At 67.0% G+C, this 54533-nt stretch carries 58 protein-coding genes (1 of these 58 running past the window's edge); 38 read left to right on the plus strand and 20 right to left on the minus strand.

The annotated features are described in order from the left end of the window. Window positions 1-346: 346 nt before the first annotated feature. Window positions 347-706 carry a flagellar biosynthesis regulator FlaF gene (gene flaF, locus ACMGDH_RS15665; protein ID WP_436828909.1) on the minus strand — a complete coding sequence of 120 codons (360 nt, stop codon included), beginning with the start codon at window positions 704-706 and terminating at the stop codon, window positions 347-349. Between the two features lie 114 nt (window positions 707-820). On the opposite strand from flaF, the gene ACMGDH_RS15670 reads away from it, so the two are divergent. From ACMGDH_RS15670 to ACMGDH_RS15735, 14 genes are all read left to right on the plus strand, one after another. Further along, window positions 821-3229 (plus strand): HAD family hydrolase, encoded by a 2409-nt coding sequence (locus tag ACMGDH_RS15670; protein ID WP_436828910.1) that lies wholly within the window; start codon window positions 821-823, stop codon window positions 3227-3229. Window positions 3230-3333: 104 nt separating this feature from the next. Continuing rightward, the gene (gene motA, locus ACMGDH_RS15675; RefSeq protein WP_436828911.1) at window positions 3334-4218 is read left to right on the plus strand and encodes a flagellar motor stator protein MotA; all 885 of its coding nucleotides are present in this window, start codon (window positions 3334-3336) and stop codon (window positions 4216-4218) included. After that, window positions 4193-4516 (plus strand): STAS domain-containing protein, encoded by a 324-nt coding sequence (locus ACMGDH_RS15680; protein WP_436828912.1) that lies wholly within the window; start codon window positions 4193-4195, stop codon window positions 4514-4516. Before motA ends, ACMGDH_RS15680 begins: the two co-directional genes overlap by 26 nt. Continuing rightward, on the plus strand, window positions 4513-4878 hold the full coding sequence (locus ACMGDH_RS15685) for a response regulator (protein WP_436828913.1): 366 nt from the start codon (window positions 4513-4515) through the stop codon (window positions 4876-4878). Before ACMGDH_RS15680 ends, ACMGDH_RS15685 begins: the two co-directional genes overlap by 4 nt. Further along, complete coding sequence (locus tag ACMGDH_RS15690; RefSeq protein ID WP_436828914.1) at window positions 4875-7055, plus strand: chemotaxis protein CheA; 2181 nt, start codon at window positions 4875-4877, stop codon at window positions 7053-7055. Before ACMGDH_RS15685 ends, ACMGDH_RS15690 begins: the two co-directional genes overlap by 4 nt. After that, window positions 7052-7546 carry a chemotaxis protein CheW gene (locus ACMGDH_RS15695; RefSeq protein ID WP_436828915.1) on the plus strand — a complete coding sequence of 165 codons (495 nt, stop codon included), beginning with the start codon at window positions 7052-7054 and terminating at the stop codon, window positions 7544-7546. The genes ACMGDH_RS15690 and ACMGDH_RS15695 overlap by 4 nt, the downstream gene beginning before the upstream one ends. Then, window positions 7543-8445, plus strand: a complete 903-nt coding sequence (locus ACMGDH_RS15700; RefSeq protein WP_436828916.1) for a CheR family methyltransferase — start codon at window positions 7543-7545, stop codon at window positions 8443-8445. The genes ACMGDH_RS15695 and ACMGDH_RS15700 overlap by 4 nt, the downstream gene beginning before the upstream one ends. Next, the gene (locus ACMGDH_RS15705) at window positions 8442-9476 is read left to right on the plus strand and encodes a protein-glutamate methylesterase/protein-glutamine glutaminase (protein ID WP_436828917.1); all 1035 of its coding nucleotides are present in this window, start codon (window positions 8442-8444) and stop codon (window positions 9474-9476) included. Before ACMGDH_RS15700 ends, ACMGDH_RS15705 begins: the two co-directional genes overlap by 4 nt. Beyond that, complete coding sequence (locus ACMGDH_RS15710) at window positions 9476-9865, plus strand: response regulator (RefSeq protein ID WP_436828918.1); 390 nt, start codon at window positions 9476-9478, stop codon at window positions 9863-9865. Before ACMGDH_RS15705 ends, ACMGDH_RS15710 begins: the two co-directional genes overlap by 1 nt. Next, the gene (locus ACMGDH_RS15715; RefSeq protein ID WP_436828919.1) at window positions 9865-10389 is read left to right on the plus strand and encodes a chemotaxis protein CheD; all 525 of its coding nucleotides are present in this window, start codon (window positions 9865-9867) and stop codon (window positions 10387-10389) included. Before ACMGDH_RS15710 ends, ACMGDH_RS15715 begins: the two co-directional genes overlap by 1 nt. Beyond that, complete coding sequence (locus ACMGDH_RS15720) at window positions 10389-10724, plus strand: hypothetical protein (RefSeq protein WP_436828920.1); 336 nt, start codon at window positions 10389-10391, stop codon at window positions 10722-10724. Before ACMGDH_RS15715 ends, ACMGDH_RS15720 begins: the two co-directional genes overlap by 1 nt. 1 nt (window position 10725) lies before the next feature. Next, entirely contained in the window at window positions 10726-11580 is an 855-nt protein-coding gene (locus tag ACMGDH_RS15725; RefSeq protein WP_436828921.1) for a flagellar motor protein MotB, read from the plus strand. 11 nt (window positions 11581-11591) lie between these two features. Then, the gene (locus ACMGDH_RS15730) at window positions 11592-12026 is read left to right on the plus strand and encodes a hypothetical protein (protein ID WP_436828922.1); all 435 of its coding nucleotides are present in this window, start codon (window positions 11592-11594) and stop codon (window positions 12024-12026) included. A 126-nt stretch (window positions 12027-12152) separates the two neighbouring features. Continuing rightward, window positions 12153-12797 (plus strand): PilZ domain-containing protein, encoded by a 645-nt coding sequence (locus ACMGDH_RS15735; RefSeq protein WP_436828923.1) that lies wholly within the window; start codon window positions 12153-12155, stop codon window positions 12795-12797. A 252-nt stretch (window positions 12798-13049) separates the two neighbouring features. Here ACMGDH_RS15735 and ACMGDH_RS15740 read toward each other — a convergent pair whose 3' ends face one another. The 4 genes from ACMGDH_RS15740 to ACMGDH_RS15755 form a co-directional block, all read right to left on the minus strand. Further along, window positions 13050-13400, minus strand: a complete 351-nt coding sequence (locus tag ACMGDH_RS15740) for a hypothetical protein (protein WP_436828924.1) — start codon at window positions 13398-13400, stop codon at window positions 13050-13052. A gap of 593 nt (window positions 13401-13993) precedes the next feature. Continuing rightward, entirely contained in the window at window positions 13994-14743 is a 750-nt protein-coding gene (fliP, locus tag ACMGDH_RS15745) for a flagellar type III secretion system pore protein FliP (RefSeq protein ID WP_436828925.1), read from the minus strand. A gap of 154 nt (window positions 14744-14897) precedes the next feature. Next, the gene (locus ACMGDH_RS15750) at window positions 14898-15452 is read right to left on the minus strand and encodes a flagellar biosynthetic protein FliO (RefSeq protein ID WP_436828926.1); all 555 of its coding nucleotides are present in this window, start codon (window positions 15450-15452) and stop codon (window positions 14898-14900) included. Beyond that, window positions 15452-15688 (minus strand): FliM/FliN family flagellar motor switch protein, encoded by a 237-nt coding sequence (locus ACMGDH_RS15755; protein WP_436828927.1) that lies wholly within the window; start codon window positions 15686-15688, stop codon window positions 15452-15454. The genes ACMGDH_RS15750 and ACMGDH_RS15755 overlap by 1 nt, the downstream gene beginning before the upstream one ends. 114 nt (window positions 15689-15802) lie before the next feature. On the opposite strand from ACMGDH_RS15755, the gene flgC reads away from it, so the two are divergent. Genes flgC through flhB form a run of 5 tightly spaced genes read left to right on the plus strand, consistent with a single transcriptional unit; the run spans window position 15803 to window position 18634 of the window. Continuing rightward, window positions 15803-16210: a flagellar basal body rod protein FlgC gene (gene flgC, locus ACMGDH_RS15760; protein WP_436828928.1), complete on the plus strand. Its 408-nt coding sequence runs from the start codon at window positions 15803-15805 to the stop codon at window positions 16208-16210. Window positions 16211-16221: 11 nt separating this feature from the next. Beyond that, window positions 16222-16539 (plus strand): flagellar hook-basal body complex protein FliE, encoded by a 318-nt coding sequence (gene fliE / locus ACMGDH_RS15765; protein WP_436828929.1) that lies wholly within the window; start codon window positions 16222-16224, stop codon window positions 16537-16539. A 3-nt stretch (window positions 16540-16542) separates the two neighbouring features. Then, window positions 16543-16806 (plus strand): flagellar biosynthetic protein FliQ, encoded by a 264-nt coding sequence (locus tag ACMGDH_RS15770; protein ID WP_436828930.1) that lies wholly within the window; start codon window positions 16543-16545, stop codon window positions 16804-16806. After that, complete coding sequence (gene fliR, locus ACMGDH_RS15775; RefSeq protein ID WP_436828931.1) at window positions 16803-17561, plus strand: flagellar biosynthetic protein FliR; 759 nt, start codon at window positions 16803-16805, stop codon at window positions 17559-17561. Before ACMGDH_RS15770 ends, fliR begins: the two co-directional genes overlap by 4 nt. Continuing rightward, window positions 17561-18634, plus strand: a complete 1074-nt coding sequence (gene flhB, locus ACMGDH_RS15780; RefSeq protein ID WP_436828932.1) for a flagellar biosynthesis protein FlhB — start codon at window positions 17561-17563, stop codon at window positions 18632-18634. The genes fliR and flhB overlap by 1 nt, the downstream gene beginning before the upstream one ends. Here flhB and ACMGDH_RS15785 read toward each other — a convergent pair. Continuing rightward, window positions 18631-19839: a serine hydrolase domain-containing protein gene (locus tag ACMGDH_RS15785; protein WP_436828933.1), complete on the minus strand. Its 1209-nt coding sequence runs from the start codon at window positions 19837-19839 to the stop codon at window positions 18631-18633. The genes flhB and ACMGDH_RS15785 overlap by 4 nt on opposite strands. A 727-nt stretch (window positions 19840-20566) precedes the next feature. On the opposite strand from ACMGDH_RS15785, the gene ACMGDH_RS15790 reads away from it, so the two are divergent. Further along, window positions 20567-22531, plus strand: coding sequence for a TonB-dependent receptor plug domain-containing protein (locus tag ACMGDH_RS15790; RefSeq protein WP_436828934.1), 1965 nt, complete (start codon window positions 20567-20569; stop codon window positions 22529-22531). Window positions 22532-22538: 7 nt separating this feature from the next. Continuing rightward, window positions 22539-22931 (plus strand): MerR family transcriptional regulator, encoded by a 393-nt coding sequence (locus ACMGDH_RS15795; protein WP_436828935.1) that lies wholly within the window; start codon window positions 22539-22541, stop codon window positions 22929-22931. A gap of 82 nt (window positions 22932-23013) precedes the next feature. Here the strand turns inward: ACMGDH_RS15795 and ACMGDH_RS15800 are convergent, their stop codons facing one another. Further along, complete coding sequence (locus tag ACMGDH_RS15800; RefSeq protein ID WP_436828936.1) at window positions 23014-23433, minus strand: flagellar assembly protein FliX; 420 nt, start codon at window positions 23431-23433, stop codon at window positions 23014-23016. 83 nt (window positions 23434-23516) lie between these two features. On the opposite strand from ACMGDH_RS15800, the gene ACMGDH_RS15805 reads away from it, so the two are divergent. Genes ACMGDH_RS15805 through ACMGDH_RS15815 form a run of 3 tightly spaced genes read left to right on the plus strand, consistent with a single transcriptional unit; the run spans window position 23517 to window position 25329 of the window. Then, window positions 23517-24614, plus strand: coding sequence for a flagellar basal body P-ring protein FlgI (locus tag ACMGDH_RS15805; RefSeq protein WP_436828937.1), 1098 nt, complete (start codon window positions 23517-23519; stop codon window positions 24612-24614). A gap of 5 nt (window positions 24615-24619) precedes the next feature. Then, window positions 24620-24907 carry a rod-binding protein gene (locus tag ACMGDH_RS15810; protein WP_436829151.1) on the plus strand — a complete coding sequence of 96 codons (288 nt, stop codon included), beginning with the start codon at window positions 24620-24622 and terminating at the stop codon, window positions 24905-24907. Beyond that, on the plus strand, window positions 24907-25329 hold the full coding sequence (locus tag ACMGDH_RS15815) for a flagellar protein FlgN (protein WP_436828938.1): 423 nt from the start codon (window positions 24907-24909) through the stop codon (window positions 25327-25329). Before ACMGDH_RS15810 ends, ACMGDH_RS15815 begins: the two co-directional genes overlap by 1 nt. A 103-nt stretch (window positions 25330-25432) precedes the next feature. Here ACMGDH_RS15815 and ACMGDH_RS15820 read toward each other — a convergent pair whose 3' ends face one another. Beyond that, window positions 25433-25840 (minus strand): flagellar basal body protein, encoded by a 408-nt coding sequence (locus tag ACMGDH_RS15820; RefSeq protein ID WP_436828939.1) that lies wholly within the window; start codon window positions 25838-25840, stop codon window positions 25433-25435. Between the two features lie 3 nt (window positions 25841-25843). Then, a complete protein-coding gene (locus ACMGDH_RS15825) occupies window positions 25844-28636 on the minus strand; it encodes an NHL repeat-containing protein (protein WP_436828940.1) in 2793 nt (930 codons plus the stop codon). A 92-nt stretch (window positions 28637-28728) separates the two neighbouring features. On the opposite strand from ACMGDH_RS15825, the gene ACMGDH_RS15830 reads away from it, so the two are divergent. Continuing rightward, entirely contained in the window at window positions 28729-29763 is a 1035-nt protein-coding gene (locus tag ACMGDH_RS15830) for a flagellar motor switch protein FliG (RefSeq protein WP_436828941.1), read from the plus strand. 13 nt (window positions 29764-29776) lie between these two features. After that, on the plus strand, window positions 29777-30427 hold the full coding sequence (locus tag ACMGDH_RS15835) for a FliH/SctL family protein (RefSeq protein ID WP_436828942.1): 651 nt from the start codon (window positions 29777-29779) through the stop codon (window positions 30425-30427). A gap of 9 nt (window positions 30428-30436) precedes the next feature. Here the strand turns inward: ACMGDH_RS15835 and ACMGDH_RS15840 are convergent, their stop codons facing one another. After that, the gene (locus ACMGDH_RS15840) at window positions 30437-32365 is read right to left on the minus strand and encodes a TonB-dependent siderophore receptor (RefSeq protein ID WP_436828943.1); all 1929 of its coding nucleotides are present in this window, start codon (window positions 32363-32365) and stop codon (window positions 30437-30439) included. A 118-nt stretch (window positions 32366-32483) separates the two neighbouring features. On the opposite strand from ACMGDH_RS15840, the gene ACMGDH_RS15845 reads away from it, so the two are divergent. From ACMGDH_RS15845 to ACMGDH_RS15875, 7 genes are all read left to right on the plus strand, one after another. After that, window positions 32484-33344 (plus strand): LytTR family DNA-binding domain-containing protein, encoded by an 861-nt coding sequence (locus ACMGDH_RS15845; protein WP_436828944.1) that lies wholly within the window; start codon window positions 32484-32486, stop codon window positions 33342-33344. A gap of 134 nt (window positions 33345-33478) precedes the next feature. After that, complete coding sequence (gene fliF / locus ACMGDH_RS15850) at window positions 33479-35080, plus strand: flagellar basal-body MS-ring/collar protein FliF (protein ID WP_436828945.1); 1602 nt, start codon at window positions 33479-33481, stop codon at window positions 35078-35080. A gap of 10 nt (window positions 35081-35090) precedes the next feature. Further along, on the plus strand, window positions 35091-35441 hold the full coding sequence (gene fliN / locus ACMGDH_RS15855) for a flagellar motor switch protein FliN (RefSeq protein WP_436828946.1): 351 nt from the start codon (window positions 35091-35093) through the stop codon (window positions 35439-35441). After that, on the plus strand, window positions 35442-36779 hold the full coding sequence (locus ACMGDH_RS15860) for a sigma-54-dependent transcriptional regulator (protein WP_436828947.1): 1338 nt from the start codon (window positions 35442-35444) through the stop codon (window positions 36777-36779). Further along, window positions 36779-38860, plus strand: coding sequence for a flagellar biosynthesis protein FlhA (gene flhA / locus ACMGDH_RS15865; RefSeq protein WP_436828948.1), 2082 nt, complete (start codon window positions 36779-36781; stop codon window positions 38858-38860). Before ACMGDH_RS15860 ends, flhA begins: the two co-directional genes overlap by 1 nt. A 71-nt stretch (window positions 38861-38931) precedes the next feature. Then, window positions 38932-40335: a flagellar hook-length control protein FliK gene (locus ACMGDH_RS15870; RefSeq protein ID WP_436828949.1), complete on the plus strand. Its 1404-nt coding sequence runs from the start codon at window positions 38932-38934 to the stop codon at window positions 40333-40335. A 9-nt stretch (window positions 40336-40344) separates the two neighbouring features. Beyond that, complete coding sequence (locus ACMGDH_RS15875) at window positions 40345-41004, plus strand: flagellar hook assembly protein FlgD (protein WP_436828950.1); 660 nt, start codon at window positions 40345-40347, stop codon at window positions 41002-41004. 239 nt (window positions 41005-41243) lie between these two features. Here the strand turns inward: ACMGDH_RS15875 and ACMGDH_RS15880 are convergent, their stop codons facing one another. From ACMGDH_RS15880 to ACMGDH_RS15910, 7 genes are all read right to left on the minus strand, one after another. Then, complete coding sequence (locus ACMGDH_RS15880) at window positions 41244-41582, minus strand: hypothetical protein (protein ID WP_436828951.1); 339 nt, start codon at window positions 41580-41582, stop codon at window positions 41244-41246. A 102-nt stretch (window positions 41583-41684) separates the two neighbouring features. Further along, complete coding sequence (locus ACMGDH_RS15885; RefSeq protein ID WP_436828952.1) at window positions 41685-41999, minus strand: hypothetical protein; 315 nt, start codon at window positions 41997-41999, stop codon at window positions 41685-41687. Between the two features lie 219 nt (window positions 42000-42218). Then, window positions 42219-43094: a flagellin gene (locus ACMGDH_RS15890; protein WP_436828953.1), complete on the minus strand. Its 876-nt coding sequence runs from the start codon at window positions 43092-43094 to the stop codon at window positions 42219-42221. Window positions 43095-43337: 243 nt separating this feature from the next. Continuing rightward, a complete protein-coding gene (flgH, locus tag ACMGDH_RS15895) occupies window positions 43338-44087 on the minus strand; it encodes a flagellar basal body L-ring protein FlgH (protein ID WP_436828954.1) in 750 nt (249 codons plus the stop codon). 9 nt (window positions 44088-44096) lie between these two features. Further along, window positions 44097-44525 carry a flagellar basal body P-ring formation chaperone FlgA gene (gene flgA, locus ACMGDH_RS15900; RefSeq protein ID WP_436828955.1) on the minus strand — a complete coding sequence of 143 codons (429 nt, stop codon included), beginning with the start codon at window positions 44523-44525 and terminating at the stop codon, window positions 44097-44099. Further along, window positions 44525-45307 (minus strand): flagellar basal-body rod protein FlgG, encoded by a 783-nt coding sequence (gene flgG, locus ACMGDH_RS15905; RefSeq protein WP_436828956.1) that lies wholly within the window; start codon window positions 45305-45307, stop codon window positions 44525-44527. The genes flgA and flgG overlap by 1 nt, the downstream gene beginning before the upstream one ends. A 22-nt stretch (window positions 45308-45329) precedes the next feature. Next, window positions 45330-46067 carry a flagellar hook-basal body complex protein gene (locus tag ACMGDH_RS15910; RefSeq protein ID WP_436828957.1) on the minus strand — a complete coding sequence of 246 codons (738 nt, stop codon included), beginning with the start codon at window positions 46065-46067 and terminating at the stop codon, window positions 45330-45332. 117 nt (window positions 46068-46184) lie between these two features. On the opposite strand from ACMGDH_RS15910, the gene ACMGDH_RS15915 reads away from it, so the two are divergent. The 4 genes from ACMGDH_RS15915 to ACMGDH_RS15930 are packed head-to-tail and all read left to right on the plus strand — an operon-like array spanning window position 46185 to window position 48692. Beyond that, entirely contained in the window at window positions 46185-46697 is a 513-nt protein-coding gene (locus ACMGDH_RS15915) for a flagellar basal body-associated FliL family protein (protein WP_436828958.1), read from the plus strand. Further along, window positions 46694-47716, plus strand: a complete 1023-nt coding sequence (gene fliM, locus ACMGDH_RS15920) for a flagellar motor switch protein FliM (RefSeq protein WP_436828959.1) — start codon at window positions 46694-46696, stop codon at window positions 47714-47716. The genes ACMGDH_RS15915 and fliM overlap by 4 nt, the downstream gene beginning before the upstream one ends. Further along, on the plus strand, window positions 47713-48120 hold the full coding sequence (locus ACMGDH_RS15925; RefSeq protein ID WP_436828960.1) for a DUF6468 domain-containing protein: 408 nt from the start codon (window positions 47713-47715) through the stop codon (window positions 48118-48120). Before fliM ends, ACMGDH_RS15925 begins: the two co-directional genes overlap by 4 nt. Then, the gene (locus tag ACMGDH_RS15930; RefSeq protein WP_436828961.1) at window positions 48120-48692 is read left to right on the plus strand and encodes a MotE family protein; all 573 of its coding nucleotides are present in this window, start codon (window positions 48120-48122) and stop codon (window positions 48690-48692) included. The genes ACMGDH_RS15925 and ACMGDH_RS15930 overlap by 1 nt, the downstream gene beginning before the upstream one ends. 539 nt (window positions 48693-49231) lie before the next feature. Here ACMGDH_RS15930 and ACMGDH_RS15935 read toward each other — a convergent pair. The 3 genes from ACMGDH_RS15935 to ACMGDH_RS15945 all read right to left on the minus strand — a co-directional run bounded on the left by ACMGDH_RS15935 (window position 49232) and on the right by ACMGDH_RS15945 (window position 53771). Beyond that, window positions 49232-51007, minus strand: coding sequence for an IlvD/Edd family dehydratase (locus tag ACMGDH_RS15935; RefSeq protein ID WP_436828962.1), 1776 nt, complete (start codon window positions 51005-51007; stop codon window positions 49232-49234). A gap of 146 nt (window positions 51008-51153) precedes the next feature. Continuing rightward, the gene (locus ACMGDH_RS15940; RefSeq protein WP_436828963.1) at window positions 51154-52569 is read right to left on the minus strand and encodes a sugar porter family MFS transporter; all 1416 of its coding nucleotides are present in this window, start codon (window positions 52567-52569) and stop codon (window positions 51154-51156) included. A 95-nt stretch (window positions 52570-52664) separates the two neighbouring features. Continuing rightward, window positions 52665-53771, minus strand: a complete 1107-nt coding sequence (locus ACMGDH_RS15945; RefSeq protein WP_436828964.1) for a LacI family DNA-binding transcriptional regulator — start codon at window positions 53769-53771, stop codon at window positions 52665-52667. Between the two features lie 167 nt (window positions 53772-53938). Here ACMGDH_RS15945 and ACMGDH_RS15950 point away from each other — a divergent pair, with 167 nt between their 5' ends. Next, a protein-coding gene (locus tag ACMGDH_RS15950) for a glycoside hydrolase family 3 N-terminal domain-containing protein (RefSeq protein ID WP_436828965.1) crosses the window boundary here: on the plus strand, window positions 53939-54533 show its 5' end (the start). 1823 nt of this gene lie beyond the right edge of the window; only the first 595 of its 2418 coding nucleotides appear in the window; its start codon is at window positions 53939-53941; the stop codon falls past the right edge of the window.

Raw genomic sequence — 54533 nt, forward strand, 5'->3', positions numbered from 1 at the left:
GCACGATGCCCAACGGCAACGGCGCTGCGCACGACGACTGGGCTTCGTTCTGACCTGACCGGCCCAGCCACGAGCAAGGGGCGTCGCGGATACCCGCGGCGCCCTTTTGCTGTTCGGGCGCCCCAGACCCAACCGTCACCCCAGTCTTGTGCCGGGGCCCACCGGAAAGCAGGCGCTGGCGCAGGGGCCCCTTGGCAGCCGGCGAGGCGAAGTGGACCCCGGCACAAGGCCGGGGTGACGATGGATTGTTGCGAGCGCCGCTTTCTAGTGCGGCCCTCCCCAACGCGCACAAAAAAGGGCACCGCGGCATGGCCGGGCGCCCTTTGGGTTCGCGACAAGGAAAGTGTCAGGCGGCGAGCCGCTCGCCGCGCAGGCCTTCCATGATCGTCCGGTTGAGTGCGATCAGCTCGCCGATCGTCTCGCGCCCCGCGACCACGTCGCTGGTGAAGCGCTCGACCCACAGGCCCAGCGAGATGATCTGCGCGCGAAGCTCGTTGGGCAGGCCGTTGCCTGTCGCGCCGCAATCGGTCGCGAAGGCCGACCACATCTCGCGATTGCGGTGGAGCGAATGCATCAGCATCGCTCCTTTGAAGCCGTTGCGCTCGGCTTCCATCATTTCGCCGGTGATCTGGCTCATCAGCCGATATTCGGCTGCGCGGGGCGTTTCGGCCCGGCTGCGGGCCGCCTGATAGGCAGTAAGCGTCATGCTGGCTCCTTTGCTGACGCCTCTATTCTAGGACGAAATCGCCGGTTCGGTGCGAGCCCTTCCTATAAGATTCATGCGTCCACCCGATGCGGGCGCATTTCCAGGGAAACTGCATTGGCCGACTTCATCCTTCCGAACGCCCTGCCCCATGCGCTCGACGGGCGCGATGGGGTCAAGGCGCTCTCGCTCGATTGCTTCGACACGCTGCTGTGGCGCGACACGCACGCGCCCAAGGATCTGTTCGGCATGCTGCCGGATACGACGGTGTCCCAGCGCGCCTGGGCCGAAGAGCGGGCCCGCAATGCGGCGGCGCTGCGCCACCAGCGGCTGGAAGTCGGCATCGGCGACATCTACCGCGAGCTGCTCCCCAACGGCACCGCCGCCGAACGCGCCACCGCCGTGCAGGCCGAACTCGACGCCGAGGCGACGCATTGCTTCGCCTTCGCTCCCACCGTCGCACTGATGCGCGAGGCGAAGCGCCGCGGCCTCGAGATCTTCATCGTCAGCGATACCTATCTCGACGCCAGGCAGCTCTCCGGCCTGATCGCCGCCGCCGCGGGCGCCGATGTCGCCGCGCTGATCGACCGCGTCTTCTGCTCCTCGGCGTACGGCCTGTCCAAGAGCCAGGGCCTGTACGAACGCGTGCTCAAGGACGTGCGGCTCGCCCCGCATCAGATCCTCCACATCGGCGACAACAAGGGCGCCGACGTGGACGGCGTCGCCCGCTTCGGCGTCCCGGCGCTGCACCTGCGTCAGTTCGGGGAAGCGACCGAGCAGCGCCTGCGCCTCGAGGCGGCGGTGAGCGCGATGCTCCACCCGCACGCCCCCGGCCTCGCCGCCACGCACCAGCCGCACCGCGCTGCGCTGGCGGCCGCCGAACCCGGTATCACCGACGCAGCCGAGGCATTCGGCTTCGCGACGCTCGGCCCCGTCTTCCACGGCTTCGACCGCTGGCTTGCCGCGGAAGCGGAGGAATTGCGCGAGCGCAACGGCGGCAAGGTCCATTATCTGTTTCTGATGCGCGACGGCCATCTGCCGCGCCTCGTACACCAGGCTGCGGGCAACCCGGCGGCGGCGCACGCGATCGAGATCAGCCGCTTCACGGCGACCGCGGCCTCGTTCCGTGACGCGGAGACGATCGACCGCTACCTCGAACTCGAATTCGATACCGATCTGCGCGTGCTCGCCAAACAGCTGCTGCTGCCACCGTCCGAGATCATCGCGCTCATGAAGGATCTGCCGGAAACGGGCCGGCTCGCCGCCTTTGTCGCGGCGATCCGCAGCCCTGCGCGTTCTCGCTGGATCGTCAAGCAATCGCAGGCCTATGCCGAGCGGCTCGCCGCGCACGTCCGCAGCGCGGTGAACCCCGCCAAGGGCGACACGCTGATGCTGGTCGATCTCGGCTACAACGGCACCGTCCAGAACGAAGTCGAGCCGGCGCTGCGCCAGCTGCTCGGCGTCGAAGTGGCCGGCCGCTATCTGCTGCTGCGCGAGCAGTTCCGCACCGGATTCGACAAGCGCGGCTTCCTCGACGCGCGCCATTATGATGCGAGCACGCTGGAGGCGTTGTGCGCCAATGTCGCCGTGCTCGAGCAGGCCTGCACTGCCGCGCAGGGCTCGGTCGTCGACTATGAGGAGGATGGCACGCCCATCCGCCGCGCGAGCAGCATCAAGGGCCGCCAGAGCATGGTCCGCGACCGTATCCAGGCGGGCTGTGTCCGTTTCGTGCATGCGCAGCGGGCGGTGGTCGTGCGCGCCTCCCGTCCCGACGACGCGACGATGTGGCGCCGCGCCGCCGCCGCGGTGCTCGGCCGGCTGATGTTCCTGCCGATGCGGCACGAGCTGGCTGTCATTTCCGAGTTCGAGCACGATGTGAATCTCGGCGTCGATGCCACGGTTCCGCTGTTCGATACCGCCCTTGCGAAGCGCGGGCTGCTCCAGCGCGGTCTCTTCTACATGAAGGGTGCGCGGCGCATGTACCTCCCCGCCGAGCTGCACGGCGAGGGGCTGGCGATCAAGCTGTCCCTGCTCGCCCAGAAGCGCTTCGGGCTCGGGTTGAAGTTTGCCGATTTCGTGGACCGCTCCATCGAGCTCCCGGTGATCGTCGCCGATGGCACCCAGGCGAACACCACCATCGTCACCGCCACGCCGACGCACGACGGCTATTATCTCGCACCGATTCCGATCGGCGACTGCCGCTACTCGGTAGGCCTGCAGTTCGGCCAGCTTTTCGATTGGCTGCAGGTCGAAAGCGCCACGTTCATGCCGGTGGAAGACTTCCTGAGTGAAAAGGCCGCGCCTCCCGAGCGGCCAGCCATGCCCTCGCTCGAAGGCATGGAGCAGACCGCGCCGCATCTCTTCCGCTGCGAGGACGAGTTCGCGTTCATGATGGTGCCCCCGCCCCCGCGCGAGGACGACCGGCCGATGATGCTCGCGGTCGTGTTCCGCCCGATCGCTCCGCGCGAAGGCGCGCCGTCGCCCGCAACCGCCGACGCACGGCTCGCCGCGAGCGCGATTGCGTGAACGGCTGGCCGCAGCGGCTCGAAAATTGCCGGCGCGACCAGCCCGCCCCCGGCGAATCCTTCCTATAAGTCTGGGAAACACCAGAGAAAGAATATGGCACGGCCATGGTGATAGGCGTTGGTTTCCTCATCATCCTCGGATGCGTCTTCGGCAGCTTCATCTGGGCTGGCGGGAAGATGGACATCGTCCTGCATGCGCTGCCGCACGAGCTGATGGCGATCTGCGGCGCGGCGATCGGTGCGTTCATCGTCGGCAACTCGGTTGCGACCGTGAAGAAGGCCGGCGCCGGGATCATGCGCGCGTTCAGGGGCCCGCGCTGGAAGGCGCAGGACTATAAGGACCTGCTGACGGTGCTGTTCAGCCTGCTGGCCACCTTCAAGAAGGGCGGCCCGACTGCGCTCGAGCCCCATCTCGATGCCCCGGGCGAAAGCGATCTGTTCAAGCCTTACCCGCGCATCCTGGCCGACCACCATCTGGTGGAGTTCGTCTGCGATTATCTGCGGATGATGACGGTCAGCTTCGAGGACCCGCATCAGATCGAAGCGGCGATGGAAGCCGATATCGAGAAGCACCACCACGAGGAGCTCGGCCCGCAGCACGCGCTCCAGATCATGGCGGACGGTCTTCCCGCAATCGGCATTGTCGCGGCGGTGCTCGGCGTGATCAAGACGATGGGCTCGATCGACCAGCCTACCGAGATCCTCGGCGCGATGATCGGCGGCGCGCTCGTCGGCACCTTCCTCGGCGTGCTCCTCTCCTATTGCGTGGTCGGCCCGCTCGCCACCAAGCTGCTGGAGACGATCGAAACCGATTCCAAGCCCTATGGCATCGTGAAGACCGCGATCGTCGCCTACGCCCAGAACCAGCCGGTGCAGGTCGCGATCGAAATCGCGCGCCGCATGACTCCCTCGGCCTATGCGCCGAGCTTCCAGCAACTCGAAACCGCTCTCGACGAGGCCAAGAATGCACTCAACCCCGCAACAGCCTGAGGACGCGGCCGAAGACCGGTCGCTGCGCCTCCCCGTGCACGCCGCGACCGTGACCGCGGAGGACCTGCGCGTCCGCCTCGTGCTCGCCGCGGACTTCGACGACACGCTCGAGATCGACGCGTCGGAGGTCGAGAGCGTCGGCCAGGCCGTGCTCCAGCTCCTCGTCGCCGCCCGCGCCGAGGCGGCAGGTAACGGCCAGCCCTTTCGCATCACCAATCCCAGCCCAGCTTTCATCGATCGCGTGACCCGGTCCCGGCTTGCGGACGCGATCGGCCTCGAATCCGGAGACTTCCAGTGAGCAAGTTGATCCTTACCGTCGATGATTCGGCGAGCATGCGCATGCTGCTGAAGACCTCGCTCACGGCCCAGGGCTATCGCATCGAGAGCGCCAACGACGGCGAGCATGGGCTCGAGCGGATGCACGAAGTGCAGCCCGACCTGCTGATCACCGACATCAACATGCCCAAGATGGACGGCTTCGAGCTGATCGAGGCGGTGCGCGCGCTGCCTCAGTTCAAAGGCACGCCGATCCTGGTGCTGTCGACCGAATTCTCGGACGAGAAGAAGTCGCGCGCGCGTTCGGCAGGCGCCACGGGCTGGATCACCAAGCCGTTCGAAGCCACCAAGCTGGGGGCGGCGATCCGCCGCGTGTGCCCGTGAGCGACGAACTCGACGAAATCCAGGCGATCTTCTTCGAAGAATGCACCGAAGGCCTCACCGCCGCCGAGCAGGGGCTGTCGGCCATGCAGGCAGGCGATATCTCGGCCGAGACTATCGCCAGCGTGTTCCGGGCGGTGCACTCGATCAAGGGTGGTGCCGGTGCCTTCGGTCATGGCGATCTGACGGCGTTCGCGCACAAGTTCGAGAACGTCCTCGACGAGGTACGCGGCGGCAAGATCGTCCCCACTCCGGGCGTCATCAAGGTGATGCTGAGCTCGTTCGACGTGCTCTCCGATCACGTCGAGGCAGCCAAGGGTCTCGCCCCCCGCCCGAACGACGCTGCTGCGCTCGAACTGCTCGAGCAGGTGCTGGCGAACAAGGGCGCGTCCGACGACGCGCCGGCTCCGGTCGCGCCCGCGGCACCGGCGGCCGATCCCGCGCCGGCAGCCGAGATCGACGAATTCGGCTTCACGCCCGTGCTCGTCTCGCTGGACGATTTCGACGCACCGGCCGCTGCGCCGGCTGCCGAGGCGGAGGGTGCATGGACCATCCGCTTCAAGCCTTCGCGCGCCGCGCTCGCCAACGCGGGCGAGCCGATGCTCATCGTCCGCGAGCTGGAGAGCCTGGGCGGGGAAGTCGTGTCGGTCGACACGTCCGATCTGCCGCCGCTGCGCGAGCTCGATCCCGAGGATGCCTATTTCACCTGGGTGATCCGCGTTCCCGGCGACGTTGCAGAGATAGACATCGCCGACTGTTTCGATTTCGTCGCGCCGGATTCGCTCGTCGAGATCAGCCGGGACGCAGCGCCCGCGGCGGCAGAAGCCCCTGCACTGGGGGCGGCCGCGGCAGCGATCGATGATTTCATTCCCTTCGAGCCGGTTACCGCGACGATCGAGGACCTCGCCGCGAACATGCAGCAGGTGGTCGAAGCGATTGCCGCCGCGGCGCCCGCGCCGATGGCCGTCGATGCTCCCGCGGCCGCGCCCAAGCCGGCAAGCGAAGCCCAGCAGACGATCCGCGTCGATCTGGCCAAGCTCGATCTGCTGCTCAACCTGGTCGGCGAGCTGGTGATCCGCAATTCGATCCTGGCCGACCGTCTCTCGCCCGCCGATCGCCAGCGCGTCGAGCTGCCTGAGCTGGCGCGCCTCACGCGCCAGATCCAGGACAATGTCATGTCGCTGCGCGCGCAGCCGATCAAGCAAGCCTTCAGCCGCGTGCCGCGCATGCTGCGTGACCTCTCGGCAGAGACCGGCAAGCAGATCGAGCTGGAGACCGTCGGCGAGACCACCGAAGTCGACAAGGGCGTGATCGAGAAGATCGGCGATCCGCTCACCCACATGATCCGCAACGCCGCCGACCATGGCCTGGAGAGCACCGAAGAACGCATCGCCGCGGGCAAGCCCGCCGCCGGCACGATCAAGCTCTCGGCCGAGCAGAAGGGCGCGCGCATCTTCGTGCGGGTCCAGGACAACGGCCGCGGCATCAACCGCGAGAAGGTCCGCGCCAAGGCGGTCGAGAAGGGCATCATCGCCGCCGACGCCGTGCTCACCAACGAGGAGATCGACCAGCTGATCTGCGCGCCGGGCTTCTCGACCGCGGACAAGATCTCGAACATCTCCGGCCGCGGCGTCGGCATGGACGTGGTGCGCTCGAACGTGGAGGCCCTGGGCGGCCGCGTCGAGATTCACTCGGTCCCCGGCGAAGGCACCACCTTCACGATGGTCCTACCGCTCACGCTCGCGATCCTCGACGGCATGATCGTCCGCCTCGCCGGCCAGCGCTTCGTGCTGCCGCTCGCGCACGTGCTCGAAACCGTCCAGCCCGAGCCGGGCCAGGTCAAGCGCACCTCGCCCGACACCGAGGTCATCGACATGCGCGGCGAATATGTGCCCGTGAAGCGCGCGACCGAGATCTTCGGCCTCAACGACGACCGCCCTGTCGAGGACTCGCTGGTGGTGATCGTCGAGAGCGAGACCGGCAAGGTCGGCCTCGTCGTCGACACGATCGATGATCGCCGCGAGGTGGTGATCAAGAGCCTCGACCAGAACCTCCATCCGATCCGCGGACTGGGCGGCGCCACCATCCTCGGCGACGGCTCGATCGCGCTGATCCTCGACATCGAGGCGCTCGCCGCCTCGCCTTCCCCCCGCTTCACGCCAAAAGGACTGGCAGCATGAGCAATGACAACACCAACACGATCGATCGCAAGATCGTGACCTTCTCGCTGGCGCATCAGACCTTCGGGATCGACATGCGCGCGCTGATCGAGATCCGCGAATGGGAGGCGCCGACTCCGCTCCCCAACGTGCCGAGCTTCATCAAGGGCGTCGCGAACCTCCGCGGCAACGTGATCCCGATCGTCGGCCTCGCCGAGCGTCTGGGCTGGGAGCCCAGCGTGATCCACGCGCGCTCGTGCGTGCTGGTGGTCAACATCCTCGGCAAGCAGGCCGGCTTTCTGGTCGACGAAGTCAACGACATCGTCGGCATCGGCGAGGCCGAGATCCAGCCGGCGCCCGAAGTCGAGACGCTCGAGCAGAGCGTGATCGCGGGCCTCGTCCGTATCCCCACCCGTGCCAAGGACGGCACCCGGGACGAGAACGGCACGATGGTGCTGCTCCTCGATCTCGACTCGCTGAGCCTCACCAAACACCTGGACCTCGCGGCATGAGCCCGGCCGGCAGCGCCGCGGCGGCGCTGGCCGGCGGTAGCGGCACGAGAGTGGCGGCCCATAACGCGGAGCTCACGCCCCGCGATTTCGCCGCCATCGCCGCGATCATGCACAGCGACGCGCGTATCGCACTCAGCGAAGCGAAGACCACGCTCGTCCAGTCGCGCCTCGCGCGCCGGCTGCGCGAGCACGGCCTCGCGCGCTTCTCGGACTATGTCGCGCTGGTCCAGAGCGACCCGCAGGAACGCCATGCGATGGTGGTGGCGCTCACCACCAATCACACGCATTTCTTCCGCGAGCCGCACCATTTCGATCATTTCCGCGAGCATGTGCTGCCGGTGCTCAAGCGCAAGCAGGGCCCGGTGCGGATCTGGTCCGCCGGCTGCTCGTCGGGCGAGGAAGTCTATACGATCGCGATGTGCCTGCTCGGGCCGGACCGCACGTCCGCGACCTGGCTGCGGAACGCCGACGTCCGCCTGCTCGCCACCGACATCGCGCCGCACGTGGTCGAGGCGGTTCAGCGCGGCTTCTATGCCGACAATGTCGCCGCCGGCGTGCCCGAACCCTATCGCAGCGCCTGGATGCGCCCCGCGCAGGGCGGGTTCGTGATGGCCGACGAAGCCCGACAGCTCGTCACCGCGCGCGTGCTCAACTTGTTCGAGCCCTGGCCGCTCAAGGCCGCCTATGACGTGATCTTCTGCCGCAACGTGATGATCTATTTCGGCGATCCGGCGAAGGAGGAGCTCGAGGAGCGGTTCGTCAACCAGCTCGCGCCCGGCGCGCACCTCTACATCGGCCATTCCGAGCGGCTGATCGGCGCCGCTGCGGGCCGGATGCGCTCGTGCGGCCACACCATCTACCAGAAGCCGGAGGCCCATAAGTTGGAGACGGGGGGATGACACCGGTTCGAACGCTCGTCGTCGACGACAGCGCCTCGATGCGCGCCACGCTCAAGCGCATGCTCGCGGCCGATCCCGAGATCGAGGTCGTCGGCATGGCGCCCGAGCCCTACACCGCGCGCGAGATGATCAAGACGCTCAACCCGGACGTGCTCACGCTCGACGTCGAGATGCCCGGGATGGACGGCCTGTCGTTCCTTGAGCGGATCATGCGGCTCCGCCCCATGCCCGTGGTGATGTGCTCGACGCTCACCGCGCGCGGCGCCGAAGTCACGATCGAGGCATTGCGCCTCGGCGCGGTCGACTATGTCACCAAGCCCAGCGGCACGCCCGAGGATATCGAGCGCGACGCCGATCTGCTGTGCCAGAAGGTCAAGGCCGCCGCCCGCTCCACTGCGCGCGCCGGGCCGCAGCGCCTGCCCGTCCAGCCCGCCGTGTCCGGCGCCGCTCAGGGCAAGCTGATCGCGATCGGCTCGTCGACCGGCGGCGTGGAGGCGCTCTTCTCGCTGCTTCCGGCGCTGCCCGACGATTGCCCGCCCGTGCTGATCGTCCAGCACATGCCGGTCACCTTCACCCGCAGCTTCGCCGAGCGGCTCGACCGCGAATGCCGCGTCCGTGTCGTCGAAGCTGCCGACGGAATGCCGGTGACGCCGGGAACCGTCTATATTGCACCTGGGGGGGAAAGCCACATGGAGCTCTCCGGCGGAGTCAGCGGGCGCATCAAGCTGCGTCCCGGCGATCCCGTCGCAGGCCATCGCCCTTCCGTGGACGTGCTGTTCCGTTCGGTCGCTCCGCTGGGCGCCGCGGCGGTGGGTGCGATCCTCACCGGAATGGGTGCGGACGGGGCCGAGGGACTGCTGGCGATGCGCCAGGCGGGCGCCCGCACGCTCGGGCAGAGCCGCGAGACCTGTGTGGTCTGGGGAATGCCGCGCGCAGCACAGTCGCTGGGCGCGGTGGAAAAGGAAGTTGGTTTGTCGGGCATGCCTGAGGCGATCCTCAGGGCATGCCGTGAAAAGATTGGGAGCGTTTGATGCCTGCTGCTGCAGCGATCAAGGTTATGGTCGTGGACGACCAGACGAGCATGCGTGCGATGATCCGCCGCGCATTGCAGGATCTGGGATTCAAGGACGTGCGCGACAAGCCGAGCGCGCCCGAGGCGCTGTCCGCGATCAAGAGCGATCGCGTCCACCTCGTCATCTCCGATTTCAACATGCCGGAAATGGACGGCCTCCAGTTCCTCGAGGCGGTCCGCAACGATCCGGTGATCGGCAAGACCGTGTTCATCATGCTCACCGGCTCGGCCGACAAGGAGATCGTCCAGAAGGCCGCGGCGCTGGGCGTCAACAACTATGTCGTGAAGCCGTTCGCGCCCGCGGCGCTCAAGGAAAAGATCGAGCGCGTCTTCGGCGAGCTCACCTGATGCGGCGGGTGTCGATCGTCCAGGGAGAGAATGCGATCGTCGCCGAGCCGCAGGTCATGATCTCGACGCTGCTCGGGAGCTGCGTCGCCGCGTGCCTCTACGATCCCGTCGCCCGGGTGGGGGGCATGAACCATTTCCTGCTCGGCGAGCCGAATGCGGACCACCGCGTCTCGTCCGGCGACATGCAGCGCTACGGCGTCCATGCGATGGAGCTGCTGATCAACGGGATGATGGCCACCGGCGCCGCGCGCAACCGGCTGCGCGCGCACCTCTACGGCGGCGCGAACATCGTCTCGGGCCTGGGCTCGATCGGCTCGTCCAACGCCGCCTTCGCGCGGCGCTTCATGGAAACCGAGGGGATCGAGATCGCGCACTGCGACCTCGGCGGCACCTCCGCGCGCAAGGTAGAGTTCCTTCCGCACGAGGGCCGCAGCCGCTGCACCAGGGTCGCCGAGCGCGTGCCCGAGGCCCCTCCCCGTCCCATCCCCGCGCCGGTCCGCGGCGGCGAGCTGGAGTTGTTCTGATGTCGTTCGTTCCCGTCGCAGCCAATTCGGACGCCATGGATCCGCTGCCCGGCTTCGATCCCTATTCGGCCGTGCTCCACAGCGTGATGGCCGGCGAGCTCCGCGAGATGCGCGACAGGCTGGAGAGCCTCGCCGAAGTGCTGGTGGGCGATCCGCATTTCGCATCGGCCTATCTCGAGCAGCTCCAGACCTTCGACTATCTGATCCAGCACGCCGACGAGTGCGTGAACCTGCTCGAGCGGATCGCAGGCGGCCAGGACTCGCTCACCGCCATCGGCCATGTCCGGCTCGGCGCGGTGCAGGACCGGCTGCGCGCCGCGTTGAAGGTGCGCTGAGATGGCGGCCCCCGGCGCGAACGATCGTCCGATCGTCATCAAGCGAGTCAAGAAGATCACGCGCAGCCACCACGGCGGCGCCTGGAAGGTCGCCTATGCCGATTTCGTGACGGCGATGATGGCCTTCTTCATGCTGCTCTGGCTGATCGCCAACCCGGACAAGGAGCGGCTGCGCGGCCTCGCCCAGTATTTCTCGCCCGCCGTCGCCGACTCCGCACCCTCCACGCCCGTCCAGGGCTCGTCCGAGGGTGCCGGCGGCGTCAGCCGCAATTCCTCGACCGACACCACGCGTGCGCAGGGCGTCCCCACCAGCGCCGCCGCCACGGTCGGCGCGCGCCGCGGCGGCACCGCGGACATCCCCGATGCGTCGATGCGCGTGATCGCGACCGAGCTCCAGATCGCGCTCGACTCGATCCCGCAGGATCGCGCCGACAAGCGCAGCGTCGAAGTCGAGCCCTCGCGCGACGGGCTCCGCATCACGCTGATGGACACCGATAGGCAATCGATGTTCCGCGCCAACACCGCCCAGCTCAACCCCTATGCCCGCGCCATGCTCGCACAGGTGGCGGGCAAGCTCGTCAAGTCGGGCACCCAGATCTCGATCGAGGGGCACACCGACGGCACCGGCGGGCAGAGCGACGCCAACTGGCGCCTTTCGGGCGAGCGCGCGCTCGCGGCACGTTCGGCGCTGATCGCCTCGGGCCTCTCGGCAGACCGCTTTGCCGAGATCGTGGCGATGGGCGCGACCAAGCCGGTCTATCCCGATCAGCCGGGCCGCGCCGAGAACCGCCGGATCACGATCGTGCTCCGATCGGAAGCCTCGGCGCTTCCCACCGACGCCAGCTTCAAATTCTAGAGGACCGGCCGATGAAGAAGATGCTCTTCCTGATCGCGGTGCTGCTGGCCGGCCTCGGCCTCGGCGGCGGCGCGGCAATGGCGACGGCGATGCTGCTCGGGCCGAAGGGAGCCGCGACGGCACATGCCGACGCCGCGCCCACTTTCGTCGATGCCGGCAAGGTGCTCGCGCCGCTCGTCTTCGCCGATGGCCGCCTCTCGGGCTATGTCCAGTTCCAGATCCAGCTCCAGGTCCCCGAGGACAAGGCCGAGTTCGTGAGCGCGCGCCTGCCGCTGCTGATGCACGCGATCAACATGCGCACCTTCCGCACCCCGATGGCCGCGGGTCCCGACGGGCTCCTCCCGAACATCGACTTGTTCCGCAAGGTGGTGCTCGATTCCGCGCCCGAGGCGTTCGGCCGGGGCGTGGTGCGCAAGGTGGCGGTGACTCAGGCCACCCCGGCCTGACCCACTGGGGTTGTTTACCATCCGCCAGGAAATGCGCTCTTCCGCGCATTTCAGACGGGCTCAGAAGTTCTTAACCATCCTTCGTCTATTCCACGAAGGGCCAGCGAATATATCGAGGCAAGCCTAGTGGGTTCGACCGAAACCAGCCTGATATCCGAACAGGGCCTGCCGCTCGATCGGCCCGAACGCGTCGTGACGACCCTCCTGGTCGGCAAGCTCATCTGCGATCGCACCGGCGAACGGCTCTGCCGCGTCCGCAACATCTCGGCGTCGGGCATGGCAGTCGAGACCGATGGGCCGCTTGGCTACGGCAATCTGGTCACGGTCGAGCTGCGCAGCGGCGAACGGCTCTTCGGCCGGGCGGTATGGAGCACCTCGGGCCGGGCCGGCGTCGAATTCGCCGAGCCGGTCGACGTCGAACGCATCCTCGCCGAGGCCAAGGCCAATCGCAGCGCGCGCACCCGCAGCATCCTGCGCAACGCCCATTCGCCGCGCTCCCCCCGCTTCGAGGTCCATTGCCCCGCGCGGATCATCAACTTCGATGAGACGCACGACGTGGTGGTCCAGAACATCTCGCAGAGCGGCGTGATGATCCAATGCCCCGAGCAACTCGAGCTCGACACCCAGGTGGTGCTCACCATCGCCAGCCTCGGCTCCCGCCGCGCCACGGTGCGCTGGCGCAAGGGCACGTCGGTGGGCATCTCGTTCATCGAGATCATCCCCTATCACGAACTCGCCGGCTGGCTGGGCCATCTGGGAACGAGCAACTAGAGCCGCTATGGCTATGCGGCGAGCGGCTGCTTGTGATGGCTAGCTCCCGTTCCCCAAAGTCCGTCATGCTGAACTTGTTTCAGCATCCACCGCGTCACAAGCGAAGACATCGCGAGCGGAGAATCGCCCCCGAAACAAGTTCAGGGCGACGGAAAATGAGGGCTGATACCGCGGCTTGCGTGAGCTGACCGGCTGCTATCGGGTGGTTAGGCGACAGGCAGCTTTGCGGCGAGGCGCGGCGGAAGCGGTCCTTCAGGCATCGGCATCATCCAGCGAGAAGGTCTCCCGCTCAATTTCCATTACTGCACCCCGCATACGCTCGTGAGCGCAGTCGAAGTGCGCGTAAATCTGCTGCGTCGGCGCTTCAACGGCGTCGCTCCATAGAGCGCTCAGACCTATATGAAGCGCGTCGGTATGCTCGCGCGAGATGCCGTTGCCGCAGAACCAACATTCGTAGCCATCGCCTAGCAGCACGTTTGCCAGACCCGGATTCGTGTCCACGGCAGTCAGCATTTCCTCAAGGGCGGCACGATCACCGGTCGCCAGAGCTTCATCAAAGGTGGGAAGCAATCCCGCAACAAAAAGCCGCTCGTTCAGCGTCATTCCAGAGAATCGTTCCTCGCTCATCGGTGGATGCTAGCGTTCGCTTGCAGGCAGCACCACCGTAGCCGTAAACGGCAACCATTGGGGCGTAAGCCGACATCCTAAATCCGCTGGAAAAATAGGATTTGATCTGCTTTTGTTCCTGTCGTGGGCAAGCAGCAGAATCTGCATCGATCGCACTGGGTGGCGCGGGATCGCAGCGCCAGCGCCGCGTCGCCGCCGCTTCGTTGCTGCGTGGGTGCCGCGTCATCGCTGCCTAGGTACCGCGTACCTGCCGCGCCGCTGCTTCGAACCTGCTGCTTCGGTCGAAACCGCGTTATCGAGTCAAGCAGGTCAACCGCTCGGGTCAATCCTGCACCGTGCGAACGGGCAGCCGATGGCTGCATGCTCGGCGGTATGGCAGCTCAGCCTGTCCGGTGACGCGCGGCTCCAAAAAACACGCGAGGGTGTCAAGCGAGTGTCAACCGTCACAAGGCCGAAATCACCGCGGAACCGCAGAAATCCGCCCTTTTCTCAACCAACCAAATGGTTGGATGCCGGGCAAATTGCCAACCATCCGATTGGCTATCCTGGCCGGCCCCGGCGCCCTGCGCTCACCCGCTGGTGAAGCTCTTCACCAGCGATCCGGCGACCAGCGCCCAGCCGTCGACGAGCACGAAGAAGATGATCTTCATCGGCAGCGATATCGTGGGCGGCGGGAGCATCATCATGCCCATCGCCATCAGCACCGCGGCCACCGCCAGATCGATCACCAGGAACGGCAGCAGCAGCAGGAAGCCGATTTCGAACGCGCGGCGAAGCTCGGAGATCATGAAGGCCGGCGCCAGCGTGCCGAGCGGCGTCGCCTCGCGGTTCGGAATCTGCTTGCCTCCCAGCTCGGCGAACATCTTGAGGTCGCTGTCGCGCACCTGGCTGAGCATGAACTTGCGGAACGGCTCGGCCGTCCGCTCGAACGCCGCCTGCTCGGTGATCGCGCCCTTGGTGTACGGATCGACGCCGTCGTTCCACGCCTTCTCGAAGGTCGGCGCCATCACGAAGAACGACAGGAACAGCGCCAGGCTGATGATCACCGGGTTGGGCGGCACGCCAGGCGCGCCGATGCCGGTGCGCAGCAGCGAGAGCGCGACGACCATGCGAGTGAAGCTGGTGACCGTCATCAGCAGCCCGGGGGCGAGACTGAGCACGGTCAGCATCAACACGAGCTGGATCGCCCGTGCCGAAAGCTGGCCGCCGCCGGGTCCGCCGCCCAGGTTGATGGTGGTGCCGCCGGCTGCCTGCGCGTGCGCCGCCACCGGCAGCAGCACCGCGAGGACTACGGCGGTCTTCACGATGCGTTTCGCCATTGTGGCGAACCACGCCCCCTGCCCCGTTTGGCCTGAGCCTGTCGAAGGCCGGCTTCCTCCGGGCAAAGCGCTTGCGACTAGGCGCCCCCTTCGACGCCGCCTGCGGCGTCGCTCAGGACAGGCTTCGACAAGCTCAGGGCGAACGAGGTTTGAATCAGCCATCGAGTGCCTCGCGCACCGCGGCGCGGTTCCAGCGCTTGGTGTCGCGCGGTCGGCGGGTGCGCTGGCGGGGAGCAGCATTGGGCAGCGGGTCGTTGGCGGGGGCCCTGGCGCGTTCGTCGTTGGCCGGAGTCCTGGCGCGCTCCTGCGCTGCCGCAATGAACTTCGCCTGGGCGACCTGGATCGTCCGCGGCAGCTCGACCAGCTTGCCGAACGCCGATTTCATCGCCGCGAGATCTGCCTCCACTCGGGCGGGCGTCGCCTCGGGCGCGGCCGGGGCCGGCGGCGCGGTGATTCCGGTCTCGAGCACGGCATGGCCGTCCGGACCGATCAGCACCAGATGCTCGCAGCCGTCGCGGCGGATCAGCGCGACCGAGCGCTTGCCGTCCACCGCCAGCCGCTCGACCAGCTCGATGCGCTTGCGTCCGGTGCTCCCGACGCGGCCGGGCAGCTTGATATCGTACCGGCGCACTGCCCACAGCGCGCCCGCGAGCATGCCCAGCACCACGCCCAGCGCACCCAGCGTGCGCAGCATCGACAGGATATCCATCAGTGGCGCTGCTTCTTCACGAGTTCGGAGATTTCGAGCGACATCAGCTCGCCGTCGACGAGGATGCGGCCCTTGGCGACGAGCTCGCCGTTCACATAGACCAGGCTCGGATCGTCCTGCCCGCAATCGAGCGGGATCATCGCGCCGCGGCTCATCTGCAGGATCTGCCGGATCGGAACTTCGGCCGAGCCGAGGACGATCGACATCTCGATTGTGATACCTTCGAGTACGGACATGCGTCTCCCTTTCAGGAGGACTTATAGGAACCTTTTTTCCGCCCCCGGCGCCGCATGCGGCAAAAATTGCCTATTATGCTGCTGTCGGCCGCTTTCGGCCTTCCGGGAGCCCTCATGGACCTCAAGACTTCACTCAATGTCTCGGCTTCGGGCCTGCGCGCCCAGTCGCTGCGCATGCGCGTGATTGCCGAGAACCTTGCCAACCAGGACTCGGTCGCCACTGCGCCGGGCGGCAATCCCTATCGCCGCCGCGTCGCCAGCTTCTCGGCCGAAGTGGACCGCGCGACGGGCGCCACCGGCGTCAAGATCAACACGATCCAGACCGACAAGTCGGATTTCACTCGCGTCTATCAGCCGGGCCACCCGGCCGCCGACGGCGAAGGCTATGTGCTCAAGCCCAACGTCAACAGCCTCGTCGAGACTGCCGACATGAAAGCCGCGCAGCGCAGCTACGAAGCCAATCTCAATGCGATCGAGGCCGCCAAGAGCCTGACGATGCGCACCATCGACCTGCTGAAATAAGGGAAACACCAATGTCCATCGGTGCACTTGATGCGACGGCCGCCTATGGCCGCGTCGCAGGCCTTGGCAGCGCGGTCGGCAAGCCCGCCGCGGGGCATGCCGAAGAAAATGGCAGCGGCTTCGGCGCGCTCGTCGAGAACCTCGTCGTCGGCACCGCCGATCAGATGCGCACCGCCGAAAAGGCATCGGCGATGCAGGTCGCCGGCAAGGGCGATCTGATCGACGTGGTGACGGCGATCGGCGCCGCCGAGACTGCGCTCGACACGATGGTGGCAGTGCGCGACCGGGTGGTCAGCGCCTACACCGAAATCATGCGCATGCAGATCTGAGCCATGTCGCCCAGTGAGGTCGTCAGCCTCGCCGAGGCTGCGCTGATGGTCGTGCTCACGGTCGCGGGTCCGCTGCTGCTGACTTCGCTGATCGTGGGTGCGCTCATCGGCCTGCTCCAGGCGCTGACGCAGATCCAGGAAGTCACGCTCACCTTCGTGCCGAAGATGCTGGCGATGGGCCTGGTCTTCCTGCTGATGCTGCCCACCATGGGCCGCGCGCTGGGCAACTTCATGACCAAGATCAGCGATTTGATCATAACCGGATGATCCTCCCGCCCGATCTCGAGCTCCAGGTCAGCGCCTTCTTCATCGTGTTCGCGCGGGTGGGAGCGGTGCTGATGCTGCTGCCGGTGTTCGGCGAGGATTCGATCCCCGGCCGGATCCGGCTGATGATCGCCTTCGCGATGTCGGCGGCGCTCTACGGCGTGCTCGGCGCCCCGGCGCGCGCCGCGGTCGAAGCAGGTGCAGTGCTGCCCGCGGTGCTGGTGCTGGAGCTGATGACGGGGCTGGCGATGGGCATGATCGTCAAGATCCTGTTCTATGCGATCTCGATCGCCGGCTCGATCGTCTCGATGCAGATCGGGCTTTCCTCGGCGATGATCTTCGACCCCGCCCAGAGCGGGCAGGCGCCGCTCCTTTCCAAGTTCGTCGGGATCGCTGCGGCGCTGGTGTGCATGGGAATGCAGGTCCACCACCTCTGGCTGGGCGCGATCATCAACAGCTACGGCAGCTTCCCGATCGGCGGCATACCGCCGGCGCATGATTTCGCCCAGCTCGCGATTTCCGCAGTCGGCCGTTCGATGACGCTCGGCATCAGCCTGGCAGCTCCCTTCCTCGTCTATGGCATCGTGTTCAACGTCGCGCTCGGCCTTGCCGCCCGCGTGGCCCCCGCGATCCAGATCTTCTTCATCGCCCAGCCGCTCAACCTGCTGCTCGGCCTCGCCCTCGCCGCCGCGACAATCGGCGCCATGCTCACTGTCTTCGGCCACGCCATGGGCGATGCCATGCAAGGGGGCTGGTGATGGCGGGCGGCGGCGAAGACCAGGAAGACAAGACACACGATCCGACAGACAAGAAGCTCGAGGACGCCCGCAAACGCGGCGAGGTGCCGATGGCGCCGGAGATGCGCCACGCGGCGATGTTCGTCGCCGCGATCGTGGTGATGGGCGGGCTCGGCACGCTCACGCTGCAGCAGATGGGGGCGATGTTCGTCCGGCTGTGGGGCGGCGCCGAGGACTTCCCGCTCACACCAGACGGTGCGCAGGATTTCGCCACTGGCATTTTCGGAGCGATCGCAACGGCGATGACGCCGGTGCTGGCGGCGATGTTCGGCTTCGCGCTGCTTGGCGGACTGCTCCAGGGCCGGCCGATGCTGGCCTGGAAGCGCGTCGCACCCAAATGGTCCAAGCTCAATCCGGTGAGCGGCCTTCCGCGCCTGTTCGGCAAGCAGGCGCTGATGGAGTTCGCCAAGACCTTCCTCAAGATCTGCCTGGTGGTGGGGATCGCCGCGACGATCGCCTGGCCCCATGCCTCGGGGATCGACCGGCTGGTCGGCGCGGACCTGCAATCGGCGGGTGCGGCGGCGAACGACATCGTCGATGCGATGCTGCGGCCCATTGCCATGCTGGTGGGAGCGCTCGCGCTGTTCGACTTCGTCTGGCAGCGGCGCGTCTTCCTCAAGAAGATGCGGATGAGCCTGCAGGAGATCAAGGACGAGTATAAACAGTCCGAAGGCGATCCCAAGATCAAGGGCAAGATCCGCCAGCTCCAGATGCAGCGAGCCAAGGGCCGGATGATGGCCAACGTCCCCAAGGCCAGCGTCGTCATCACCAACCCCACTCACTATGCCGTGGCGCTCCAGTACGACCATGGCGTCATGGCGGCGCCGGTGGTGGTGGCCAAGGGCGTCGACGCCGTCGCGCTCAAGATCCGCGAGATCGCCACCGCCAACAACGTCCCGCTGGTCGAGAACCGCCCCCTCGCCCGCGCGCTCTATGCCTCCGCCGAGCTCGACCGGCCGATTCCGGTGGAGCATTACGCGGCGGTGGCCGAAGTGATCAGCTACGTGCTCAAGATCGCCAAGGCCCGGCGCTAGGGCCTCGCCAGCGCTTCGCACAGCCGGTCCGTCGCCAGTGCGATCCGCGATTCCGCCGTCGAACGGTTGGACGGATCGTTCCGTACCCCGCGCGTCTCGGTATTGAACGCGAGCAGGCTGCCCGCGCGCTGCTCAGGACAGAGGCTCAGATAGGCACGGAAGCCGTTCTGATCGCCATTGTGCCCCACGAAGCGGACGCCCTTCCCCTGATCGATGAAGAAGGACAGGCCGGCCTGGGTAGTCTCGACCATCCGGCCCTGAGTGAAATCGTCGCCCGCGGCGATCTGCGGCTGCCACATCTCTTCGATCGAAGCGCGCTTGAGGACCAGGTCATATTCGGGCCGCGCTGGACTGCCGAGCAGGAAGGCGACGTACTTCGCCATGTCGGGCAGGGGCGCGTTGAGACCGCCATTGGACACGGTCACGCCGGTATCGACATCGAACGGCGCCGCAACGCGCTTGCCGTCGCGGATGTAGTAGCTGCGCGCGCGGTGGCGCAGCAGGTGCGGCGGCGTGCGATCGAAATAGCTGGCGTGCATGCCCAGCGGCCTGAGGATGTTCTTGTCGACATAGACTTCGAAATCCTCGCCCGAGAGCCGCTCGATCACCTGCCCCAGATAGACGATCCCGGGATTGGAATAGCCGAAGCGCGTGCCGGGGCGGAACAGCAGCTCGGTATAGGGAAGCATCGCCGCCAGCTGCGCCCAGCTCCGGGGTTCGAAGGGCTGCCACTCCTGATCGCGCCACGGCCAGGTGCCGCTGCGGAAACCCGCGCTGTGGCTCATCAGCTGCCGCAGCGTGATCGCGCCGGTGTCGCCGAACGGGTTATGGACCTGCGCGAGCTCGGGCACGTAGCGGACGATCGGATCGTCGAGCGACAGCAGCCCGCGGTCGCGCAGCTGCATGATCGCGATGCCGGTCATCGTCTTGGTGATCGATGCCCAATGATAGATGGTGGCGGCATCGACGGGGACGTGCGCCTCGGCGTCCTGCTCTCCCAGATGGTCGGCGGCCACGATCCTGCCGTCGCGGACGAAATAGAAGCTGCTTCCGGCGATCCCCGCGCGCCGCACTTCGGCCCGGTGGAGCTTGCGGAAATCGGTGAGCGCAGCGTCATAGGCGCGCTCGTCGGCCGCGGCGGGGCCGGCGAGCGGTGAGGCCGCAAGCAGGAGCGTGGTGGCGAGCGCGCGCAGCATATCGGTCATCCCCCGGTTTCGACGCCGCCAACCTCGCGGGCGCGCCGGGCGGAGGCAAGCCGGAATCGCGCCGGCATCGGGCTCGGCCTGCCAACCGGATGGTTGGGAAGCGCCGCAATTGCCAACCTTTTGGTTGGATCGAAAAAGCGCGGATTTCTGCGGTTTTCGGGCTATTTTCGGGACGGCGGCGGTTGACCGCGCTTGACTCGAAAACCTGTTCTGCGAGCCGAGCGTCAACCGGATGCACAGGCCCGCTGCGCGGGGCTGGCGGGGTGCGTAGATCGAACGCCCGGCGACAGGCGATTTACCCGCGCGGTTGACTCGGTTGACTCGATATGACCTTTTTTCGGCGGAAGCGACGCCGAAGCGCCAGCGAAACGACACCAAAGCGACAGGCACGCGACACCGACGCGCCAGCGGCGCTACACCCGCGCGACAGCGACGCACCACCGACGCGACGCGCACGCGACAATGACGCACCAGCTTTGCGACACGCACGCGCCGCCCACGCCACACCGAGGCGACGGGTTTTGAGAGAGAGGAATTCTGCCGCTCGCGCATATTCGAACGAAAGCAGAACAAATCCTACTTTACCAGCGGGTTTGAAAGGGTAGCCTTGTACGATTGCGAAACCCTGCAGGCGCCTCTCGCCGACTTGACCCTGTAGTGACTTCAACCTTTACGGCGGTTCCGCTCCGCCGGCAGTCCGGCCTCCACTGCTAAGGAAACCGCAATCTTGTCTTATCGTGCCGTGCGTGTGGCGATCACCTCAGCCGTTTGTCTGAGTGCGTGCCTTCCGGTCAGCGCATTGGCGCAGGAGCACGCGGCGAACGCGGAGAGCGAGGAAGGCGAAGAGATCGTCGTGCAGGCGACCCGCACCGGCCGCCGCGTGCAGGACGAGCCGATCCGCGTCGAGGTGATCAACCGCGAAGAGATCGAGGAGAAGCTCCTCATGACGCCCGGCAACATCGCCATGCTGGTGAGCGAGACGCCGGGCGTAAGGGTGCAGGTGACTTCCCCAGCGCTCGGCGCGTCCAACGTGCGGATGCAGGGACTCAAGGGCCGCTACACGCAGATTCTCGCCGATGGATTGCCGCTCTACGGCGGCCAGACACCGTCGATCGGGCTGCTCCAGATCCCGCCGACCGATCTCGGCCAGGTCGAGGTGATCAAGGGAGCGGCATCGGCGCTGTACGGGCCGTCGGCGCTTGGCGGCGTGATCAACCTGGTGTCGCGCCAGCCGCGTGCGGAGCCGCAAGGCGAGCTGCTGCTGAACGCCACCAGCCGGGACGGGCAGGACGTCACCGCCTATGCTGCGTCACCGCTGAGCGGCACGCTCAGCGCGTCGCTGACCGCCGGGTTCGATCGCCAGACCCGGCAGGACCTCAACGACGATGGCTGGGCCGACATGCCCGCCTATGAGCGCTGGACGGCACGGCCCCGCCTGTTCTGGGAAGGTGCGGCGGGTGCCAAGGCGCTGCTCACCTTCGGCGCCATGACCGAGCAGCGCGAAGGCGGAACGCTTCCCGGCCGCACGGTTCCGGACGGTTCGCCCTTCGTGCAGGCGCAGCGCAGCGAGCGGTTCGACCTGGGCCTCAGCGCGCAGACGCCGATCGAAGACGTCGGCACGCTCCACCTCCGGGCCTCGGGCGTGTCTCAGTCGCACCGCCATCAGTTCGGCGCGACTGTGGAGCACGATCGGCACCAGACCGGTTTCGTCGAGGCATCGCTCGGCGGCGAAGCTGGCGGCACGACCTGGCTGGCCGGTGCAGCGTTCCAGGCGGACGGCTATCGTTCGCGAGCCTTCCCCGCCTTCGACTACAGCTACACCGTTCCCGCGCTGTTCGTGCAGGGCGAGAGCGAGGTGGCCGATGCGCTGACGCTGGCAGCGAGCGCGCGGTGGGACGGGCACAGCGAATATGGCTCGCGGCTCAGCCCGCGCCTGTCGGCCCTGTACCGCCCCGGCCCATGGACGATCAGAGCGTCCTACGGCCGCGGCTTCTATGCGCCGACGCCTTTCATCGAGGAAATCGAAGCCAACGGCCTTTCGCGTGTGGAGCCCTATGCCGAGCTCCAGGCCGAGGTGGCCGATACCGCCTCGGTCGACTTCGGCTATGCGCGGGGCCCCATCGAAGCCAATGTGAGCCTGTTCGCTTCCAACATCGACCATGCCGTGCAGCTTCGCGAAGTGGCCGCCGACCGCGTCACCTTGGCGAACGCCGACGGCCTCACCAAGACTCGCGGCGCGGAGGTGCTGCTGCGTTATCGCTGGCAGGCGTTCACTCTCACCGGCAGCTATGTCCATATCGATGCGACCGAGCCCGATCCTGACGGTGCCGGCCGCCGCCGCGTGCCGCTCACGCCGCGCAACACCGCGGGGCTGGTCGCGATGTGGGAGAAGCACGGGCGTGGCCGGATCGGGCTGGAGGCCTATTATACCGGGCTGCAGGAACTTGACGGCAATCCCTGGCGCACGCGCAGCCGCCCTTATGTCGAGCTTGGGCTGATGGGGGAGCTGGTGCTCGGCAAGGTAAGTCTGTTCCTCAACGCCGAGAACCTGCTCGATGTGCGCCAGACGCGATGGGATTCGCTGTTGCTGCCCCGACGCTCGCCCGTAGGTGCGTGGACCGTCGATGCCTGGGCGCCGAGCGACGGACGGGTTATCAATGGCGGCTTGCGGTTTCGCTTCGGCGGGGAGTGACGTTGCCATGGCATTGACGATCGGCGATCTGGGCAGGGCGACCGGCACCAAGACGGAGACGATCCGCTATTATGAGCGGATCGGACTGCTGCCAAAGCCGCCGCGGACCAGCGGCAACTATCGCGACTATGGGCAGGCAGAATTGGGCCGGCTGTCCTTCGTCCGCCGCGCTCGCGACCTCGGCTTTTCGCTCGATCAGGTTCGGGCGCTGCTCAGCCTGTCCGACGACCGCACCCGTGACTGCGCCGAGATCGACCGGATCGCCGAAGCGCATCTGCAGGAGGTGGATCGCAAGCTCGCCGACCTGACGGCGTTGCGAAGAGAGCTGAAAGCAGTGATCGACTCCTGTGACGGCGGGAGCGTGGCAGACTGCCGGATCATCGAGACGCTTGCGCCCTAGCTGCAGCCAACCACGCTACATTCCCGAAAGCCGACAGGCCGCTACCGGTCCGGCCGCTGCCGTCCCCGGCCCCGCTCCGCCGCTACGCCTCGATATCCAGCTTCGCCAGCTCGACGCGGACGCGCAGGTCGATTTCTGAGAGGATCTGCGCGAGCACCGGATCGTCGGGGGTCTCGAAGGTTTGCGACCATTCGGCGATCTCGCGCAGCCGCTCGACCGGGGCGGTGCCGGCCAGAAGCTCCTTGTGCAGCCGGTCGAGCGCGTCGACGCCTCGTTCGGCGTCCTTGGCGATGCGGCGCCGGCGCTCCATCTGGGGATCGGCGGCCGCGAGCGCGACGAGCATCTGCACCGAAGGCGGCGCGACTCCGCCGGGGCCGTTCACCGGCGGCTGGGGTGCGACGGGTGCCGCATCCCCCTCGGCGAGCGGGAAGCCGGGCGCGGCCTTGGGCAGCGCGGCCATCAGGCTGCGCGCCATCATCGGCGATAGGCTGTCGATCCGCACGAAATTAACCTTCCCGGGCCGCAAGGGCCTCTCTTCATCCTATAAGAGAAACACGGCCGTTTTTCCACTCGATCGAGGGTTTAATGCTGCGCTTCGCTGCACCGATCTTGCTCCTCTCCGCGGCCTTCGCCGCGCCGCACGCCGCTGCGCAGACGCGCATCAAGGACGTGGTCGACGTCGAGAACGTCCGCGAGAACCAACTCGTCGGCTATGGCCTGGTGGTGGGCCTGGCCGGGACCGGCGACCGCATCCGCAACGTGCCCTTCACCGAGGAATCGATGCAGGCGATGCTCGAGCGGATGGGCGTCAACGTGCGCGGCACGCAGATGCGGACGCAGAATGTCGCGGCGGTCTCGATCACTGCCTCCATGCCGCCCTTCGCCCGATCGGGCTCGAAGATCGACGTGCAGGTCTCGGCGCTCGGCGACGCGACCAGCCTTCAGGGCGGCACGCTGATCGCTTCGTCGCTGCGCGCACTCGACGGCGAGATCTATGCCGTCGCCCAGGGCCCAGTCGCAGTCTCCGGCTTCAAGGGCCAGGGCCAGGCGGCGAGCGTGAGCCGCGGCGTCACCACTTCGGCGCGGATTGCCGGCGGCGCGATCATCGAGCGCGAGGTGCCCTATGCGCTGCGTTCGGCATCGAGCCTCAAGCTCGCGCTCAAGAACCCCGATTTCGCGACCGCCGACCGGATCGCGCGCGCGATCAACGGCAGGTTCATGGGCAGCGCCACCGTGCTCGACCCCGCCACGGTGGAAGTCACGCCGAGCAGCGGCGCCGCCAGCCTGATCGATCTGGTCACCCAGATCGGCGACCTGGAGATCAAGGTCGACCAGCCTGCGCGCGTGGTGATCAACGAAGCATCGGGCACGGTGGTGATGAACGCCGATGTGCGGATCACGCCGGTAGCGATCGCGCAGGGCGGCCTGACCATAACCGTTTCCGAAACGCCGCAGGTCTCGCAGCCGGCGCCCTTCTCGCAGGGGCAGACCACCGTCGTGCCGCGCACCCAGGTGCAGGTCGACGACGGCAGCGGCGCCTCGCTCGCGCTGGTCAACGGCGCGTCGCTCCAATCGCTGGTGAGCGGGCTCAACACGCTGGGCGTCTCCCCGCGCGACCTGATCACCATCCTTCAGGCAGTGAAGTCCGCGGGCGCGCTCCAGGCCGAGATCGAGGTTCAGTGATGCCAATGAACGACATTGCTCCCCTTCCCCCGGTCGCCGCGGGCAAGCCCTTGCCCAAGATTGACCCGAAGAACGCCGAGACTGCAAAGAGCTTCGAGGCGGTGTTCCTCGGCCAGATGACGCAGATGATGCTCGAAAGCGTCGAGAAGGGTGAATTCAACGGCGGCGCGGGCGAGGAGATGTTCCGCGGCGTGCTCGCCGAGAAGCTCGGCACCGAAATCGCGAAGCGCGGCGGCGTGGGCCTGGCCCCCGCCGTGCTCGACCAGATCCTCAAGATGCAACAGGGGCAATGATGACCGCACAGCTGATCGACGCCATGGTTTCGCTCACCTCGCTGATGGAGGAGGAGAACTACAAGCTGACGCGCAATCCCTATGTGCCCGAGTTGAGCGAGATCGCGGCGGCCAAGCTGCGCCTCACCGGCCGGATCGAAGCCGAAGTCGCGCGGCTGAAGCGCGAAGGCACGGACTGGATGGAAGCGCTGGAGACCGAGGCGCGCGAGGAGCTCACCGAAGCGAGCCGCAACCTGCGCGATGCGTCGGCGGTGAACCAGGAGATATTGTCGCGGCAGATCGAGCTGTCGTCGGAGATGATGGCGGCGATCGCGGCCGAGGCGCAGCGTCTTACGGGCGCGCGCGCCGCGACCTACGGCGCGACCGGTGGCATGGGCGGGATGGACGCGCCCGCGCCGATCTCGATCAACGCGCGGCTCTGAGCGGCCGCGAACGAGCCGAGCCGAAACAAAAAGGGCCGTCGCGGACAACTCCGCGACGGCCCTTTTTGTTGACGGGGGACGTTGAGCGCGCCGCGCGCGGCGATCACCCCCCGCGGCCAGTGATCGCGGTCTTCAGCATCGACATCTGCTTGCGATAGAGGTTGGTCATCGCAGTGAAGTCGGCCTGGACCTCGCCCATCTTGAGCAGCTGGTCTTCGAGGGTGACGTTGTTGCCGTCGGGCTTGGTTTCGGTGATGTCCTTGTCGAAGATCACGCCTGCGCCGATCGGCTGGACCGCGCCCAGGCTCCGCATCCGCTGGGTGAGCTCGACGCGCGGCTTGGCGACCATGCCGCTGCCGCCCACCAGTGCGGCGAAATTGGGCTCGGCGACGTCGCGCGCCTTGTAGCCGGGCGTTTCGCTGTTCGCGATGTTCTGCGCCAGCACGCGCTGACGATCGGCGAGGTTGTGCATCCGATCGCGGATGCCTGCGAGGATCGGGGGCGTGTTCATGCGTCAGAATCCGAAGCTGGTGGGCGTGCCGGCGGCGAGGCGGCTGAGCGCTGCCTGATAGTTTTTGAGCATCGCAGTCTCGCGCGCGGTGGACTGGGTGCCGGTCATGGTGTTCTTCACGCCATCGACCAGATTGGCCTTGCCATCGTCCCAGTAGAGCGAGCGATAGGCGGTCTGGCTCATCGAGATCGCCGCCTCGAGCTGCTTCATCGCCACCTTGGCACTGTCGACGGTCGAGAGGTTGAGCCCTTCGCTCAGGTCGAGCCCGAACGAGCCGCCCGGCCGCACCTTGGGCGCGGAATCCGAAGTCTTGGGTGGCGTGTAGAGGCGCTGCGGCCCGATGCCGAGCTTGGCCAGCGCATCGGTGTCGCCGGGACCGGCGAGCAGCTCGATCGAATTGCCCTCCTTGGCATCTATCCTGAGCGAGCGCGTTTCGCCCGATTTTGGGGTGGTGATGTTCGCCCTCGAGCCGGTGATGCCGCGGATGCGGTCCCCGAGCGTGGTCAGCGTGTCGTTGGCCGTGATCGTGACCTTGCGGAGCGCACCGTCGTTGACGCGCAGATAGAAGCTGTCGCCCGCGCGGAGCCCGGTTTGCGTGGTCAGCTTTTCCGAAGCTTCGGCGTTGATCGTGCCGCGCCCGAAGCCGAGCGCCGACAGGTTGGTGGCTCCGCCCTCGGCAGCCGCGACCCGCACCGGTTCGGTCCGAAGCAGCGGGACGCCGAACTGCTTGACGTTCGAGACTGCCCCGGTGTCCAGCGACAGGCGGGCGACGAAGCCGTCGGTCGCGCCGGCGCGGGTGCCGCCGAGATCGCCCTTCGTGCGGCCGCCGACGTAGATGTCGCCGTTCATGAAGGTCAGGCTGTCGACCTGATCTTCCTGCGCGGTGGCGAGATAGGTCGTGCGCGCGTTCGAAAGATCGGCGTCGAGCCGCGTGACGAAGCCGTCGCGACCACCGGCGGTGGCATTGACCTGCGCGCCGTTCAGCGTGGTGCTGGTGGCGCCGCCCACTGCGATGGTTCCGTCGTCGGCCACCACCAGCGCGCGTGCGTCGGCGAGGCCCAGGTCGAAGCTGCCGAGATCGGTCGCGAGCGAGTCCGCATCGAGCTTGCGCACTTCGGCCTCGCTGCCGTTCGACATCAATGCGAGGAGATTGCCCTCCCCATCGATCGCGAGCGCGTTGATGCTCTGGCTGCCGGTCGCCGCGATGGTGCGGCGTTCGGAGATCCTGCCGCTGGTGTCGATACGCGCGACGAAGGCATCGCCGCCGCCGCTCGCTGCGCGGCCGCCGACGAAGATCGATCCGTCCGCGCCCACCGCCACTGCCTTTGCGGCGTCGCTGCCCGCGGCGCGCACCAGCGTCGAGAATTGCTCGTCGCCCGCGGCATTGAACTTGGCCACCAACATGTCGCCATCGGACGAGATGTTGTTGAAGCTGCCGCTGGACGAGGTGCTGTTGAAGCTGCCGTTGACCGTTCCGGCGACGACGATGCTGCCGTCGGGCGCCAGGCTGATCGCCGCGCCGCTCGACGAACCGCCTGCGCCGAGGCTGCGCTGCCAGATGATCTTGCCCTCCCCATCCATCTTGGTGAGGAAGAGATTGTCGTCGCCGTCGGAGTGATAATTGCCCAGATCGCCGCTCGTGGTGCCGACGACATAGCTGTTGCCCGCCGCATCGGTGACGACCGCCGCGGCATCGGTGCTCGCATGGACGTCGAAAGTCTCGGTGGTCTCGGTCTTGTCCTTGCCGTCCGGACCGGTCACCACGGTGGTGATCTTGGTCGCGTCACCCCCCAGCTTCGCCTGTTCGGTCGCTTCGCGATCGAGCGCCGAGAGGGTCGCCATCGCCTTGCGGGTGGCATCGCCGGCGGGATCGTCGAGGCGGAAGACCTTGGTCGTGGTCGGTGCGTCGAGCGGAGTCTGTCCCACGGCCACGACGAGCGCGTCCTTTGCCCCGATCTGGTCGAGCGTCACGCGCTCCCTGCCGGTCGGGGTCTTGAGCGCGAGCCCCCATTTGTCGCCGTTCTTTTCCACGGCGAAGCGCGCGGTCCATTTGGGAACGGGGTTGCCCTGGGCATCGAGCAGCGGCGTACCGTCTGCCTTGAGCGTGGGAATCGCGGCGATGGCGGCGTTGAACGCCCCGGCGATGGAATCGAGCGTCGGCGGCTGCGGCCCCTGCGAAAGGTCCACCGTCACCACGTCGGACCCGCCGGTCTTGCTGAGAGTGATCTGGATCTTCTCGTTGCCCGCCAGCCCCGGCAGCGCATCGGTGCGGCCCTTGACCACGCCCGCGCCCTTGGTGGCATATTGATCGGGCACGCTCGTCGCGGCGGTCCTGATGGAACGCGCGGTCTGGCCGAATGCGAGATTGACCTGGCTCGACGGTGCGGAGGCAAGGAAGGTCTGCAGATCCTCCAGCCCCTTGGCGAACACGGTCTGCATCGATTTGCGCTGCGCGTCGGAGGTGGTCTTGGCCGAGGCGCTCTCGGCGAGCACCCGCAGGCGCTCGAGCGCCTTGTAGGCGATGAACGCGGTCTGCACATCCTCGGGCAGCGCATCGGCGCCCGAGCTCGCCTTGTCGATGATGGTGCGCATCGCCTTGACGTTCGATACCTGGGTGGAGAGCGGAACGTCCGGCTGCTCCTCCTTCCACGGCGGCGTGGTCGGATCGAGCGTGAACTGCGCCTTGGCCTGGCGCACAGCCCTGCTCTCGTAGAGCACCTCGGGGAACGCAGTGAACGCGTTGCTGCCCGTGAGCAGACTCAGGCCCGTTAGACTGTTCGAGAAATTGATCGTCATCGCAACCAAGGCTCCCCCTTCCCTCCTATAATAGAGGGACGTGCGCCTTCCCCTGTGCGTGCGGATGCATTTTAATTCGCGAGGGATCCCGAATGAGCGTGATGGCGCCGGTTGCCGAGCCGCCCGAACTCAAGCGTTACAGCGGTGCCCAGCGCGCCGCGGCGCTGATGCTTGCCCTGGGCAAGGACCATGGCGCCCCGATCTGGGAGCAGCTCACGACCGACGAGATCAAGGAGCTTTCCTCGACGATCGCCGGACTCGGCCGCGTGCCTTCGACCGTGGTCGAGCATCTGCTCGTCCAGTTCACCGGCGAAGTCGCGTCGATGGCCTCGCTCCACGGAAGCTACGAGACCACCGAACGCCTGCTCGCGGGCATGCTGCCCGGCGACAAGGTCAAGGAGATCATGGAAGACATCCGCGGCCCATCCGGCCGCACGATGTGGGACAAGCTCTCCAACGTGAGCGAGACGGTGCTCGCCGGGGCGCTCAAGCACGAATATCCGCAGACCGTCGCGGTGATCCTTTCCAAGCTGCGCCCCGATCACTCCGCACGCGTGCTCTCCGAGCTGCCGCGCGATTTCTCGGTCGACGTGGTGATGCGGATGCTTCGGATGGAGACGGTCCAGAAGGACGTGATCAACCAGGTCGAGCAGACGCTGAAGAGCGAGTTCATGACCAATTTGTCGCGCTCGCAGAAGCGTGATCCGCACGAATCCATGGCGGAAGTGTTCAACGCGCTCGACCGTTCGACCGAAGAAGCCATGCTGACTGCGCTCGATGCCCGCGCTCCGGAAAGCGCCGAGCGGATCCGCGCGCTGATGTTCACCTTCGAGGATCTGGCGAATCTGCTGCCGACCGCGATCGGAGTGATCGTGCGCAACGCCGACAAGCGCGAGATGGCGCTGGCGCTCAAGGGTGCGCCGGACAAGCTCAAGCAGATGTTCTTCGGTGCGATGACCGAGCGCGCCGCCAAGCTGATGCGCGAGGACATGGCGGCAATGGGCCCGGTGCGCGCGCGCGACTGCGAGGAAGCACAGTCGGCGCTCGTCCGGCTCGCCAAGGGCCTGGCCGACCGCGGCGACATCCTGCTGGTCGACCCCAAGTCCGACGACGCGATGATCATCTGAGGAAGCTGCCGCCATGTCGTTCCACAACGTCCAGCGTTTCGCATTCGATCGAGTATTCACGGTTCCGCCCGTCGGCGGAGCGCCTGTCGATGCGGACCTGCTTCCCGAGCTCGTCAACCTCCGCGCCGAGCTGACCGCGCTCAAGGCCGAGCAAGGCGCGCAGCTCGCGCTCGCCCGTGCGCAGGGCTTCGAGGCGGGGCTGTCGCAGGCGCGCGCCGAGCGCGAGGCTGCGCTGCTGAGCGCAGTCGATGCGCTGCAGGCCGGGCTCGAATCGATCGACGAGCGCTTCGAGGAAGTATCGCAGCGCGTGGCCGGCGAAGCTGCCGAGATCGCACTTGCCGCAGCCGACATGATCGCCGGCCGGGCCCTCGAGGCCGCGCCGACCGACGCCATCGATTCCGCTATTGGCCGCGTTCTGAACCAGGTCGCGCGGGGCACCGAGCTGGAGGTGCGCGTGCATCCCGAGCTGGTCGAGACGATCGAGGCCCGCATCACCGAGCGCCAATCCAAGGATCGTCGCCGGCTGTTCCTGACCGTGATCGCCGATACCGCGATCCCGCTGGGCGACGCGATGATCGGCTGGGACCAGGGCGGGCTCGCGGTCGATGCAGCCGCGCGACGCGAGGCGGTCCGCGCCGAGTTGGAAACGCTGCTGCCGCACTGAGACAGGCATCTAGATCTCGCCCGTCACCGTGAGCGTGAGCACCCGCGGCGTGTTGGTTGTGAACAGCCCCGAGTTGCCGACATTCCAGACGAAGCGATCGGTGAGGTTCGCCACGCGCGCGCGCAGCGTGAGCGGATAGCCGTCGACTTCGAACCGCTGCCGCAGGCCCAGGTTGAACACCGCATAGCCAGGAAGCGTGGTGCGGTTTTGACGGTCCGCGTAACGTTCGCTCCGAATGCTCACGCCGCCGTCTATCGTCAGACCCTTGACGTTGGGGAGGCGCCAGGTGAGATTGGCGAGCGCCATGACCGCCGGCCGGCCGATCGGCTGATCGCCGATCACGCCATTATCGACCAGCTCACCTTCGATCCGCGCGTCGAGCCATGTCGCCCCCAGCACCGCATTCAACCGCGGTGTGACCGGCCCCGCCAGTGACAGCTCCGCGCCGCGATGCCGCACCTCGCCCACGAACCCGAAGGCGCCCTCAGCATCGATCCCGGGCAGCGGCTTGGCCAGATCGAACAGGCCTGCGATCAGCGTGGGTCCGCCGCGAAAGGCATATTTGATCCCGAGCTCGACCTGACGCGAGATCGCGGCGGGCAGGACCGCGCCTCGGTTGACGGCGTTGGCCGGGGCGACGCCTGCCTCCTCGAGACCGCGCGCATAGCTGGCGAATCCGATCAGCGCGCGCGTGATCCCCACGGAAAGCGCAGCCCCGTACAGCCACGGGCGGCTCGTCTCGCGCATCGTCGTTCCGTCGAGCCCGCGTGCCTGCTTGCGGTAGCTAACGTGCTGGAGATCCGCGCGAAGCTCGGCCGTATCGCCGATCGACAATCGATAGCCGAGACCACCGGTCCACTGCCAAACATCGTCGCGTACCCGCCGCGGATCGAGGGTGATGGGCGGACGGGGAAGCTCGGGCACCGCATCGAGATCGGGATAGGGCCCGAGCATGAACGCTACACCGGGGTCGCTGCGCACCACGCTCTCGCGGCGGCGCGCCATCGCCACCAGCCGGTGGTCGATCGCGCCGGTGGAAAAGCGCTTGGCCGCGGTGATCTCCGCGGAAAAGGAACGGCGCCCCTCTTCGCCGAACAGCAGCCCGCTCGCCTCGGCCGGAGCAACGGCGGTCGGAAGGCGGATCAGGTTGAAGACGCTCCGGCGATAGTCGAGCGTCGACAGGAAGGCCGACGCGCCGAAGCTCCATCCCGCGCCGCCATCGACGTCGGCCATTGCGCCGATCAGTTCGGATTGGTTGCTAGCATCCATCCAGGGCTGGGTGCGATCTATATCGCGCGTTACCTCGGGCGGGGCAGCATCCGGACTCGAGAAATAGGTATCGGCGCCCCGCGTGAACCAATTGTGGCTCCAGATCCCCGTCAGCCGTACACCGGGCGCCGGCGACCAGCGCGGGATGAGCCCGGCGGCGAAAAAATCCCCGCCGGTGCCGTCGGTGTAATTCTGCTGGGCGCCGATCTGGAGTCCGCCGGCCAGGCTCAAACCCTCGTCGTGCGTGCCGGCCGCGGCGCGCATCAGCATCACCGGACCCGATCCACCCCACCAGCCGGTCTCGATCGTCGCTTGGGCACCGGGGCTACCGTCGGGCAGATCATATTGCACGACCCCCGAAGGTGCGGCGAAATCGGTGCGCAGGCCGTTGGCGCCGACGCGGATGGCGGTGCCCTGCGTGACCGGCTGAAGCATGCCGGCGGCACGAACATAATAATGATCCTCGATGCGATAGTTGCCCGCGCTCTGCAGATCGAATCCGCGCACCTCGCTCTCGGTATAGAGCCCAACCTCCTCGATTCCGATGCGCCTGCCGAACGCATCATCGGACGCGCGCACGACATCACCGCTTTGCGGCAGTGCCGGAGCGACCTGGGCATGCGCGGACGGCACCGCGAGCAACGACAGGCAGCAGATGGTCTCACGCATCGGTTCGCACTCCCCTTCACATCCCTGTGGCGGTGCGAATGCCGCGGGACCCTGCAGGATCGGGAGCGGATAGGGACGAACGGCGGCCCGGCGTGACGAATGGCCGTTTCGCGCGCGCATGTTCGCGCGCTATACGTCGGCCATGGCCATGGGGGCGCGAGAGTCGATCTGGAACCGGCAGATCCCGCTTGGGGCGGGGGTCTTGCTGGCGCTGCTCGGATTTCTGCTCGGCTATGCCGTCGGCGGCGTGCCGATCCAGCCCGATCCCTTTGCGACCGAGCACCCGGCTCAACCTGGCTATGCCAAGATGCTGGTTTGGGGAGCGGCCTTCGCGATTGCACTGGGCTGTCGCGAGCCGCTGCGGGACCTGCTGTCGGGACCGCGCCAATCGCCTGCGCTGCTGCTGGCGCTCGCCTTCGTGCCTCCTGCCCTCACCGATATGCTGGCGGCACAATTCGCGATGGCGATCTCTTTCTATCCCACCTGCGCGCCGGGCGCCGTGCCGCTTCCGCCCTTCTTCAGCTTCTTGCCACGCTCGGCCGTTCTGGGCACGCCGTTGCTATTGCTGCTGCTCGCGTGGGGACGACACCTCGCCAATCGCGACCCGGCGGAAGCACCGCAATCGGAGCCCCTGCCCTTACCCGCGTCGCCGACAGCGTCGAGCGAGTGGCTGGACCTTCCCGAAGCACCGCTGCTGCGCATACGCCCCGGCGACGTGCAACTGATCCGCTCGGCGGGCAACTACAGCGAGATCGTGGCGAACGAGCGGGTGCATCTGGTGCGGGTGACGCTGACCGAACTCGCCCACCGGTTCGCGCCGATCGGCTTCGTCCGTGTCCATCGTCAGATCGTCGTCAACGCCCGCAAGGTCCGCGAAGTCCATCGCGACGCGAGCGGCCGGCCGGTCATTCACCTGGCGTGCGGCACGCCGGTTCCGCTCGGGCGCCGCTATCTGACGGCGCTGAACGCACTCGGCTAGCACGGCTCTGCGGCGCACGGTCTCGCAATCCACCCGGCAAAAAATTCCCACCCGGCACAATCTGCCGCCCGCGCCCTTCCTATAAGTGAACCAAGGGGCAACCGCCCCACGCGTCTCCATCCGACGGGGCTAAATTGGAAGCGATCAAGAACTTTGCCGGGCAGATCGGCCCGAAGCGGCTGATGCTGATGGGAGGGGTGGCGTTCGCGCTGCTCGCGCTTCTGTCGTTCGTGGCGCTGCGCGGCTCCAAGCCCGAGATGGGCTTCCTCTACACCGATCTCGATCCCTCCAGCGCTGCCGCGATCACCGAGAAGCTCAAGGCGCAGAACGTGGAATACATGCTCTCGGCCGACGGCACCTCGATCATGGCACCGCAGGAGAAGCTCGCCGAGCTCCGCATGAGCCTGGCCGGCGAGAAGCTGGGCGGCAAGATCGGCTATGAAGTGCTCGACGAGGAGCAGCCCTTCGGCGTCTCCGCCAGCCGCGCCAAGATGAACGAGACGCGCGCGATCGAAGGCGAGCTTTCCAAGTCGATCCAGACCATCCAGGACGTGAGCGCCGCGCGCGTGCACATCGTGATGCCCGAGCGCGCGATGTTCGCCAGCGAGAGCCGCAAGGCGACCGCCGCGGTCACCGTCAAGACGCGCGGCCGGCTCTCGTCGGAATCGATCGCGTCGATCCGCTATCTCGTTTCTTCGTCCGTCCCTGAACTCTCGCCCGAGGCGGTGTCGGTCGTCGACCAGACCGGCGCGCTGCTTGCCCGCGCTGGCGAGGCCGGTGCGGCCGGCGGCGCTGATGCCGATGAGCGCCAGGCAGCGGTCGAGGCCAAGCTGCGCGAGGAAGTGGAGGCGCTGCTCGAGCCGATCGTCGGCCAGGGCAAGGTGCGTGCCGAAGTCTCGGCGCAGATCGACCGCGACCAGACGCGCGAGGAATCGAACGTCTTCGATCCCGACAAGCAAGTGATCGCGCGCCAGGTGAGCGTCGAGAACGGCGAGCAGAACCGCGAGCAGGATGCCGCGCCCGAGACCACCACCGTCGCCAACCAGCTTCCCGAGGCGCAGGACCAGCCCGGCGGCGTGGGCGGATCGAAGCAGTCGGCGAGCAACCAGACTTCCGAAGATACCACCTACGACAACAGCTCGACCAAGACGGTCACGCTGCGCGCTCCCGGCCGCGTCACGCGCCTGACCGTGGCAGTGATGGTCGATGGCGGCGAGGCCGGCCTTCCCCAGCCGCAGATCCAGCGCCTCACCCGACTGGTCGAGAACGCAGTGGGCATGGACGCCGAGCGCGGCGACAGCGTGGTGGTCGAGAGCATGCGCTTCGCGGCCGACGATTCGCTCGCCGACAAGGAGAGCGGCCTGCTCTCCTTCCTGAGCAGCGAGCGCGTGTTCGGGCTGCTGCAGATCATCGTGATCGCGGTCGCGGCACTGCTCGCGCTGAAGATGCTCAAGCCCAAGATCCTGCCGCCGGTCCAGGCCGAAGCCGAGCCGATCGCCCTCAACGGGCAGAGCCCGGAGATGCTCGCGCTCGCCGAGCGCGCCGCGGATGGCGACGAAGAGGCGCAGAAGCAGCTCCAGGCGATGAGCGGGGACCACCAGCTGCTCGACCAGGAAATCGCACTCGCGCAGGTCGACGGCCGCATCAAGCTTTCCGCACTCAAGCGGATCGGCGACGCTATCTCGGCGAGCCCGCCCGAGGCCGCCTCGGTGATCCGCCAGTGGATGAACGCATAGGAACATGACGATGGATACCGAACCCCACGACATCATCCCCTCGGATGGCCGCGAGCAGACCGAACCGGTGCTCGAGGATTTCAACACGGGCCCGGCCGCCGACCTGTCGTCGACCGGCACCGAGGGGCTCGAAGCCGTCCATGACGTGCCGGTGAAGGTGCAGGCAGTGCTCGGCCGCGCGCGGATGCCGGTCGGCGAGCTTCTCCACCTCGGCGCGGGCACCGTCGTCGAGCTCGACCGCCGCGTCGGCGAGCCGGTCGACATCTTCGTCAACGATCGCTTGATCGCGCGCGGCGAAGTGGTGCTGATCGACAATGCGCTGGGCGTGACTCTCACCGAGATCGTCCGGGGCGATCGCTAAATGGCGATGGCATCGATCCGGCTGCTGCTGATCGGCGAACCCGGGAGCGAGTTCCGGCTTGCCGCCGAGCTCGCGCGCCAGGCCGGCGCCGATGTGGCGATGGCCGATGCGCCCGCGCACGCGCTGGACCTGCTGCGCGAAGGCGGCGCCGATCTGGTGATGATCGATGTCGAGACCGACGTGCAGGGGTTCATGGCGAACCTGCGCAGCGAACGTTTCACGATTCCGGTTCTCGCCTGCGGCATCGAAGCCTCTGCCGAGCGCGCCGTCGCGGCGATCCGCGCCGGCGCGCGCGACTATGTTCCCCTCCCCCCGCAGCGCGACATGATCGCCGCGGCGATCGCGTCGGTCGTCCAGCGTAGGGCAGTCACGCGCATCGGCACGCACCCGGTGCTCGCGCGCGCGCTCCAGCTCGCCACGGCGGTTGCAGCCAGCGGCGCACCGGTGCTCGTCACCGGCGAGAAGGGCAGTGGCAAGGAGATCATGGCGCGCGCCATCCACGAAGCGTCCGGCCGCGCCGATCCGATGCTGGTGGTCGAATGCGCGGGCGTCGGCGCCGACGTGCTCGAATCCGAGCTGTTTGGCCATGAGGCAGGCGCCTTCCTCGGCGCCGCGGCCCGTCGCACCGGTCAGCTCGAACGCGCCGGTACCGGCACGATATTGCTGCGCGAAGTGGGCGCGCTCGCTCCCAACACCCAGGCGCGGCTGCTCGCTGCCCTCGTCGAACAGCGCTTCACGCGGATCGGCGGCGACGAGTTCGCACCCTTCCGCGCCCGGCTGATCGCCTCGACGAGCCTCGACCTCGACGCCGCCGTGGCGTCGGGAAGCTTCCGCGCCGACCTGCTCGTGCGGCTGGGGCTCGTCCGCGTCGAGGTTCCGGCGCTCCGCGCGCGGGGTGAAGACATCGCCGAACTGGCGAGGCATTTCGCCGAGCGGCTCGCGGAGACCGACTGCGTCGAGCCCCGCCCGTTCAGCGACGCCGCGCTGGCGCTGCTCGGCCGCTACAGTTGGCCCGGCAACGTGCGCGAGCTCGAGGACTGCGTCCACCGGGCGGTGCTGCTCGCCAGCGGCCCACGCATCGAGGCCGAAGATCTCGTCCGCTCGGACGGCACCCGCCTGATCGACCTGGAGATGGCCGAGCCCGATCGCTTCCAGATCCAGGGACTGGTCGGCCGCACCGTCGAGGAAGTCGAGCGCGAGCTCATCCTCCAGACGCTCGAGCGTTGCCACGGCAACCGCACCTCGGCTTCCAACATCCTGGGAATCTCGGTCCGCACGATGCGTAACAAGCTCCGCACCTTCATCGAGGCCGGCATCGCGGTCTCGCCGGCGCTGTGATGCCTCCCGCCGTCACCAACCTGCTGAACCGCATCGGCGCCGGCCGCGATCTCGCGCTGGCGGGATCGGTCATCGCGATCATCGCGATGCTGATCCTGCCGATGCCGGGCTGGCTGCTCGATCTCGGCCTCACGCTCTCGATCACCGTCGCGGTGATGATCCTGATGACCGCACTGTTCATCGAGAAGCCGCTCGAGCTCAGCGCCTTTCCGACGATCCTGCTGATCGCGACGATGCTGCGGCTGGGACTCAACCTGGCCTCGACGCGCGCGATCCTGACGCACGGGCACGAGGGTCCGGACGCCGCGGGCGGGGTGATCGGGGCGTTCGGCGAATTCCTGATGGGCGGCGAGGTCATCATCGGCCTCACCATGTTCCTGATCCTGATCGTCATCAATTTCGTGGTGATCACCAAGGGCGCGGGCCGTATCGCCGAAGTCGCGGCGCGCTTCAGCCTCGACGCGATGCCCGGCAAGCAGATGGCGATCGACGCCGATCTCTCGGCCGGCATGATCAGCGAGGAGCAGGCGCGCGAGCGCCGCGCCGAGATCGAGGCGGAAAGCGGCTTCTACGGCGCGATGGACGGTGCCTCGAAGTTCGTGAAGGGCGACGCGATCGCGGCGCTGCTGATCACCGCGGTCAACATCGTCGTCGGCCTGACAATCGGCGTGGTCTCGCACGGCGTGCCGCTCGGGGAGGCGTTCCACACCTATACCGTGCTCACCGCGGGCGAGGGTCTGGTCAGCCAGATCCCGGCGCTGATAATCTCGATCGCGGCGGGCCTGCTCGTCTCCAAGGGCGGGATCAAGGGCAAGACCGGCGCGACGCTGGGCGACCAGCTCGGCCGCTACCCAAAGGCGTTCGGCATGGTCGCGTTCCTGATGGGCGCGCTGGCGCTGATGCCGGGACTGCCCTTCCTGCCCTTTGCCACCTTTGCCGGCATCTCGGGCTTCATCGCCTGGAAGATGACCAAGCGTGCCGAGGCCAAGACTGCGCTCGAAAAGGCAGTCGCCGCGCAGGAAGAAGCACAGCAGGTCTATGTCGAGCAGCCGATCTCGCAAACGCTGGCGATCGACGCGGTCCGCATCGAGATCGGCTATGCGCTGCTGCCGATCATCAACGACGACACGCGCGAGCCGCGCCTCGACGATCAGGTCCGCGCGCTGCGCCGCCAGATGGCGACCGATTTCGGCTTCGTCCTCCCCTCGGTCCGCATCATCGACAACATGGGCCTCAAGCCCAACGAATATGTCATCACGATCAAGGAGACCGAGGCGGCACGCGGCGAGATCCGACTCGACAAGCTGCTGCTGATCAATCCGGGCGGCGCGCCGGTCGGCCTGCCCGGCGAGCCGACCAAGGAGCCGGTGTTCAACCTGCCGGCGCTGTGGATCGACCGCGAGCTGCGCGACGAGGCCGGCTTCCGCGGACTCACCGTGGTCGAATGCGGAACGATCATCGCCACCCACCTGACCGAGCTGGTGAAGGACAATATCGCCGACCTGCTCTCCTACACCGAGACGCAGAAGCTGCTGACCGAAGTCCACAAGGAGTCCGAGAAGCTGGTCGCGGACATTGTTCCCGGCAAGATCTCGATCTCGGGCGTGCAGCGCATCCTGCAGAACCTGCTCTCGGAGGGCATTTCGATCCGCGACGTGCCGACCATCCTGGAGGGGATCGCGGAGGCCGCGCCGCTGACTGCCAACCTCACCCAGATGACCGAGCATGTCCGCGCTCGGTTGGCACGCCAGATCAGCGCGTCGCAGGTGCGCGGCGACGCGATCCCGGTGGTGACGCTCTCGCCCGAATGGGACCTGGCGTTCGCCGAGAGCATCCTGGGCCAGGGCGACGAGCGCCAGCTCGCGATGGCGCCCTCCTCGCTCCAGCGCTTCATCGGCGCCGTGCGCGATACCTATGACCGGCTCGCGCAGGACGGCGAGATCCCCTGCCTGCTCACCAGCCCGTCGATCCGGCCGTTCGTCCGCTCGATCATCGAGCGCGTGCGCCCCGCCACCGTGGTGCTCTCGCAAAACGAGATCCACGCCCGCGCCCGCATCCGCGCGCTGGGAACGATCGGCTGACGAAACCGCGCGAGCCGTTTCCTTCCTATAATGAACTGAGGCGGCCCGCGGGCCGGGCAAAAGGGGCCTGGATGAACATTCTTCCGTTCGGTTTTCCGATGAGCGGCGCGACCGGCACAGGCGCCGGGGAGCTACCGCCTTCCGGGTTCGGATTCGCCGTTGCGCTCGGCGGGAGGTTCGCCGGTCCGCTGGTCGGATCGATGTCGGGACCGAAGGGATCGGCGCGGGTGCTTCCCGTCGACCTGTCCGCATCCAAGGCCGAACTGTTGCCGACGATCGAAGTACCGAGCGGCGAGGTGCCTTCGGACACTTCGGGCGTGCTGCCGCCGGCGATGTCGTTGGCGCAGCTCCTGACGACCGCCGCACGCATTTCCACGCCCGCCGGTGCGCAAGCAGTGCAAACCCAAGGCGATGCTGGGGCGCCCGCCGATCCGAATGCGGCCAAGGCTGCTCCGGTCGAGGCGGCGATCCCCGATATTCCCGACGAGCAGCCTGCCCTCGCAGAGGGTCCGGAGGCGATTGCCGCCGCCCAGCCGACGGTGACCCAATCGCCCAAGCCCCGTAAGCCTGTTTCCGCCGAAGTGCCTGAATCGCCCGCACCGGATGCGAGCATTGCAGCCGCCGTCCCCGCTGCTTCCGCGGTCGCGATTCCCACGCAAGCGGCGGCTCCCCTCGTCCAGCAACAAGCCTCGACCGCTCCTGCCCAGGCGGAACCTGTCGCCACATCGCCCACTGGCCATCGCAAGGTCGCCGTGCGGGCGAATACTGGAAGCGTCGCCACGCCGGGTGAAGCCCGGACCGGCGAGGCCTTGCCCGGCGCCGCCAACTTCGGCGACACCATGGCGAAGCTCGCCGCCGAGGGACAGAAGGGGTCGGACAACGGAAACGATACCGGTCAGCAACCGTCGTTGCCGCAGGCCGAAAAGGCCGCCAACGCCTCGACTGCGCCGCAGCCTTTCCAGCCGGCACCTGCTGCCGAAATCGCGCGTAACGCTCCGGTAGCCGCCGCAACCGGCGCTTCGCCCACCGCTACCGGCGAGCCCGAAGTCGCAGCCCAGCCCGGCCATCTCGGCCAGTCGCTGGGTGTCGAGATCGCGCGCAAGATCCAGTCGGGCGAGGAGACGCTGCGCGTCCGGCTGAACCCGGTCGAGCTCGGCCGGATCGAAGTCACGCTCGCCTTCGATGATCGCGGCAACCTGCAGGCGACAATGCGCACGGAGAGCGCGCAGGCGCTCGATCTGCTGCGTCAGGATGTGCCCGAGCTTGCCCGCACGCTCGATCAGGCCGGCGTGCGCGCCGATGCGCAGAGCTTCCGCTTCGAGAGCCGCGCCGGCGACGGCGGCGGCAGCCAGTCCTCGCCGCACCAGCAGCGCGGCAACCAGCAACACGCCTCTGCCGAGCAGGGCGACTTCGAAACCGACGACCAGCCCTATCGCGCGATCCGCGGCGACGGGCGAGTCGATCTCCTCGCCTAGGAGCCAGCAATGACGACCGTTTCCTCCACTTCGAATACGCTTGCGGACGCAACCGCCAACGGCGCCGTATCGAAGCTCAACGCCGACTTCGACATGTTCCTGAAGCTGCTCACCGCGCAGATGCAGAACCAGGACCCACTCGATCCGATGGACACGTCGGAATATACGCAGCAGCTGGTGCAATATTCGCAGGTCGAGCAGTCGATCGAGCAGACTGCGACGCTGCGCTCGATCCTCGCGAGCCTGGGAACGCAGAACCTCACCCAGGCCTCGTCGCTGCTCGGCAAGCTCGTGGAGTCGGATTCCGCCACCGCGGGCCTCACCGCCGAGGTTCCGGCGCAGTGGAGCTGGGAAGCCGACCGCAGCGTCGCGACGCTGACCGCGACGATCAAGGACGCCAACGGCCGCGTGGTCGATACGCGGGTGATCGAAGCCAGCGGCGCCTCGGGGGCGTTGCAGTGGGATGGAGCGACGAGCACCGGCAAGGAAATGGGGCCCGGCAGCTATACGATCGAGCTCGTCGCCAAGGATGCCTCGGGTACCGAAGTGCCAGTGACCGCCCACGCCATCGGCGTGGTGAGCGATGTGCAGCTCGCGAACGGCAGCGTCACGCTCACCGTCAACGGCGAGAAGGTGTCGACGGACGACCTGGTGCGCATCGGCGCCTAGAATCGGATTTGTTGATTTGAAGCGGTTCCCCGGCGAAGGCCGGGGCCCAGTATCGTCGCGGTATCGAGAGCGCGCCGCGCTTCGTCGGCGACATTGCAACTAGGCCCCGGCCTTCGCCGGGGAACCGCTTGCTTCAACTCGGGTGGGTCAAACTCTAGATAGCCCGAACGCGCGATATCAAGCGCGAACATCGGCGAAATCGAGAAATGGTGCCTTGCGGAGCGGAAGCCTGAGGCCAATCAGCCGTTGGCTGCGGGAAGCAGCGTCAGCGACCGTTCCGGCATCTGCATGAACTGTGTCCCAAGCGACACCGGCGCCGCAGTCTCGCGCACTGCAAAGGTGTCGAGCAGGCAGCCGGGCAGGTCTGCCGGAGCCGTGAGCATGGCGATGCAATCGGAGATCGAGGGATCCTCGCGCGGGCCGATCGTATCCAGGACATCGGCGAGAGTCATGCCCGGGAAGGCAAGGGCTCGCTCGGCGGCAGCGATCCAGAGTTTCTCTGCATCATCGACCTTGAGCGTCAGCGTCGCGGTGAAGCTAACCGAAGTATCGGAGAGAGCCTGTTCCCGGGAATTCATTGGTGCGAAGCCCTTCTCTGTTGGCCGATAGCTCGCCGCGCCGAATGCCGCAAACATGCGTTCGGGCGAATTCAGGGTTTGCCCTTACGCGGCGTTTTTCCATCAGTGCACCCTTGCCTCGGCTCTGCGGCCGAGTTCGCGGGCATGCGCCGAAACCAGGCACAGCTCGGCATAGAGCCGGTCCCAGAAAGGTGCGGGGATATCCAGAACAGTGCAGTCCGACTGGGCGAGCCGCAGCGTCGCCGCTGGCTCGAGCCCGAGCTCGAAACGCGTGGTGAAAATGCCTTCGACATGCTCTTCGGGCAGCGAATGGGGAACCGATAGCCGCGCGGACATGATGTATCCGGAGAGCACGTCGACGCCGTAACCATCGAGGAGCACGCGGGGCTTGCCGCCCAGATCGGGGCGTTCGAGCACAATCAGCGCCCCTGAAGGATGTTCCTCCACGCTCACCCGCAGCCGTCCCCCGAAAGCGTCAGTGATTTCTCTGATACGCGGAAACAATCCAGTTCTCCTGTTCTTAGATCATTATAGAAAGATCAACCATTCCGCGCGGGGATCGACAAAAAAAGAGGCCGGGATGGTGTCCATCCCGGCCTCCTGTCAGAACCACGCTTCCAGGGAAAAGCGTGAGTCTTAACGGAACAGCGAAGTGATCGTCTGCGGCGCCTGGTTGGCGATCGACAGAGCCTGAACACCGAGCTGCTGCTTGACCTGCAGGGCCTGCAAGCGCGCAGACTCCTTGGCGAGGTCCGCATCGACGAGATTGCCGATGCCGCTCTCGATCACGTCCGACAGCTTGCTCACGAAGGTCGACTGACCGTCGATCTTGCGCGAAGCGGCGCCCAGCGTGCTGAGGTTGCTGTTGACGGTCTCCGAAAGCGTCTCGAGCGTAGTCACCATCGTCTTGGCGAGAGCCGCGCCTTCCATGCCGTTGCTGGTGTCGCCGTCGTCAGCGAAGACAACAGCGGCATCGTTGGCATCGAGGGCGTCGAGTGCGTCGAGAACGTTCGTGCTCATGTCGATGTTGGCGACGTCGAGGGTCGAAGCAGTCGTATCCGTCGACTGCAGCGCCTTCACGTCACCGCCACTCGCCTTGAGCAGGTTCGTGCCGTTGAACTCGGACGAATCGATGATCGTCTTGATCTGATCGCGAAGAGCAACGAAGTCCTTCGCAATCGCCTTGCGGCTCTCTTCGTCCACGCCCGCGTCCGAAGCCTCGGTCGCCTTTGCCTTCATCTGGTTGAGGATGTCCGAGATCTGCTCGCCACCCGCAACCGCGACGTCAACCGTGCTCTTGGCGCGGCTGAGCGACGAGCTGACGGCCTTCAGGCCGCCCATCTCGCCACGAAGGGTCTGGGCAATCGTGTACGACGCCGAGTCGTCCTTGGTCGAAGCGACATTCAGGCCGGTGTTGATGCGGCTCTGCGTGGTCGCCAGGCCCTTGTTCGTCTCGTTGAGGCTCTGAAGAGCCGCCATCGCGCCGACATTGGTGTTAACCGAGAATCCCATGTTCAATTCCTTCTTGGATCTGAAGCCGCTTCTGCGGCCCGGACCGGAGACGCCGATCCTCGACGAGGCGTCCTTGCATGCCCCGCAAATTCATCATGGGAAGGATTGCAGGGTGACCAAAATTTCCCTGCGAATTTTGATGGTTAGCGTGTCGTTAACTCCCGACTCAGCCCGCCGGAACGGCAAAGGCCGGAACCTCCGAACGGAGACCCCGGCCCGTGTGAACGAAGCGTTCGCGCGCGATCAGAAGGGGAAGAGCGCGTCGTAGATCTGCTGCCCCCAGCGCGCCTGCTGCGCTTCGGTGAGCTGGCCCTTGCCGCCGTAGATCACGCGCGCCTCGGCAATCTGCGAATGCTGGATCGAATTGTCTCGGGCGATGTCCTCGGGCCGGATGATGCCGGTGACGATCAGCTCGCGCATCTCGAAGTTGACGCGCACTTCCTGGCGCCCGCGGATCATCATGTTGCCATTGGGCAGCACCTGCGTGACGATCGCCGCCATCGTCATGTTGATCGTCTCCGAGCGCGCGGTGGTGCCGCCGCCGGTGTATCGCGACGCAGAGTCAGTCTCGAACACCTTGGCCGCGTCGTCGCCGACGAGCTTGGCGACCGGGCTGATACCCAGGAGCTCACCAACGCCACCGCTTTCCGAACCGCCGCGCGTGCGCGAGGTGTTGTTGCCGATGTCCGCCTTGTCCTGGATGTTGATCTTGATCGTCAGGATGTCCCCCTGCCGCGTCGCGCGCTGATCGCGGAAGAAGGCGCCGGCACCGGTGCGGAACAGCGACGCGCTCTGCGCCGGCTGCTGCGGCTGGGCCGCGCCGGCACGGTTGCCGCGGTCGGCGGGGGCCGAGAGCGAGGCCTCGAGCTCGGGCGTGTCGATCGGCGTAATCTCCGAAAGCTTCGGGGCCTTGCCGACCTGCTGGAGCCGCCCGACTGCGCCGCAGCCGGACAGCATGGCGCCAAGCGCCGCGAGAAGGATGATCCTACGCATGAAATTCTCCTAGGGGGCGGCGACCCGGACGGTGCCGGAGCCATCCACAATTCCGTCGAGCGTGCGGCTGGTGGCGTTGGCCACAACGCGCACCATCTCTCCCTGCCCGCCGCTGCCGAGCGCGCGGCCGCCCGTGGTGATCACCAGCGATCCGCTGACGATGCGGATCGTCACCGGCTCGCCGCGGCGGACGAGCTGCGGCTGCATCACGTCCGACCGGCGGACGATCGCCCCGGCCGCAAGCCGGCGCGATGCCTCCATGCCCGCGGCGTCCTCGGCGCGCAGCGCGCCCCGCGCGGAGGCCAGTGCACGCGGCTCGACTGCGAAATCCGCAGCCTCGAGCCGGGTGCCCTTCTCGACCGGGTGCGCGAGGACGGCCACCGGCACATCCTCGGCCACGCCAGCGCCGAGCAGCGCCAGTGCGAGCAGCGCGCTCATCAGCGCAGCTGGCTGGTCGTCGCCAGCATTTCGTCGGCGGTTTTCACGACCCGGCTGTTCATCTCATAGGCGCGCTGCGCGGTGATCAGCGCCGTGATTTCGGCCACCGCATTGACGTTCGAACCCTCGATGAAGCCCTGGCTCAGCGTGCCGAAGCCCGGCTCGCCGGGGTTGGCGATCGTCGGCTGACCCGAGGCCGCGGTCTCGAGGAACAGATTGTCGCCCTTCGCCTCGAGCCCGGCGTCGTTCATGAAGGTCGCGAGCTCGAGCTGGCCGATCGTCTGCGGCTGGGGATCGCCCGCGACGATCACCTGGACCTCGCCGGTCTTCGAGATCGTCACGTCGAGCGCGCCCTGCGGGATGGCGATGCCCGGCTGAACCTGGAAGCCGTCCTGCGTCACCAGCTCGCCCTGATCCGAGACGCCGAACGAGCCGTCCCGCGTGTAAGCCGTGTCGCCCGAGGGCAGCAGGATCTGGAAATAGCCGCGGCCGGTGACCGCAACGTCGTAGCGGTTGTCGGTCTGCTGGAGCGCACCCTGCTGCTGGATGCGATAAACGCCGCCGGTCTTCACGCCCGCACCGATCTGGATGCCCGAAGGCGAGCGCGTCTCGGGACCGGTGGCGGTGCCGGGGCGCTCGATCTGCTCGTAGAGCAGATCCTGGAACTCCGCACGCTGGCGCTTGAAGCCCGTGGTATTCATGTTGGCGATGTTGTTCGAGATGACATCGACGTTGGTCTGCTGCGCGAGCATGCCGGTCGAGGCGATAGAGAGCGAACGCATGGGTTAATCCTTTCTGGAAAGTTCAGCTGACGCGGCCGAGCCGATCGATTGCGCGCTTGCGCAGATCGGAGAGGCCCTCGCTCAAATTCTTGCTCGTCTGATAGGCGCGCAGGATCTCCACCATGTCGGTGGTCTCCACTATCGCGTTGACGTTCGATCCTTCGACGCCGCCGGTGCGCAGCCTGGTCTCGGCGGCGGTGAGCTCGCGGCCGTTCGCAGCATTCATCAGCCCGTCGCCGCGCGGATCGACATTCGCTTCGTCGAACACCGTCACGGTGATGCGGCCGAGCGGGCCATCCGGGCCCATCACGGTGCCGTCGCTCATGACGCTGAGGCGGCCCGCGCTTTCGGGCGGCACCGCGATCGGCCTGCCGCCCTCGCCCAGGATCCGCTGACCGCCCGACGTGGCGAGCTCGCCGCTCTGGAGCACCTTGATATAGCCGGCGCGCGTGTAGGCAGTGCCACCGCCTGGCGCCTCGACGCTCAGATAACCCGGCCCCTCGATCATCACGTCGAGCGGGTTTTCGGTCACTTGGAACGCGCCCGCCGCGGCATCGTGCACCGCGCCGTAATCGAGCACGTAGGATGTCTTCTTCGCGGGTTCGATCGACGTATCGCCCTGCTCCACATATTCGCGGAACACGGGCTGTTCGCGCTTGAACCCCACCGTATTCATGTTGGCCAGGTTGTTCGCAGCCACGTCGAGCCGGCGCCGCAGCGCCTGTTCCTGGCTCAGCAATACATAAGACGAGATGTCCACCGGACGGTCCCTTCAGAAATTTGTCGCTAGGCAGAAATTGCCGGGTGACGCCTCTATAATAGGAAGAAATCAGCCGGCGGGGTGCCGGACGCGATGAATTCGAAAGGTGCCAGGGGAATGTCGGCCGAAATCGTCGAAGTGGGTCCGGACGCCGAAGCGTCCGCGGCCGAGCCGAAGTCGAAGAAGAAGCTTCTCATCGCCGGTGCGGCAGCGGTGCTGCTGCTGGGCGGCGGCGGTGGCGCCTTCTTCCTCTTCGCCGGCGGGAACCAGGCCCATGCCGAGACCGAAAGCACGGAGAGCGAGAGCCATGGCGGCGAGGTGGGCGCGAATGCCTATTTCGACGTCCCCCCGATCGTGGTGAACCTGCGCTCGCCCGACGGTCAGGCGCGCTTCCTGAAGGTCCACATCATGCTGGCGCGCGGTCCCAACGCGACCAACGAGACGCTCAAGGCCAAGCTTCCCGCGATCCTCGATTCCTACCAGCCCTTCCTCCGCGAGCTGCGACCGGAGGACCTGGCCGGATCGGCGGCGGTGTTCCGCATCAAGGAAGAGCTGCTGGTCCGCGCGACCCAGATCGCCGGCAGCGGCATGATCAAGGAAGTTCTCATCCAGGACCTGGTCCAGCAATGATCGACCTCGAAGACTTCGACCTTCCCGAACCGCCCGTGGCGCCGGTCGGCGGTGGTGACGGAGACATCCGCTTCGACCAGGCGGACATCGACGCGCTGTTCGGCGACTTTGGCGGCCCGGTCGAGAAAAAGAAGGGCCTGCGCGCCGTCCTCGAATCCAAGGTGATCAGCCACGAGCGCCTGCCGATGCTGGAAGTGGTGTGCGACCGCGTGGTCCGCGCCTTCGCCAGCTCGATGCGCAACCTCACTTCCGACGCGATCGACGTGAGCCTGGAGGAAGTCACCTCCACCCGCTTCGGCGAATTCATGAACCGCGTCTCGCTCCCGGCGATGATCGGCGTGTTCAAGGTGCAGGAGTGGGAGAGTTACGGGCTGGTCACGGTCGAATCGAGCCTGATCTACGCCGTCGTGGATGCGCTGCTCGGCGGGCGTGGTGGCGGCAACCCCGTGACGATCGACGGCCGCGCCTTCACCACGATCGAGACCGGGCTGGTCTCGCGGATGCTCACCCTCGCACTCGACGATTTCGCGACGGCGTTCGAGCCGATCGAGCCGATTCACATCGACCTCGAACGGATCGAGACCAACCCGCGCTTCGCGGCGATCGCCGGCACGTCGAACATCTGCGCAGTCGCCACCTTCCGCGTCGACATGGACGGGCGTGGCGGCCAGTTCACACTGGTCTTCCCATATGCGACGCTCGAGCCGGTGCGCGACAAGCTGCTCCAGCGCTTCATGGGCGAGAAGAGCGGCCGCGACAGCATCTGGGAGGCGCACATGGCCTCCGAGATCCGCAAGACCAACGTGACGGTGAACGTGCTGCTCGGCGAAAAGGCAATGCCGCTCGCGACGCTGCGCGCGCTGGAGATCGGCCAGACCATCGCGCTCCACAAGGGCCCCGACGACCCGCTCGACATCGCGTGCGGCGGCGTGACGCTCGCCCGCGGCCAGATCGGCCAGCGCTGCGGCAAGGTTGCCGTGCGCCTCCTCACCGACGTTTCCAAGGGAAAGAAGAAATGAGCCTCGCGATTGTCGCCAATGCGCTGACCATGATCTTCTGCATGGCCGTGCTCGTGCAGAGCGTGCGGATGATGCGGAGCCTGCGCACCGTGAAGGACGGCGCGCTGACCGACGTCGTCGCCGCGCTCGAAAAGGCCACGACCGGCGCGCGCGCCGTGCTTTCGGACATGAAGGCGACGCTCGGCACCGATTGCGCCCAGCATGCCCGGCTCGTCGAGCAGGCACGCGAGCTTCGCGACGAATTGCAGCTGATGACCGGCATCGCAGACGGCGCGTGCGAGCGCATCGTCAACGCCGTCAGCCTCGCCAATGCGCTGCGGGCGGCGGGCGCGGATGGCGCTGAAGCGGAAGATGAGACCGAGGACGCCGCCGCCAACGTGCAGCGCCAGGCCGAGGCGGCGTGATGAAGCGCCCTTCGCTTCTTTTGATGACGGCTGCCGCTTCGGCGCTCGCGGTCGTCGCCAATGCCGCCACGCTCGCTGCGCCCGATGCGCAGGACAAGGCGCCCAAGACCCGGCTCGGCAGCTCGATCGAGCAGGACCTGAACGCCCGCGATGCCGAGGCTGCACGCCGCAAGCGCGCGCTCGACCTGCGCGAACAGGCTGCCAAGGCTGCCGAGGCGCGGCTCCAGGCCGACATGCAGGCACGCCAGCAGCAGGCCGCGACCGTGTCCGGGGCCCCGGCTGCCGGCCCTGCCGAGGCCCCGGAGGCGCAGTTCGACGAACTCGCACGCATCTATCAGGCGATGAAGCCCAAGGCCGCCGCGGTAGTCTTCGAACAGCTCGACATGGAAGTGCAGATGAAGGTCGCCCAGCGGATGCGCGAGCGTTCGACTGCGATGATCCTTGCCGCCATGACGCCGAAGGGCGCGGCCGCGCTGAGCATGGCGCTGGCCCGCAAGAGCGCGCGGGTCGCGGCAGTCGCCGCCCCTGCCCCGGCGGCGACACCTGGAGCGGGCAGCCGTGCCAAGCGCTGAGCCGGAGGCCGCGAGAGACGGGCCCAGCCCCCAATCGGCTCGGCCGGTTGACCTGGTTGACTCGATAACGCGTTTTTCTGCCGAAGCGACAGCGACGCGCCAACGAAGCGACAGCGACGCTACACGCGCGCGGCATCCACGCGACAGCAAAGCTACACCCACGCGCCGCCGACGCGGCAGTTACGCTACACGGACGCGGCACCGAGGCGTCGCCCACGCGGCGGCCGCGCGACAGCTTTGCGATCCGGATTGAGGGAGGAGGATTCTGCTGCTCGCGCATATGCGAACGGAAGCAGAACAAATCCTACTTTGCTAGGGGAATCTGGGAGAGGCGCGGGTGCTGTCGCTACTCAATCCTCCCTCGCCAGGGGGAGGTGTCAGCCGCAGGCTGACGGAGGGGGCGGATGCCAGAACACATCGGCCAACGTGCTTCCTCCCCCTCCGTCGCCTTCGGCGCCACCTCCCCCTGGCGGGGGAGGATTGAAGATCAAGCGCTCTCCCAACAGGAGTAGAAATAACACGAGCGATCGCCACCGAGCCTAATGATTGTGCCGTGGGACCTTCTCGCTCGTCCGGCGGTACTTCAGGGCGAAGTCGAGCGTGCCGCCTTCGGCCAGCTGGCCGACCTTTTCACGGTACAGCTCTTCCCATGGCGTGTTGCTTTCGGGGATCGGCGGGGCGGGTTCGGTCTTGCGGCGGGCGATCTCGGCTTCGTCGACCAGCGCGTCGCAGCGGCCGGTATTGAGATCGACGCGGATCGTGTCGCCGGTGCGCAGCCAGGAGAGCCCGCCCCCCGCCGCGCTCTCGGGCGAAGCGTTGAGGATCGAGGGGCTGTCCGACGTGCCCGACTGGCGGCCGTCGCCGAGCGTGGGCAGGCTCATGATGCCCTGCTGGATCAGGTGATCGGGGGGCTGCATATTGACCACCTCGGCCGAGCCCGGCCAGCCGAGCACGCCCGATCCGCGGATCACGAGGATGCAGTTGGCGTCGATCTGGAGCGCGGGATCGTTGATCCGGTGGTGATAATCGTCCGAACCATCGAAGATGATCGCGCGGCCCTCGAACACGCCCTCGGCGCCCGGGCGCGAGAGATAGCGGGCGCGGAAATCCTCGCCGATCACGCTGGTCTTCATGATCGCCATGTCGAAGAGGTTGCCCGAGAGGACGAGGAAGCCAGCCTTCTCCTTGAGCGGCGCATCCCAGGGGAGGATCACGTCGCGATCGAGCACCTTCGCCGCGGTGATGTTCTCGGCGAGCGTCCGCCCGGTGCAGGTCATCACGCTGCCGTCGAGCGCGCCGTTGGCGAGCATCTCGGCCAGCACCGCGGGGATGCCGCCGGCGCGGTGGAAACGCTCGGACAGATATTCGCCGGCGGGCTGCATGTTGACGACCAGCGGCAGATCATAGCCCAGGCGCCAGTCGTCGGGCGTGATCTCGATGCCGGCGTGCGCGGCCATGGCGTTGAGATGCGGCTGGGCGTTGGTCGAGCCGCCGATCGCGGTGAGCAGCCGGATCGCGTTGAGGAAGCTCGCCTTGCTGAGGATCTTCGACGGGCGAAGGTCGTCATAGGCCATCTCGACGATGCGCTTGCCGGTCTCATACGCCATCTGGCCGCGCTCGCGGTAGGGTGCGGGGATCATCGCGCAGCCGGGGAGCGACATGCCCAGCCCTTCCGCGATCGAGTTCATCGTCGAGGCGGTGCCCATGGTGTTGCAATGGCCCGAGGAGGGCGCGCTTTCCATCGCGCGGCGGAGGAACTCGGCCTCGTCGATCTCGCCGGCCGCCATCTTGCGACGGCTGCGCCAGATGACGGTGCCCGATCCGACCAGCTCGCCTTCATGCCAGCCGTCGAGCATCGGGCCACCCGAGAGGACGATCGCGGGGATATCGACCGTCGAGGCTGCCATCAGCGAGCTGGGCGTGGTCTTGTCGCAGCCGGTGGTGAGGATGACGGCGTCGATCGGATAGCCGTTGAGGATCTCGACCAGGCCGAGATAAGCGAGGTTGCGATCGAGCGCCGCGGTGGGGCGGCGGCAATTCTCGAAGATCGGGTGGAGCGGGAACTCCATCGGGATGCCGCCCGCTGCGAGGATGCCTTCGCGCGCGCGTTTCACCGTCTCGAGATGGATGCGGTTGCACGGCGCGATGTCCGACCCCGATTGCGCGATCCCGATGATCGGCTTGCCCGAACGCAGCTCGTCGGGCGTGATGCCATAGTTCATGAACCGCTCGAGATAGAGCGCGGCCATGTCGGCGCGGCCGGGCGCGGCGAACCATTCGCGCGAGCGGAACGGGCGGGCGGGGGTTCGGGTCATATTTCCTCTCGATCCTCCCCGGTACGGGGAGGGGGACCAGCCGCAGGCTGGTGGAGGGGGCCAGCCACAAGCGACTCGTCTGGGGCACTCCCCCTCCACCACCGCCTTCGGCGGCGGTCCCCCTCCCCGTACCGGGGAGGATCGTCTCAGCCTTCCATCGCCTCCAGTTCCTTGCCCTTGGTCTCGTTGATGAAACGCTGGACCAGGAAGAAGCTGATTACTGCGCAGACTGCGTAGAACGAATAACTCGCAGCGAGACCGATGCCGGCAAGCATGATCGGGAATGCCTGCGCGATGAGATAATTGGCGAACCACTGGGCGAAGCCGCACACCGCCAGCGCCGAGCCGCGGATCTGGTTCGGGAACATCTCGCCGAGCATCACCCACATCACCGGGCCCCAGCTGACGTTGAAGAAGATCACATAGAGATTGGCCGCGACCACCGCGATCAGGCCGTTCTGCCCCGGCAAGACGAGTGCGCCGTCGACCAACGCGCCCTGGCTGAAGGCATAGACCATCACGAACAACGTGATAGCCATCCCCGCCGAACCGATCAGCAGCAGCGGCTTGCGGCCGATGCGATCGATCAGTGCGATGGTGAGGAAACAGGCCGCGATCGAGACGACGCCCGAGCCGATGTTGATCAGCAGCGAATCATTCTCGCTGAAGCCCGCGGCCTGCCACAGCGTCGAACCATAATAGAAAATCACGTTGATGCCGACGAGCTGCTGGAACACCGCGAGCAGCAGCCCCGCCCAGACGATCGCGCGAATACCGAGAAAGCCGCGGCCGCCCGCCGGGGCGAGCACGTCGCTGAGCTGCGGGCGGTGATCGGTCGAGAAGCTCGCCTGGATTTCGCCGAGCTTGGCGGCTGCTTCGGTCGGTCCGAACAGATTGGTGAGCACATTGGTCGCCTCGGCATTACGCCCCTTGGAGACGAGATAGCGCGGGCTCTCCGGAATGAAGAACAGCGCCACGAGGAACACCGCCGCAGGGAGTGCCTGCATCAGGTACATCCAGCGCCATGCCTCGAGCCCGCCCCAGAACAGGTTGGTCGACGCGCCCGCCGCTGCGGCGAGATAATAGTTGACCACGAACGCGGCGGTGAGGCCCGAGATGATCATGATCTGCTGCACCGTCGTCATCCGTCCGCGGATGTTCGCGGGGGCGACTTCGGAGATATAGGCGGGCGAGAGCACCGAGGCGGCGCCGACTGCCATGCCGCCCAGGATACGGGCGATGACGAAGATGTTGTGATCGTGCGCAAGTCCCTGAACGAGCGCGCCGACTAGGAAGAGGATCGCGGCGAGCCGCATCACGTTGCGGCGGCCCATGCGGTCCGCGAGCGTGCCGGCGAAGAACGCGCCGATGAAGCAGCCGATCAGCAGCGAGCCGACGGTGAAGCCCAGGCCGGCGTCGTCGAGCGCGAACGCCGCCTTGAGGCCCGGCTGGGTGCCGTTCACGGCGCCGCTGTCATATCCGAAAAGCAATCCGCCGATCGTGGCCACGGCCACGATGGCGCTGATCAGGCCGATGTTGGCCCGCTCCGCCGTTTGATTCATCCCCTAGTCCTCTCCTGATCCCGCGACCGAATGGCTGGTCGTGTTAGCGGTAACGGTGGCGCGGGCGCGGAAGAAATGCAATGGCCTTCTCGCGCTCAGCGACGCTCCTTGCGCAGCGGGCCGCCCTCGCGGACCGGCTTGCTCTCGCTCGCCGAACGCGGGGGGCCCGAGGATTCGCGCAGGATCAGCTCGTGATCGAGCACCTGCTCCTCCAGCTTGTCACCCTGCGCTCCGCGATGCGCGCGGATGCGGGCGAGCAGCAGGTTGAGCGCGGATTCGGCCATCGCCGAGATCGGCTGGCGCACGGTCGTCAGCTCGGGCCAGATGGTGGTGGCGAGCGACGTGTCGTCGAAGCCGACGATGCTCAGGTCGTGCGGCACGTGCAGCCCGCTACGGTGGGCGACGCCCACTGCCGCGGCGGCCATGTCGTCGTTGCTCGCGAAGATCGCAGTCGGCCGATCGGCGCGGTCGAGCAGCCGTTCGCTGGCGAGGATACCCGAGCGGAAGGTGAAATAGCCCTGCTCCACCGGCATCGCCTTCACGTTCAGCCCGGCCTCCTCGATCGCCGACACGAAGCCTCGATAGCGCTCCGCGCTCGACGTCTGGTTGGGATTGCCGCGGATGAAGCCGATGTTGCGATGGCCGAGATCGATCAGGTGGCGCGTGATCGCGGCAGCGGCGGCGAAATCGTCGATGCGGACGTTGAGGCTGCGCGCGGGCGGGCGGCCCATCGCGACCGACACCCAGGGAATTCCCGCAGCATCAAGCTCGGCGCGCACGGGGGCGGATTCGGAAAGCGGCGGCGGCAGGATCACACCTTCGACGCTGGTGGCGGCGAAGCTCCGCGTGGCCTCGGCCTGCTCCTCGGCGCCTTCGCTCTCGCAGGCCTCCAGCACCAGGTGGCAGCCGGCGCGGCGCGCGGCAGCGAGCGCGCCGATCAGGAACTGCGAGAGATAGGCGGCGGAGGGGTTCGAATAGAGCAGCCCGATCTGCGTCGCCTCGCCCGCGGCAAGGCTTCGCGCGGCGCTGTTGGGCGAATAGTTCAGCTTCGAAATCGCCTCGAGCACCGCGACGCGCGTGCTCTCACGCACATTGGTCCCGCCGTTGACGACTCGCGAGACGGTCATCGCGGATACGCCCGCTTCGCGTGCCACATCCTGCACCGTCACGGTGCCGCGGCTTCTCCGGCTCGGTCTGCTCATCCTTCTCCCCGTTGGCGCGCATTGGTGTAACAAACAATTGCAGAAAGCAAACGAGCTTCGTCGGGACAGTGCCGCCGGTTGACCGCGCCGAACGACCGCCCCTATAGTGATAGCGCTACCATAATTCGACGACGCACGGGCGTCGCGACACGGGGAGGAAAAGAAACGTGCTTGCTTCGCGCCTGACGGGATCGACCCGCCACATCCGCATCGCCGCGCTTGCCGCGGTCGCCGCCGCGGCGCTTTCGCCGGTCGCCCTGCCCGCTGCCCAGTCGCAGGGTAGCCGCGCCGAGAAACCACTCTACAAGGACGCTTCCCAACCCGTCGCCGCGCGCGTCGAGGACCTGCTCAAGCGGATGACGCTGGAGGAGAAGGTGCAGCAGATGGTCGCGATCTGGCTGCAGAAGGAGAAGATCCAGACCGCCGAGGGCGAGTTCGATCCGGTTAAGGCGAGCCAGAACTTCCCCAATGGGCTCGGCCAGATCTCGCGCCCCTATGACCGCCGCGCGATCACCCAGGGACCCGCCGCGGGTGCCGCACCGGGGACGAACAACCGCGGGCCCGAGGATACCGCGCGCTACATCAACGCGGCGCAGAAATGGGCAGTGGAGAAGACCCGGCTCGGCATCCCGCTGATCATGCATGAGGAAGCGCTGCACGGCTATGTCGCGCCCGGCCGCACGAGCTTCCCGCAATCGATCGGCCTTGCCAGCACCTGGAACCCCGAGCTGGTGGAGAAGATCTTCTCGGTAGCGGCACGCG

This window comes from Sphingomonas radicis, from assembly GCF_051400635.1.
Lineage (GTDB): Bacteria > Pseudomonadota > Alphaproteobacteria > Sphingomonadales > Sphingomonadaceae > Sphingomonas.

What these genes read in the sequence shown, in the direction of transcription:
- flaF (WP_436828909.1), bottom strand. Translation starts at nt 706, where the DNA reads ATGACGCTTACTGCCTATCAGGCGGCCCGCAGCCGGGCCGAAACGCCC.
- motA (WP_436828911.1), top strand. Translation starts at nt 3,334, where the DNA reads ATGGTGATAGGCGTTGGTTTCCTCATCATCCTCGGATGCGTCTTCGGC.
- ACMGDH_RS15680 (WP_436828912.1), top strand. Translation starts at nt 4,193, where the DNA reads ATGCACTCAACCCCGCAACAGCCTGAGGACGCGGCCGAAGACCGGTCG.
- ACMGDH_RS15695 (WP_436828915.1), top strand. Translation starts at nt 7,052, where the DNA reads ATGAGCAATGACAACACCAACACGATCGATCGCAAGATCGTGACCTTC.
- ACMGDH_RS15700 (WP_436828916.1), top strand. Translation starts at nt 7,543, where the DNA reads ATGAGCCCGGCCGGCAGCGCCGCGGCGGCGCTGGCCGGCGGTAGCGGC.
- ACMGDH_RS15705 (WP_436828917.1), top strand. Translation starts at nt 8,442, where the DNA reads ATGACACCGGTTCGAACGCTCGTCGTCGACGACAGCGCCTCGATGCGC.
- ACMGDH_RS15710 (WP_436828918.1), top strand. Translation starts at nt 9,476, where the DNA reads ATGCCTGCTGCTGCAGCGATCAAGGTTATGGTCGTGGACGACCAGACG.
- ACMGDH_RS15715 (WP_436828919.1), top strand. Translation starts at nt 9,865, where the DNA reads ATGCGGCGGGTGTCGATCGTCCAGGGAGAGAATGCGATCGTCGCCGAG.
- ACMGDH_RS15720 (WP_436828920.1), top strand. Translation starts at nt 10,389, where the DNA reads ATGTCGTTCGTTCCCGTCGCAGCCAATTCGGACGCCATGGATCCGCTG.
- ACMGDH_RS15725 (WP_436828921.1), top strand. Translation starts at nt 10,726, where the DNA reads ATGGCGGCCCCCGGCGCGAACGATCGTCCGATCGTCATCAAGCGAGTC.
- ACMGDH_RS15730 (WP_436828922.1), top strand. Translation starts at nt 11,592, where the DNA reads ATGAAGAAGATGCTCTTCCTGATCGCGGTGCTGCTGGCCGGCCTCGGC.
- ACMGDH_RS15740 (WP_436828924.1), bottom strand. Translation starts at nt 13,400, where the DNA reads ATGACGCTGAACGAGCGGCTTTTTGTTGCGGGATTGCTTCCCACCTTT.
- fliP (WP_436828925.1), bottom strand. Translation starts at nt 14,743, where the DNA reads ATGGCGAAACGCATCGTGAAGACCGCCGTAGTCCTCGCGGTGCTGCTG.
- ACMGDH_RS15750 (WP_436828926.1), bottom strand. Translation starts at nt 15,452, where the DNA reads ATGGATATCCTGTCGATGCTGCGCACGCTGGGTGCGCTGGGCGTGGTG.
- ACMGDH_RS15755 (WP_436828927.1), bottom strand. Translation starts at nt 15,688, where the DNA reads ATGTCCGTACTCGAAGGTATCACAATCGAGATGTCGATCGTCCTCGGC.
- flgC (WP_436828928.1), top strand. Translation starts at nt 15,803, where the DNA reads ATGGACCTCAAGACTTCACTCAATGTCTCGGCTTCGGGCCTGCGCGCC.
- fliE (WP_436828929.1), top strand. Translation starts at nt 16,222, where the DNA reads ATGTCCATCGGTGCACTTGATGCGACGGCCGCCTATGGCCGCGTCGCA.
- ACMGDH_RS15770 (WP_436828930.1), top strand. Translation starts at nt 16,543, where the DNA reads ATGTCGCCCAGTGAGGTCGTCAGCCTCGCCGAGGCTGCGCTGATGGTC.
- fliR (WP_436828931.1), top strand. Translation starts at nt 16,803, where the DNA reads ATGATCCTCCCGCCCGATCTCGAGCTCCAGGTCAGCGCCTTCTTCATC.
- flhB (WP_436828932.1), top strand. Translation starts at nt 17,561, where the DNA reads ATGGCGGGCGGCGGCGAAGACCAGGAAGACAAGACACACGATCCGACA.
- ACMGDH_RS15785 (WP_436828933.1), bottom strand. Translation starts at nt 19,839, where the DNA reads ATGACCGATATGCTGCGCGCGCTCGCCACCACGCTCCTGCTTGCGGCC.
- ACMGDH_RS15795 (WP_436828935.1), top strand. Translation starts at nt 22,539, where the DNA reads ATGGCATTGACGATCGGCGATCTGGGCAGGGCGACCGGCACCAAGACG.
- ACMGDH_RS15805 (WP_436828937.1), top strand. Translation starts at nt 23,517, where the DNA reads ATGCTGCGCTTCGCTGCACCGATCTTGCTCCTCTCCGCGGCCTTCGCC.
- ACMGDH_RS15810 (WP_436829151.1), top strand. Translation starts at nt 24,620, where the DNA reads ATGAACGACATTGCTCCCCTTCCCCCGGTCGCCGCGGGCAAGCCCTTG.
- ACMGDH_RS15815 (WP_436828938.1), top strand. Translation starts at nt 24,907, where the DNA reads ATGACCGCACAGCTGATCGACGCCATGGTTTCGCTCACCTCGCTGATG.
- ACMGDH_RS15820 (WP_436828939.1), bottom strand. Translation starts at nt 25,840, where the DNA reads ATGAACACGCCCCCGATCCTCGCAGGCATCCGCGATCGGATGCACAAC.
- ACMGDH_RS15825 (WP_436828940.1), bottom strand. Translation starts at nt 28,636, where the DNA reads ATGACGATCAATTTCTCGAACAGTCTAACGGGCCTGAGTCTGCTCACG.
- ACMGDH_RS15830 (WP_436828941.1), top strand. Translation starts at nt 28,729, where the DNA reads ATGAGCGTGATGGCGCCGGTTGCCGAGCCGCCCGAACTCAAGCGTTAC.
- ACMGDH_RS15835 (WP_436828942.1), top strand. Translation starts at nt 29,777, where the DNA reads ATGTCGTTCCACAACGTCCAGCGTTTCGCATTCGATCGAGTATTCACG.
- ACMGDH_RS15840 (WP_436828943.1), bottom strand. Translation starts at nt 32,365, where the DNA reads ATGCGTGAGACCATCTGCTGCCTGTCGTTGCTCGCGGTGCCGTCCGCG.
- ACMGDH_RS15845 (WP_436828944.1), top strand. Translation starts at nt 32,484, where the DNA reads ATGTTCGCGCGCTATACGTCGGCCATGGCCATGGGGGCGCGAGAGTCG.
- fliN (WP_436828946.1), top strand. Translation starts at nt 35,091, where the DNA reads ATGGATACCGAACCCCACGACATCATCCCCTCGGATGGCCGCGAGCAG.
- ACMGDH_RS15860 (WP_436828947.1), top strand. Translation starts at nt 35,442, where the DNA reads ATGGCGATGGCATCGATCCGGCTGCTGCTGATCGGCGAACCCGGGAGC.
- flhA (WP_436828948.1), top strand. Translation starts at nt 36,779, where the DNA reads ATGCCTCCCGCCGTCACCAACCTGCTGAACCGCATCGGCGCCGGCCGC.
- ACMGDH_RS15870 (WP_436828949.1), top strand. Translation starts at nt 38,932, where the DNA reads ATGAACATTCTTCCGTTCGGTTTTCCGATGAGCGGCGCGACCGGCACA.
- ACMGDH_RS15875 (WP_436828950.1), top strand. Translation starts at nt 40,345, where the DNA reads ATGACGACCGTTTCCTCCACTTCGAATACGCTTGCGGACGCAACCGCC.
- ACMGDH_RS15880 (WP_436828951.1), bottom strand. Translation starts at nt 41,582, where the DNA reads ATGAATTCCCGGGAACAGGCTCTCTCCGATACTTCGGTTAGCTTCACC.
- ACMGDH_RS15890 (WP_436828953.1), bottom strand. Translation starts at nt 43,094, where the DNA reads ATGGGATTCTCGGTTAACACCAATGTCGGCGCGATGGCGGCTCTTCAG.
- flgH (WP_436828954.1), bottom strand. Translation starts at nt 44,087, where the DNA reads ATGCGTAGGATCATCCTTCTCGCGGCGCTTGGCGCCATGCTGTCCGGC.
- flgA (WP_436828955.1), bottom strand. Translation starts at nt 44,525, where the DNA reads ATGAGCGCGCTGCTCGCACTGGCGCTGCTCGGCGCTGGCGTGGCCGAG.
- flgG (WP_436828956.1), bottom strand. Translation starts at nt 45,307, where the DNA reads ATGCGTTCGCTCTCTATCGCCTCGACCGGCATGCTCGCGCAGCAGACC.
- ACMGDH_RS15915 (WP_436828958.1), top strand. Translation starts at nt 46,185, where the DNA reads ATGTCGGCCGAAATCGTCGAAGTGGGTCCGGACGCCGAAGCGTCCGCG.
- fliM (WP_436828959.1), top strand. Translation starts at nt 46,694, where the DNA reads ATGATCGACCTCGAAGACTTCGACCTTCCCGAACCGCCCGTGGCGCCG.
- ACMGDH_RS15925 (WP_436828960.1), top strand. Translation starts at nt 47,713, where the DNA reads ATGAGCCTCGCGATTGTCGCCAATGCGCTGACCATGATCTTCTGCATG.
- ACMGDH_RS15930 (WP_436828961.1), top strand. Translation starts at nt 48,120, where the DNA reads ATGAAGCGCCCTTCGCTTCTTTTGATGACGGCTGCCGCTTCGGCGCTC.
- ACMGDH_RS15935 (WP_436828962.1), bottom strand. Translation starts at nt 51,007, where the DNA reads ATGACCCGAACCCCCGCCCGCCCGTTCCGCTCGCGCGAATGGTTCGCC.
- ACMGDH_RS15940 (WP_436828963.1), bottom strand. Translation starts at nt 52,569, where the DNA reads ATGAATCAAACGGCGGAGCGGGCCAACATCGGCCTGATCAGCGCCATC.
- ACMGDH_RS15945 (WP_436828964.1), bottom strand. Translation starts at nt 53,771, where the DNA reads ATGAGCAGACCGAGCCGGAGAAGCCGCGGCACCGTGACGGTGCAGGAT.